This is a genomic window from Mesorhizobium sp. WSM4307 (genome assembly GCF_007003945.1).
Taxonomy (GTDB): Bacteria; Pseudomonadota; Alphaproteobacteria; order Rhizobiales; family Rhizobiaceae; genus Mesorhizobium.
Window position 1 is genome coordinate 1 of record NZ_VFTB01000020.1, and the last position, 57671, is coordinate 57671.

At 57.1% G+C, this 57671-nt stretch carries 40 protein-coding genes and 10 pseudogenes; 34 read left to right on the forward strand and 16 right to left on the reverse strand.

Going from position 1 to position 57671, the window contains the following annotated elements; genetic code table 11:
• Positions 1 to 361 precede the first annotated feature (361 nt).
• Positions 362 to 1566: pseudogene (locus tag FJV83_RS33735) on the reverse strand (IS110 family transposase).
• A gap of 209 nt (positions 1567 to 1775) precedes the next feature.
• Between FJV83_RS33735 and FJV83_RS37320 the strand changes: the two are divergent.
• Positions 1776 to 2015: an IS110 family transposase gene (locus FJV83_RS37320; RefSeq protein WP_063169335.1), complete on the forward strand. Its 240-nt coding sequence runs from the start codon at positions 1776 to 1778 to the stop codon at positions 2013 to 2015.
• 48 nt (positions 2016 to 2063) lie between these two features.
• Here FJV83_RS37320 and FJV83_RS33745 read toward each other — a convergent pair.
• The 3 genes and pseudogenes from FJV83_RS33745 to FJV83_RS33755 all read right to left on the reverse strand — a co-directional run.
• Positions 2064 to 2344 (reverse strand): annotated as a pseudogene (locus FJV83_RS33745) (integrase core domain-containing protein); the annotation flags it as partial.
• 188 nt (positions 2345 to 2532) lie between these two features.
• A complete protein-coding gene (locus FJV83_RS33750) occupies positions 2533 to 3540 on the reverse strand; it encodes an ATP-grasp domain-containing protein (protein ID WP_063169333.1) in 1008 nt (335 codons plus the stop codon).
• Positions 3541 to 4311: 771 nt separating this feature from the next.
• Positions 4312 to 4641, reverse strand: coding sequence for an ATP-binding protein (locus tag FJV83_RS33755; protein ID WP_272482847.1), 330 nt, complete (start codon positions 4639 to 4641; stop codon positions 4312 to 4314).
• A 20-nt stretch (positions 4642 to 4661) separates the two neighbouring features.
• Here FJV83_RS33755 and FJV83_RS37610 point away from each other — a divergent pair, with 20 nt between their 5' ends.
• The gene (locus FJV83_RS37610) at positions 4662 to 4949 is read left to right on the forward strand and encodes a hypothetical protein (RefSeq protein ID WP_164754281.1); all 288 of its coding nucleotides are present in this window, start codon (positions 4662 to 4664) and stop codon (positions 4947 to 4949) included.
• A gap of 808 nt (positions 4950 to 5757) precedes the next feature.
• Here FJV83_RS37610 and FJV83_RS33765 read toward each other — a convergent pair.
• The 3 genes from FJV83_RS33765 to FJV83_RS33775 form a co-directional block, all read right to left on the reverse strand.
• Positions 5758 to 7191 (reverse strand): amidase, encoded by a 1434-nt coding sequence (locus tag FJV83_RS33765; protein WP_063169332.1) that lies wholly within the window; start codon positions 7189 to 7191, stop codon positions 5758 to 5760.
• 79 nt (positions 7192 to 7270) lie between these two features.
• Positions 7271 to 8458: a M20 aminoacylase family protein gene (locus FJV83_RS33770; RefSeq protein WP_063169331.1), complete on the reverse strand. Its 1188-nt coding sequence runs from the start codon at positions 8456 to 8458 to the stop codon at positions 7271 to 7273.
• Positions 8459 to 8867: 409 nt separating this feature from the next.
• A complete protein-coding gene (locus tag FJV83_RS33775) occupies positions 8868 to 9335 on the reverse strand; it encodes an Lrp/AsnC family transcriptional regulator (RefSeq protein WP_063169330.1) in 468 nt (155 codons plus the stop codon).
• 844 nt (positions 9336 to 10179) lie between these two features.
• Between FJV83_RS33775 and FJV83_RS33780 the strand changes: the two genes are divergently transcribed.
• The 9 genes and pseudogenes from FJV83_RS33780 to FJV83_RS37625 all read left to right on the forward strand — a co-directional run bounded on the left by FJV83_RS33780 (position 10180) and on the right by FJV83_RS37625 (position 20471).
• Positions 10180 to 11358, forward strand: coding sequence for an aminotransferase class V-fold PLP-dependent enzyme (locus FJV83_RS33780; protein ID WP_063169329.1), 1179 nt, complete (start codon positions 10180 to 10182; stop codon positions 11356 to 11358).
• Positions 11359 to 11394: 36 nt separating this feature from the next.
• Positions 11395 to 12543: a M20 family metallopeptidase gene (locus FJV83_RS33785; RefSeq protein ID WP_063169328.1), complete on the forward strand. Its 1149-nt coding sequence runs from the start codon at positions 11395 to 11397 to the stop codon at positions 12541 to 12543.
• 401 nt (positions 12544 to 12944) lie between these two features.
• Positions 12945 to 14123: a Xaa-Pro peptidase family protein gene (locus FJV83_RS33790; protein ID WP_063169327.1), complete on the forward strand. Its 1179-nt coding sequence runs from the start codon at positions 12945 to 12947 to the stop codon at positions 14121 to 14123.
• Between the two features lie 973 nt (positions 14124 to 15096).
• Positions 15097 to 16575: an NAD-dependent succinate-semialdehyde dehydrogenase gene (locus tag FJV83_RS33795; RefSeq protein ID WP_063169326.1), complete on the forward strand. Its 1479-nt coding sequence runs from the start codon at positions 15097 to 15099 to the stop codon at positions 16573 to 16575.
• Between the two features lie 13 nt (positions 16576 to 16588).
• Complete coding sequence (locus FJV83_RS33800; RefSeq protein ID WP_063169325.1) at positions 16589 to 17992, forward strand: aspartate aminotransferase family protein; 1404 nt, start codon at positions 16589 to 16591, stop codon at positions 17990 to 17992.
• Between the two features lie 145 nt (positions 17993 to 18137).
• Entirely contained in the window at positions 18138 to 19031 is an 894-nt protein-coding gene (locus FJV83_RS33805) for a polysaccharide deacetylase (protein WP_224570030.1), read from the forward strand.
• A gap of 739 nt (positions 19032 to 19770) precedes the next feature.
• The gene (locus FJV83_RS37615; protein WP_063169323.1) at positions 19771 to 19968 is read left to right on the forward strand and encodes an SDR family oxidoreductase; all 198 of its coding nucleotides are present in this window, start codon (positions 19771 to 19773) and stop codon (positions 19966 to 19968) included.
• 27 nt (positions 19969 to 19995) lie between these two features.
• Positions 19996 to 20277 (forward strand): annotated as a pseudogene (locus FJV83_RS37620) (SDR family NAD(P)-dependent oxidoreductase); the annotation flags it as partial.
• The gene (locus FJV83_RS37625) at positions 20265 to 20471 is read left to right on the forward strand and encodes an SDR family oxidoreductase (protein ID WP_199489648.1); all 207 of its coding nucleotides are present in this window, start codon (positions 20265 to 20267) and stop codon (positions 20469 to 20471) included. The pseudogene FJV83_RS37620 and the gene FJV83_RS37625, both read left to right, overlap by 13 nt.
• Positions 20472 to 20871: 400 nt before the next feature.
• Here the strand turns inward: FJV83_RS37625 and FJV83_RS37335 are convergent.
• Positions 20872 to 21038, reverse strand: a pseudogene (locus tag FJV83_RS37335) (IS21 family transposase); the annotation flags it as partial.
• A gap of 581 nt (positions 21039 to 21619) precedes the next feature.
• Between FJV83_RS37335 and FJV83_RS33820 the strand changes: the two are divergent.
• The gene (locus FJV83_RS33820) at positions 21620 to 23275 is read left to right on the forward strand and encodes an MFS transporter (protein WP_063169321.1); all 1656 of its coding nucleotides are present in this window, start codon (positions 21620 to 21622) and stop codon (positions 23273 to 23275) included.
• Between the two features lie 269 nt (positions 23276 to 23544).
• Positions 23545 to 23931 (forward strand): annotated as a pseudogene (locus tag FJV83_RS33825) (transposase); the annotation flags it as partial.
• 505 nt (positions 23932 to 24436) lie between these two features.
• Here FJV83_RS33825 and FJV83_RS33830 read toward each other — a convergent pair.
• Together FJV83_RS33830 and FJV83_RS33835 are read right to left on the reverse strand one after the other, a co-directional pair.
• Positions 24437 to 25654: a serine hydrolase gene (locus FJV83_RS33830; RefSeq protein ID WP_063169320.1), complete on the reverse strand. Its 1218-nt coding sequence runs from the start codon at positions 25652 to 25654 to the stop codon at positions 24437 to 24439.
• A gap of 354 nt (positions 25655 to 26008) precedes the next feature.
• A pseudogene (locus tag FJV83_RS33835) lies at positions 26009 to 26386 on the reverse strand (alanine dehydrogenase); the annotation flags it as partial.
• A 458-nt stretch (positions 26387 to 26844) separates the two neighbouring features.
• On the opposite strand from FJV83_RS33835, the gene FJV83_RS33840 reads away from it, so the two are divergent.
• The 4 genes from FJV83_RS33840 (at position 26845) to FJV83_RS33855 (ending at position 32252) form a co-directional block, all read left to right on the forward strand.
• Complete coding sequence (locus FJV83_RS33840; RefSeq protein ID WP_063169318.1) at positions 26845 to 27687, forward strand: transporter substrate-binding domain-containing protein; 843 nt, start codon at positions 26845 to 26847, stop codon at positions 27685 to 27687.
• A gap of 60 nt (positions 27688 to 27747) precedes the next feature.
• On the forward strand, positions 27748 to 28722 hold the full coding sequence (locus tag FJV83_RS33845) for an amino acid ABC transporter permease (protein ID WP_063170377.1): 975 nt from the start codon (positions 27748 to 27750) through the stop codon (positions 28720 to 28722).
• Between the two features lie 94 nt (positions 28723 to 28816).
• The gene (locus FJV83_RS33850; RefSeq protein ID WP_135921822.1) at positions 28817 to 29560 is read left to right on the forward strand and encodes an amino acid ABC transporter ATP-binding protein; all 744 of its coding nucleotides are present in this window, start codon (positions 28817 to 28819) and stop codon (positions 29558 to 29560) included.
• Positions 29561 to 29912: 352 nt separating this feature from the next.
• A complete protein-coding gene (locus tag FJV83_RS33855; protein WP_063170375.1) occupies positions 29913 to 32252 on the forward strand; it encodes a penicillin acylase family protein in 2340 nt (779 codons plus the stop codon).
• An 830-nt stretch (positions 32253 to 33082) separates the two neighbouring features.
• Here the strand turns inward: FJV83_RS33855 and FJV83_RS33860 are convergent.
• Positions 33083 to 34539 (reverse strand): annotated as a pseudogene (locus FJV83_RS33860) (MFS transporter).
• A 155-nt stretch (positions 34540 to 34694) separates the two neighbouring features.
• Positions 34695 to 34850, reverse strand: coding sequence for a hypothetical protein (locus tag FJV83_RS36660; RefSeq protein ID WP_164548527.1), 156 nt, complete (start codon positions 34848 to 34850; stop codon positions 34695 to 34697).
• 258 nt (positions 34851 to 35108) lie between these two features.
• Here FJV83_RS36660 and FJV83_RS33870 point away from each other — a divergent pair, with 258 nt between their 5' ends.
• A complete protein-coding gene (locus FJV83_RS33870; protein WP_063169317.1) occupies positions 35109 to 36284 on the forward strand; it encodes a Xaa-Pro peptidase family protein in 1176 nt (391 codons plus the stop codon).
• Between the two features lie 2 nt (positions 36285 to 36286).
• Here FJV83_RS33870 and FJV83_RS33875 read toward each other — a convergent pair.
• Together FJV83_RS33875 and FJV83_RS36665 are read right to left on the reverse strand one after the other, a co-directional pair.
• Positions 36287 to 36918: pseudogene (locus FJV83_RS33875) on the reverse strand (IS5 family transposase).
• A gap of 85 nt (positions 36919 to 37003) precedes the next feature.
• Complete coding sequence (locus FJV83_RS36665; RefSeq protein ID WP_164548526.1) at positions 37004 to 37174, reverse strand: hypothetical protein; 171 nt, start codon at positions 37172 to 37174, stop codon at positions 37004 to 37006.
• A 443-nt stretch (positions 37175 to 37617) separates the two neighbouring features.
• Between FJV83_RS36665 and FJV83_RS33880 the strand changes: the two genes are divergently transcribed.
• From FJV83_RS33880 to FJV83_RS33920, 10 genes and pseudogenes are all read left to right on the forward strand, one after another.
• Positions 37618 to 38781 (forward strand): M20 aminoacylase family protein, encoded by a 1164-nt coding sequence (locus FJV83_RS33880; RefSeq protein ID WP_063169316.1) that lies wholly within the window; start codon positions 37618 to 37620, stop codon positions 38779 to 38781.
• A gap of 62 nt (positions 38782 to 38843) precedes the next feature.
• Positions 38844 to 39950, forward strand: a complete 1107-nt coding sequence (locus FJV83_RS33885; protein WP_063169315.1) for an ABC transporter substrate-binding protein — start codon at positions 38844 to 38846, stop codon at positions 39948 to 39950.
• 190 nt (positions 39951 to 40140) lie between these two features.
• Entirely contained in the window at positions 40141 to 41229 is a 1089-nt protein-coding gene (locus FJV83_RS33890; RefSeq protein ID WP_224570037.1) for an ABC transporter ATP-binding protein, read from the forward strand.
• Between the two features lie 20 nt (positions 41230 to 41249).
• On the forward strand, positions 41250 to 43028 hold the full coding sequence (locus FJV83_RS33895) for an ABC transporter permease subunit (protein ID WP_063169314.1): 1779 nt from the start codon (positions 41250 to 41252) through the stop codon (positions 43026 to 43028).
• Positions 43029 to 43052: 24 nt separating this feature from the next.
• On the forward strand, positions 43053 to 43295 hold the full coding sequence (locus FJV83_RS36670) for a hypothetical protein (RefSeq protein ID WP_127273917.1): 243 nt from the start codon (positions 43053 to 43055) through the stop codon (positions 43293 to 43295).
• Positions 43296 to 43614: 319 nt separating this feature from the next.
• Positions 43615 to 44610 (forward strand): succinylglutamate desuccinylase/aspartoacylase family protein, encoded by a 996-nt coding sequence (locus tag FJV83_RS33900; RefSeq protein ID WP_063169313.1) that lies wholly within the window; start codon positions 43615 to 43617, stop codon positions 44608 to 44610.
• 453 nt (positions 44611 to 45063) lie between these two features.
• A complete protein-coding gene (locus tag FJV83_RS33905) occupies positions 45064 to 46317 on the forward strand; it encodes a methylaspartate ammonia-lyase (RefSeq protein ID WP_063170371.1) in 1254 nt (417 codons plus the stop codon).
• Positions 46318 to 46328: 11 nt separating this feature from the next.
• A complete protein-coding gene (locus FJV83_RS33910; RefSeq protein WP_063169312.1) occupies positions 46329 to 47480 on the forward strand; it encodes a CaiB/BaiF CoA-transferase family protein in 1152 nt (383 codons plus the stop codon).
• A 133-nt stretch (positions 47481 to 47613) separates the two neighbouring features.
• Entirely contained in the window at positions 47614 to 48516 is a 903-nt protein-coding gene (locus FJV83_RS33915; protein WP_210326668.1) for a CoA ester lyase, read from the forward strand.
• Between the two features lie 24 nt (positions 48517 to 48540).
• Positions 48541 to 48665: pseudogene (locus FJV83_RS33920) on the forward strand (integrase core domain-containing protein); the annotation flags it as partial.
• A gap of 55 nt (positions 48666 to 48720) precedes the next feature.
• Here FJV83_RS33920 and FJV83_RS37340 read toward each other — a convergent pair.
• Positions 48721 to 49095 (reverse strand): zinc ribbon domain-containing protein, encoded by a 375-nt coding sequence (locus FJV83_RS37340; protein ID WP_063169311.1) that lies wholly within the window; start codon positions 49093 to 49095, stop codon positions 48721 to 48723.
• 528 nt (positions 49096 to 49623) lie between these two features.
• Here FJV83_RS37340 and FJV83_RS37345 point away from each other — a divergent pair.
• Positions 49624 to 49760, forward strand: a pseudogene (locus FJV83_RS37345) (IS3 family transposase); the annotation flags it as partial.
• 48 nt (positions 49761 to 49808) lie between these two features.
• On the opposite strand, the gene FJV83_RS33930 reads toward FJV83_RS37345, so the two are convergent.
• A complete protein-coding gene (locus tag FJV83_RS33930) occupies positions 49809 to 50156 on the reverse strand; it encodes a transposase (RefSeq protein WP_063169310.1) in 348 nt (115 codons plus the stop codon).
• A 1485-nt stretch (positions 50157 to 51641) separates the two neighbouring features.
• On the opposite strand from FJV83_RS33930, the gene FJV83_RS33935 reads away from it, so the two are divergent.
• The 5 genes from FJV83_RS33935 to FJV83_RS33955 all read left to right on the forward strand — a co-directional run bounded on the left by FJV83_RS33935 (position 51642) and on the right by FJV83_RS33955 (position 57306).
• Complete coding sequence (locus tag FJV83_RS33935) at positions 51642 to 52043, forward strand: hypothetical protein (RefSeq protein WP_063169309.1); 402 nt, start codon at positions 51642 to 51644, stop codon at positions 52041 to 52043.
• Positions 52044 to 52210: 167 nt separating this feature from the next.
• Entirely contained in the window at positions 52211 to 53137 is a 927-nt protein-coding gene (locus FJV83_RS33940; protein ID WP_063169308.1) for a LysR family transcriptional regulator, read from the forward strand.
• A gap of 193 nt (positions 53138 to 53330) precedes the next feature.
• Entirely contained in the window at positions 53331 to 54764 is a 1434-nt protein-coding gene (locus FJV83_RS33945) for an NAD-dependent succinate-semialdehyde dehydrogenase (protein ID WP_063170369.1), read from the forward strand.
• 27 nt (positions 54765 to 54791) lie between these two features.
• Entirely contained in the window at positions 54792 to 56315 is a 1524-nt protein-coding gene (locus FJV83_RS33950; protein ID WP_063169307.1) for a fumarate hydratase, read from the forward strand.
• Between the two features lie 493 nt (positions 56316 to 56808).
• Positions 56809 to 57306 carry an Lrp/AsnC family transcriptional regulator gene (locus FJV83_RS33955; protein ID WP_063169306.1) on the forward strand — a complete coding sequence of 166 codons (498 nt, stop codon included), beginning with the start codon at positions 56809 to 56811 and terminating at the stop codon, positions 57304 to 57306.
• Positions 57307 to 57671: the final 365 nt, after the last annotated feature.

The following is a 57671-nucleotide window of genomic DNA, read 5'->3' on the forward strand; positions in this document are numbered from 1 at the left end:
CGATCTCCGATCCCAATACAGGATCGGCAACCTCACAGATCGCGACCACTCCCGAAAGGTGGTCCGGAAACACCGCTCTGATGTCCGCTGTCAAGGTTTGGAACGCATGAGGTCGCCCGATCCGAGGAACGGCTGCTCATTCTGATGATCGCGCATGGGTGGGGAGGCGGAACTGAAGGACGTCGGTGATCAAGCTCTGATGCGCGGGTTGGCTACCGCATTCCCGATTGTGCGTCCGGGGCTGTTCCTATCTTACTGCGGGCGTCGGTCGATTTGCCGGCCACAAAGCGTCTGACGGGCATTCCCCTGCCGTGGTCCCGCCTCCGCCCATGCGCGATATGTGCGCCATCGCGGCGAGCGATCAGGTGACGCGCGCCTCCCTTGCGACTGCCCACATAAAGCCGACCAGTTCACGGGCGATCGCGGTGCAGACGACCGTTGTCCGTTTGCCCCGAGCGCTCAGCATGCGGTAGCGGGCTGTCAGGCGGGACTGCGCCTTCCAGGCGATCTCACGCACCTTCGGTGACGCCTGCTCCAACCGGTATAGCTTCGCCTTCCCGACCTTGGGCGGATGTCGATAGGTCCAGGCGCTCTCGACCAACATGTGGCGAACCCGACCGTTGCCTGCCTTTGTGATGCCGCCGCGCCGGACTGTCTCCCCGGTTGAGCGCTCGCCGGGGACCCGACCGAGATATCCCATGAGCTGGCGTGGGCTTTCGAACCGGCTGGCGTCGCCGACTTCGGTGACGAACGTCACGGCGACAATTAGGTCTACCCCACGCAATGTCTGAAGCGCCCACACGATCGGTGCCAGCGACCAGGCCGGGACGAACTCTTCGATCACACGCTCCAGCCGCTCGACCCGCTCTTTCGAGACGCGCACCGCCTCGACCATCTCCTGGAGTGCGATCTGATGCGCGGGATGATCGAACCTTGTTCCTGAAGCCAGCGTAGATAGCGCATCGTCCAGCTCTTCTTTCGCGGATAGCTACGGCCGTGCTTGAGCATGAATGCGCTCACCTGCTGGCGATGGACCCGCAGCGTCTCGACCGCGCCCGCCCGCGCGCGAACAAGATCCCGTATGGACTCGTGCCCTTCATCGGGAACCCACACCGCGGTCAGCTCGCCGGCGCGCAATAGTCGGGCAAGGGAAATGGCGTCTCGACGGTTCGTCTTCACCCGATCGCCGGGCTTCCTTGGTATCAATGATGGTGCAACCACGGTGCACTCGTGCCCGAGCGACCGGATCAGGCGATAAAGGCCGTACCCGGTCGGCCCAGCCTCATAGCAGAAATGCACGTAATCAAAGCGGCTGGCGATCCGGCCTATGACCCGCCGCATGCTGGTCGCCGACGCGTCGACCTCACCGAAGAACCGAACCTCTCCTTCCCGGCCTGCCTCCGCAATCGCAATAGCGTTCTTAAGCTTCGCAACATCGATTCCGACAAATGCTTCTCTATAATCCGCCACGGCTCGTCCTCCTGTGGTGAGGATCGGCTCGGCCCGTCCGAGCAACCCTCGGACGCGCAGTGTAGGGCGAGCCACCTCATCGGCAGAGGCGGACATACGGTCTTACTGTCAAGACGCTGACGACCCAGAATCGCCGGGCGCTGCTGACGGCCCTCAAGTCGCTTCAGGAAAAGGCCATCGCCATCGAGAACGACATCCGTGGCCTGTTTCGTAACTTCGGTCTCAAAGTTGGCATTGTCGACGGCCGGCAAATTCGCGGATCGCATCCGGGACCCTTCCGGTGACATTCCGGAACTCGAGACATCATGGAGACGTTGCTCACCGCCCGTCGGAAACTTTGCGAGCAGTTCACGGTGCTACACGAAAGACTGTTGTCGATCGTGAGGGGTGACACGGTTTGCAGGCGGTTGATGACCGTGCTGGGCGTCGGCCCTATCGTTGCACTGGGTTTCAACGCCACGGTCGATATTCCTGCCCCCTTCAGGAATTCGAAGGACGTGGGGCCGTATCTCGGTTTGACGCCGCGGTTACATCAATCAGGCTAGGATAATCGCGTCGGCAGGTCAGCCTAGGAAGCTTGAATGGGATTGACTTCAACACGCCGAATAGACAAGTCCAGGCATTTGGTGGAGCGGATTGAGAGTGAAGCGCTCGGGCTGGGAAGCCCATGCCTTGCAGATGAACTCGTAGGGTGAGACCTTTGAGGGCCTTCAGCCTGCGGCCGAAATTTGTAGGCCGCAACAAAGTCGGCAAGATGCCGACGCAGTTGGTCATGATCGTCGTAGTGGAAACGCTTGCCCGTCGCGTCCTTGATGGTGCGGTTCATTCGCTCGACCTAGCCGGTGGTCCAAGTATGCTTTGGCTTCGTGGTTCGAAGCACAGCGCGACGATGCGGCCCCCGAACGTGCTTGCGGGCTTCCTGGCGCCGCGACGAGCGCTTGCAGGCGCTGACGGTCGCTGGCCAAAACGGTGAAGGGGGATGCTATTGCGCATGCATCTAACTCGCACGCCAAACCGCAAAACGGAATCCCGAAATCGGACTCTTTTGATCCGATCAATCCACTATGAGACGCCGATTCCGAAATAGCGGGTGTGGGCGACATTGAGGATGCGATTGATCAAGCTTACGAAGCTGTGTCCGCCGGCCGTTGCAGCTGTGCCATAACTGGAGTGTATACCAAGGGCCGGCACCGAGTTCATCTCTAGGACAAACGGTTGGCCTGAGCGATCGATCCGGAAATCGACGCGGGCATAGTCCCGGCAGTGGCAGGCACGGAAGGTCGCAACCGAAATATCCCGTAACATCGTCTCAAGCCCGCTCTCGATTTTCGCCGGGCAAATCTTGGGCACCGCTGCGGCCGCCACGTACTTCGCATCCCAATTCATAACACGCGTTTCGCGGTCACCGAAGTCCTGCTCCACTAGAGGCAAAACTTCGGGCTCCCCGTTTCCGAGCAACGCAACGCAGATTTCCCGCCCCTCGATGTATTCCTCCACTAGCGCATCCTGAGCATGCTGCGTGACGATCACTTCGACGGCCTGCCGCAACTTAGAGTGTTCATGTATGATCTGCAATCCGAAGCTGCAGTCCTCCTCCCGCGGCTTCACTACCACTGGGAATCTCAGGTCGCCGGTGTTCTCGGTGCCGCGACGCATCACGCGAAAGTTCGGAGTCGGCACGCCCTGATCGCGGATGAGCATTTTGGTAATGACTTTGTCTCCCGTCAGCCCAATCCCGAAGGGGCTACATCCAGTGTATGGAACACCGGCCATCTCAAGCATGGCAGGAACATGAGTGTAACGCTTTTCGCCCTGAATTCCCTCCGCCAAGTTGAAGACCATTCCCGAGGGGCGACCTTGCGGATCAGGTGGCATGAACCGCTCGAGACTGGCGAGCAGTCCTTTATCGCCTTCACACACTACCGTCTCGTGGCCGCCCTCTTGAAGTGCCGCCACCACATCTTCCAACGTGCCGCTATGCGGCCAAGGCTGCGGCGGCTGCGGACAAGGCTGACCGAACCGGTTAATCACACCGTTGAAATCACTGTTCGTTACGATGGCTACTCGCATGAGCTATCTCCTTTGACGTTTGTCTGCTGTCACGAAACCAATGAAAACTGGATGGAGGCCAACCGCTATATCAACATTGACGACCTGCACGAGTACAAGAGGCTCGAAGCACCATGGCTGACCCTTTTCACAACCCCCTCCACAAACATAGGTCCACCACCCGGTTCCCTCTCCGGTTCCCGACCCTTTCCGCTGGCGGTGCTCTTTTTGCCCAAGTAGCTCGAAAGACGGCGAGTTGGGTTGCGGTACCATCAATAAAGCCTTATGCAGGGTTTATGCCAAAACAGATGATAACCGGCGGATGAGAGCGCTCCGACGCGAAATGATCGCTTCAAAAACCGTGCCAACCTCGCAAAATGCACGTCGGCCAGTGCTTTGAGTTTGATATCAAACTTACGGTCATATCAGGTACTAAACTGGCCCGCACAACCACTATGTCGCAGGCGCGACAAAATCCGACAGAGATCGTATCCCAGGGGACGAGCGGCGACCCATCCGCAGTCTTTTGACGCTCGCCGGTCCCTTACATCGAGCCCTGGCGTCCAGAATTGAAGTTGGGCGAAGGCGATCCGCATAATCGTATGCCCGGCCTGGCCGGCTTCAACGTGCGAGCGCTGCAGCAGTTTCAACAATGATGGCGAGTCGGCATAAATCTTCTTGAGAGGCTGGCGCTTAATCCCGGAACAAACGCGGCAATCAGCACTTCGCCTTGCTCATTTCGATGACGGCCATAGTGTTATTGCGCGCTTCAAAAGCTGGACAGCGATTCCGCTAATTCCCGGACAGCGTTTTCACAAAAGTCCGACAGTTCGTCGAGGTTGGTCCTCGGCAGCCTGGTTGCTGTAGGGCTGATTGATTTCGGTGTTCTCGGAGTCGGTCAAGAGGGCCGAGGCTTTTTTCTTCGGATGCTCTCGCCCTGAAGGGCGATGCGGTGTGCATTGTGCACGAGCGGTCGTGTATAGCGTCGGCGACCGTGCTGTCGTTAATAAGGTCGTGCCAGCTTGCCACGGGGACCTGGGCGGTGATCAGGGTGGATTTTCTCTGATAGCGCTCCTCGACGATTTTCGAAGAGGTGGAAGCGCTGCTGATCGGAGAGAGCATGGTTGCCGAAGTCGTCGTGGATGAGCCAAGTGGACACGGGTGAGCTTGTCGATGAGGCGGGGAAAGGAACCATCGATGCGTCGCTCTCGAACAGGATAACAGTGCGGCTTCGGAAAAGTCCGGACAGGCTTTCCGGTAATCTCAATGATGAGATCCGCGCCCGCCGTTCCAAAAAAAGGTTCGGCACGAAGCCCGCATTTTTTGCACTGGGCTTACGGCGTGCTGATCCACTGTTTCGTCATTACTATTCCCGAGCCTTGCAACCGAGCCGGAAGCGTCAGGCGAATGCAGGATTCCTGCGCTCGTAGAGCGTCCCAGCTTGGTCAGCACAACCTGACGATACGCGCCATCTTGGCGGCAAAGGCATTTGACGCAGCTGAATTGTCACGATCAGACGGCAGTTGGATCCTCATTGGATGGCCAGTGTTGCAAAAATCACAGGCTGGAGATCGGACTTGCGCCCTGGTGAATTTCCGCCACCGCATCGGGGTCGGTCTTCAACCCGGCAACTTCGACTTCCCAATTATAATAGAGACCGCGGCCGGGGCTTTGGCGGAGAGGGTCAGTCCTGGCGATGCCTCTCTCGAGCCGGCCTACATTGCAGCTGCCAGGCGGTTGGTTGAGCGCGGAGCCGTCGCGATAACCAGGGACTGCGGCTTCAGTATCTGGTGCCAGGCTGCACTGGCCACGTCTGTCAAACTTCCCGTGGCCATGTCGAGCCTGCTACTGGCGCCCACGCTCCTCCGGCAGCTTCCGGCCGGCGCAAAGCTCGCCGTCTGGCCGCAGACTCAAGACACTGCGGCGAAGAGCTGCTGGGCATGGATTCATCCGCAGGGGCAAGAGTAGCCATCGGCGGCATCGAAGGTAATACGCGGCCGGCTAGTGTTACCGAAATGGAGTCCCCGGGTTGCAGTCTGTGTCGCGACTTCGCGCCGCACATCCCAAGATTGACGCACTCCTATTTGAATGTACATTGTCCCCGATGGTGACGTCAGCAATCCGTCGTAGGACAGGACTGCCCATCTATGACGCCGCGCCCCTTTATCGAATGACATTCGCGTCCGTGGCTTGACCGCTTGGAGGCCGTCAGGTGCTTGAGCGCGGCAGTCTCAAGTTTTAAGGGGTGGCAGCGTGGAATCTGCTCCTCGCGAAAGAAGGAAGCCCCAGGCGACTTTCGATCGTATATGCCGCGGCTAGGACGGAGGTGTCGGAATAGCGCGCGCCGACCAGTTGTAGCCCGACGGGCAGCCCTTGATCATCCAGGCCCGATGGAATCGATGCTGCTGGTTGCTGGGTCAAGTTGAAAGGGTAGGTGAAGGGCGTCCAGTCCACCCACCCCTTGTAACTATCATCCGGCACATTTCGCCCGACGGGGAACGGCGCGATAGGCATCGTCGGTGTGACCAAGAGATCGTAATTTTCGTGGAACTTCGCCATCAGAGCGGAGAGCTCGAACCGCATCGCCTCAGCTTCCTGAAATTCGGTAAGGGTGATCTTCAGCCCGCGTTCGGCACCTTCCAGAAAGCCAGGATCTAGTAATTGTCTTTGCTGTTTGTTCATTCGTGACACAATACGGGCGGCGCCAGCGAACCAGAATGTAGAAAACACCTCCACCGGATCCGCAAATCCCGGATTGACTTCGGCCACCTCGGCCCCAAGAGCTCGAAGCTGGTCGATCGCATTATCGGTAACGTTTTGGATATCTCGCGCCACCTTGACATAGCCGAGGTTCCGACTGTAGCCGATCCGCAGGCCCCTGATGGTGGTCTTTGCTGGATCGGGGTCGAGACCTAGGTACGCCGGACCCGCATAGCCATCGCGAGCGTCCTTTCGTGCAATCACATTCATCATCAGGATCGCATCCGCAACGGTGCGGGTCACCGGCCCCAAATGAGACAGCGTTGTCATGGCGCTAGCTGGCCATTGCGGAACGATGCCGAAGGTTGGCTTGAAGCCGAAGGTCCCCGTGAAGCTCGCCGGTATCCGGATTGATCCCCCGCCGTCGCTACCCTGATGAAGAAAGCCAAGGTTGAGCGCAGCCGCAACTGCCGCCCCTCCCGACGACCCGCCTGGTGTCAGGTCAGGATTCCAGGGATTGCGGGTGATCCCGTAGACCGGGCTGTCTGTTACCCCTTTCCAGCCAAATTCTGGAGTGGTTGTCTTGCCCAGGATAACGCCACCGGTCTCACGGATACGGGCTGGAACAGGGGCGTCTTCAGTCCAGGGTCCCTCGGTGCTGCCGGACAATGAGCCACGTCTTGTCGGCCAGCCTCGTGTCAAGGTGAGGTCTTTGATGGTGGCCGGAATGCCATCTAGTACTCCGGCTGGTTCCCCCTTCATCCATCGACCCTCCGAGGCCCGGGCAGCAGACCTGGCCCCTTCGTGGTCGACGAGGCAAAATGCGTTCAGCGCCGGGTTGTTGGCGTCGATGCGGCTGAGACAGTCATCGACGACTTCAACAGGCGAGAGCTGCCGCCTTCGGTAGAGTTCCAGGCATTCGCACGCCGACAGACCCTCAAGAGATGTTGGCACGGATGAACGAGTTTTCATTTTACGAGGTCCGCTACATTCAAGCCTGGCATAAGACGGCAGTTATTCATTCGTTCTGCGGCCCTTGTCAGACCGATCATCAAGACGTCGGACGGGATCCCAACGTGTTCTCTACGAGCTTGATCCAGTACGATGTTCCATAAGGAATCGCCTCGTCGTTGAAATTGTAGGCAGGGTGATGCAGGCCGGCGCTGTCACCGTTCCCGCACCAGACGAAAGCACCCGGCCGCGCCTGCGCCAGGAAGGAGAAATCTTCCCCCCCCATTACCGGTGGCGTCTCGAGCACATTGTTTTCACCGGCCACGCCCTTGGCCGCGCTTCTCGCAAGGTCGGTCTGCTGGACCTCATTGAAGAGAATTGCGTCGAAGCTCTGAAATTTAATATCTATCTTCGCGCCGGTTATCTGGGCGATGCCGGCGACCACTTCGCCCACCCGCTCCTTCACGAACTTGCGCACCTCCGGCTTTAGCGTCCGCATGGTGCCCACCAACTCCGCTGTTTGCGGAACGACGGGGACTAGTCTCTGCCCGGACTGGAACTGGTGGAACGAAATTCCTGCCGAGTCGACAGGGTCAATGTTCTGAGCCAGGATATGCTGCAGGGCCGTCACAAGCTGAGCGCCGACCAGAATCGGATCGATGCATTCATGAGGCCTTCCAGGGTGCCCCCCTCGCCCTTCAATGCTAATTTCTATGCTATCAGTTGCCGCCATCACTGGACCTTGCCGGATTCCGAAGACACCTACCGGCAAGCCCGGACGATTGTGCATTCCGTAGATGTGCTCGATGCCGAACCGCTCCATCAAACCGTCATCTAGCATGGCAACGGCGCCGGTACCGATCTCCTCGGCAGGTTGGAAGATCATGACCGCCGTTCCAGCGAAATTCCGAGTATCGGCAAGATAGCGCGCGGCACCCAACAGCATCGCGGTGTGGCCGTCATGCCCACACGCATGCATCAAGCCCTTGTTCTTGGACGCATAGGGCAGATCGGTCGCTTCGTTGATCGGCAGCGCATCCATGTCAGCGCGCAATCCGATAACCTTTGGGTTACCGTCGCTCACGACGCCGTTGCCCTTGATGACGCCAACGACGCCGGTTTTGCCGATGCCGGTCGCGACGGCGTCGCAGCCGAATTCGCGCAGGCGCTCGGCGACAAATGCCGAAGTACGGGGGATGTCGAAGCCCAGTTCGGGATGTGCATGGATGTCCCGGCGCCAAGCCACTATCTCGGGGAGAAACTCTGCGACGCTATTGAGAATTGCCACGGGGACTTTCCTTTCTTGCCGGTTGCAGGCGAATTTCACGCTTTGTCCTTGCGAGAGCCGGGAGACCCGTTTCCGCGCTGCCGGGAGCACAGCATCCTCTGTGCGACGTAGGCACCCCAGCTATTCCGCCGACTGAAGCCGCTCCAATTAGCCGGGGACCGACAATCCTGAATTCCGCTCCGCCCAGAATGTAGCAAGTGCCAAAGAGCTTGGTTGCGCGAAGGGCGCCTTGGTCCCGCAGAATATCATCGTTTTTTGGTCATTGGCGCATAACACCTGCAGGCTGAGAGGAGGTGCCCTGGTATATATGCGGGACCATTCAAAATAGGACAGCCGACATTCAGAAGTGCGGGACAACTGCGACCCGCGGAAGGCGCGTGGTGGTTGCCTGGGCGGGCTCTTTTGAAGGCTACTCTTCAGCAATTGGCAGAGCAAACGACGCCTTGATCCGATCCATTACAACGATTGTCTTGAACCCCTTTACTTCAAGATGTTCGTAAAAAAAACGACGGGTAAACGCCTCGTACTCGGCCATGTCCTGAGCAGAGACCGTAATAATAAAATCCGCTTCACCCGTAACGTAGTAAGCGTTCATGATCTCAGGCGTCCGCCGAATTGCCTGCTTGAAACGATCGATGATATCGGCGCGATCGCGCTCGAGAGTGATGGATACCAGCAGGAGCAGGGGCCGACCGACGGCTTCCGGTGAAACTATGGCAACGTCCGCTTCGATGACGCCAGCGTCTCGAAGTCGCTTTAATCTCCGCTGACAAGCGGTAGCCGATAGTCCGGCAAGTTCGCCCAATTCCTCTGTCGTAAGGCGATTGTTGCGCTGCACGACGTTGAGAATCTTCCGGTCAATTCGATCCAGATCCATTCACAATCTCTGCTCATGATGATATCGGCCAATGCCAAGGCCGCCAGTCCGTACGTCCAAAATGTAGCAAGTGCCAAACGCCCTCTCGGCGCTAAAGTCGGTCCAAGTCGCAGAAAATCGGCGTTTCTTTCGCCATCTGCGCACAATACCGGCATAGTATAACTATCTGAGGGGTGCCGCTGAATCGATGGGCGTTGCTGGTGAGCAGTTGCGGGCCAGCGCAAGAACGGCAGATTCGATCGGGTGGGGGCGATCCCCGGTCGAAAAGATCCTACCGATCTCGTTGCTCAGGCGCAGAAAACATGAGTTGCAGCACGCTCGCATCAGTTCGAGGCAAGCGTGTTAGGGAGCGACATCACCAAGGGTGTCGGCGTTGCAGCATAAATCGGAGACCATGAGAGTCAGGCTATGAACCGGCCCCGGCTTTCGGATGCCTTACGGCCCTCGCGCGTCGGCCGCGAGTGAACTATGATCCGCATGGGTGTGGGGCTGGAGGAGAAGGTCGTCGGCTCAGTCAGGCTAACGTCGCTCCAAGCACTGGTAAGAAGCCCTATCCGCGGTCTGAGAATTACCCAAATTGATCTCTCGTGAGGCAGTTGTTGCAGCTGCATTCCGTCGAGACGCTTCAGTGATCCGCGAGAATGGCTCGCGATCTCTGCGTGAATCGCGGTTTGGCGCAGGAATGCGGCGTGGGAGACCGAATGTTAGACCAAAGTCGGCACGAGCACCGTGTAAAATGGGCAGGTCAGCGCAGACCAGTCTGGCGGCATTCTTACCCTTGCCGGAACGATCGCCTGAACAAGGTAGCTCAACCGCCGTCCGCACTCCCAGGAGAGAAAGCCATATGCTTCCCTTGGACATCCTCCGAAAGGAGTTTCCAGCCACAGCAAACGCCATCTACATGGATGTCGCGAACCAGGGCCTCATATCAAGCACAACATTGGCTTCAATCGAGCCTCATTTGAACAATCGGCTGCATGGCCTAAACGACGAAGAAAGAATGCTCGAACACGTCGAGCGTACTCGCGCTAGGTTCGCACAATTTATCAATTCAGATCACGATGAAATTGCAATTACCAAGAATGCATCGGAAGGCATCAACATCATCGCTAATGCGATCGATTGGAGAGATGGAGACAACGTCGTTCTATGCCCAAAATTGGAACACGCAAATAATATCTTGCCATGGATTCAGATCAGAGACCGCTACAATGTCGAGTTGCGAGTCGTAGAGCCGGATAACGGCTCAATTCCCCCTGATGCATTCGTAAAGGCGATTGATTCTCATACCCGCGTTGTTGCCTTGGCGACGGTGACGATGGTTCCGGGGTTTCGGACCGTCATGGAGCAGATATCCGAAGCCTGTAGGCACTACGGTGCATTTCTTTTGGCGGACGCGACGCAATCTGTTGGGATACTCCACACCGACGTCAATCGACTTGGCGTAGACGGTGTAGCAGTGTCCACTGTGAAGGGTTTGATGGGTCTTTATGGATCGGGTTTTTTATATTGCCGTAAAGAATGGGCCGATCGGCTGAGCCCGGCCTATCTTGCGCGCTTCAGCGTAGATTTCGGAAACGCGCCAGAATCAGCTCCGGTACCTAGTTTTGTAAAGTTGCGCTCTGGCGCGCCCCGCTTTGATATCGGGCATTACAACTTCCCTGGCATGTTGGCTGCATATGCATCAATGGGCCAGCTACTTGATATCGGAACCGAGGCGATCGACCAGAGCGTTACCTCACTCGCAAAACGTATGGCCACTGGTCTCTTAGATATCGGGCTTCCGGTCTGCGGCGGGCCACCAGGCGCTCACACTGGAAGTATCGTAGCCGTTGGCGATTCCAGCGATCTTGTTGAAGGGCGCCCAGTCGACGCCCGCATTCGGTCGCTTCACGAGCATTTCACGAAGAACGGGGTAATCGTCTCAATACGCAGAGGCATGCTCCGGTTTTCCCTGCATCTTTACAACACCGCCGATGAAGTCGATCGCGTAATCAATCTGGCCAAGAGCTGGTCGAAGTAAGAGCGACACGGCTAGTTCATGCACACAGGAGAGTACATGTCGACCCAGAGCGCCGAGACTATCGGACTTCTCCAAGATCTTATAAAGATCGAGAGCATCAATCCATCGCTGTCGCCAAAAGGTAGTGGAGAGCAAGGTGTAGCCAAGTTCCTCGAGGGTTTTTGCAAGGAGCGGAAGCTGGCTTACGGGATACAGGAGGTGGCCGATGGTCGCTCGAATTTCCTGACCTGGGTACCTGGGAAAGAACCCGATAGGCGTATTCTATTCATTGCTCATATGGATACCGTTCCTATCGATAGGTGGGAATCAGATCCATTCTCGGGTGAGCAACGGGACGGGCGAATATATGGGCGAGGTAGCTGCGACACAAAAGGCTCACTTGCAGCTATGTTGATTGCGCTTAGCTCACTTGGTGAACGGCAGCCCCGGGCCACGGTTGTTGTGGCAGCCAGCATTGACGAAGAGTACCGCAAACTTGGCGCCCGCGCTATAGCCGATTCCGGTGTCGCTTATGAGGGTGCGGTAGTCGGTGAACCCACCGAATTAGAGCTCGTTGTAGCTCACATGGGTTCTGTCCGCTGGCAAATCGAGGTTCAGGGTGTACCGGCTCATACGTCGAAGCCTCATCTCGGAGTGAACGCGATCACGGGCATGGCCAAGGTGGTATTGGCACTTGATGAGCACCATCGATCCCTTGTGTCTCGGGCGCAGCACCCATTGGTAGGGTCATCACAGCTGACCGTGAGCCTCATCGAAGGAGGTTTGGAACTTACCACTGTACCGCCGGTATGCCGTATCTGGGTCGATCGGCGTCTCATACCCGGGGAGCGGCCGCAGGACGCGTTGGCGGAGGTAGAAAGCATACTGGAAGGCCTTCGCCAGGGCGAAGACAAGATCAATGTTCGGTCATTGCTTCCCGCATTGGAAGACCCGCCTCCAATCAGTTCCGGGTCGAGCAAAATTGCAGCAGTCGCAGGAGCGGCTTGTGCCCACGTCGCGGGGACCGGAGAGCAGAAGGGAGCCACCGGCGGCTCGGATGCAAATCAGCTGTCATTGGCTGGGATCCCGTGTGTGATTATCGGACCCGGGCGTACTGCCCAAGCCCATACGAACAACGAGTTCGTTGAAATCGATCAACTGACCAAGGCTGCTGATTTGTACCAGAGAATCATGCTCACATATTAGGAGTGGCCGGCCTGATGGGGGTGCTCAAACCCCGTCCATTGGGCCGCGGACGCCCCGGATGCTGCATGAGCGTGGCGGCCGCAACGTCCCGATCTTCGCTGGTCTCGTCGGCGCTTCCCACGTAGATCTTGCCGCCCGTGCTTGAAATTCTGTTGCGACAGGCAGAGTGCGTCTTCACCATAGGGAGGGCATGATCTTCCACCGGAGACGCAGAGCCACCGAAAATTTGGCGCTCATATGCGGATAACGTACGGCAAGTGCCTAGGAAATGCAGATTTTCCGCGACAAGAAGAAATCCTCGGGGAAAACAGCCTCTTGTGACGTGATACGAAGAGAAAGTATGCGGACAGGACGAATGCCTGATCCGTTCGAGGAATGCCTGTTTTGAAGGACTCGACGAGATGAAATATGAGAAGCCATTTCCGCCCGAGGAGTTTCGGCGTCGTGTTCATGACGTGAAGCAGCGGATGGAGCGAGCGGGGCTGGACTTGCTGATCTGCCAGGATCCCGCGAATATGTATTGGCTTACCGGCTTTGACGGCTATTCGTTCTACGTGCCTCAGGTGGTCTTAGTGCATCTCCAGTCGGACATGCCCCTCTGGTTCGGACGTTTCGTCGATGTAAATTCCGCTTATATAACGACGGATCTGCCTAGAGAAAATATAAGCTCATTTTCCGATCATAGACTTCAACATCCAGAATTACATCCATTTGACGATCTTTGCGAGCTTATCAATTCGCGCGGCTGGGGATCTGATCGAATCGGTGTCGAGCTTAACGCCCACTTCTATACTGCCCGAGCACATCAACATCTCGTCAAAGGCCTTCCGAATGCAAAATTCTCTGATAGCCGCGAATTAGTCAATTGGGCACGGCTTATAAAATCTGACCTTGAACTAGTCTACATGAGAGAAGCGGGCCACCTTGCAACGCATACGATGCAGACGGCAATCGCTAACCTAAGGCCTGGAGTGCCGCAACATGAGGTCGTCGCGGAGGTGTACCGGGCCCAGACACGAGGGGTGGACGGTAAATATGGCGACTCTAGCGGTCCTCCTCTTATCCAGACTAGCGAACAAACGAACGCTCCGCACCTCAGTTGGACCGAGGAGCCCTTGCCGACCTCTGGCCTGGTTCTCATGGAGTTCGGCGCCACCCGACGCCGCTACTGTGCGCCGCTGTGCCGCACCGTCCACATCGGAAAGCCACCCGCAGAGGTCTCGCGTCTTGCTGAGGTTATAGTGGAAGGCGGGGATGCTGTGCTCGAGATGGCAAAGCCTGGTACCGTCGTTGAGGAGCTTAATGCGGTGTGGCAAGATATCCTCAAGCGGAACGGGTATATCAAGATAGGCCGCTCCGGCTATTCAATCGGACTCAACTTCCCGCCGGAATGGGGCGAACGCACGGTTAGTATTCGCGCGGGCGACAAGACCATCCTACAACCAGGAATGTGCTTCCATTTTCAGTCGGGGGTTAGGCTCGAAGGGTTCGGCGCCGCCATCTCTGAATCATTTATTGTAACCGAAAGGGGCGGTGAGCGATTGGCAGATGTTGATCGCCGCTTGATCGTCGTGGACTAGGTGATTTGGATGTGACCCAAATCGTTTTGCGATCTCACTGGGTCCGTTCGAAGCCGGTTGAAATTTGTTTCTGCGGCGAGCGGATGAACGGATCTAGCTTAAGGACGGCGCTGTCTGAGAGGTGCGGCATGCCCAACCTCTGGGACAGGAGAATCTCGCCTAGCACATGAGTTCTCTGCATCAGCGGAGATTAAGATCCGTAGGCCGAAATGAGCCACCTGTGACGCGAGCGCGGCGTGAACGTTGCCCCATTCTACAAATGCGCGGATGACGCAAGAGGACTTAGCTTTTGAGGAGCATTGAGGACGAGTTTACGCGCGCCTGAAGCGGGCTCTTGCCAACCCTGCGCGCCGGTGGGAACGCGAGTATGGTCCGCCCCGTCCGTGCAACACGTCGCGACATCAGCACACGTTGTTCCCGATAGATGGCTCGGCAGCGAAGCTCGCCTTTTGCCCGGGGCTCGCTTCATCCTTTTCTGCTGTTTCGTGCGACTTCACCACTTCACCAAGTGAATGTCTGGGTTATCGCGGGGACCTCAATTTCGGGACCCCAAGACCTCCTTCCGAATGAAGTCGTCCGCGATGCCATCGTGTCTGAAGCGGTCGCGGTCACCCTGCACAGTGCCGGACGAAAGTAGCCTTGCGGCGAGTTCCGTCTAAGATTCGAGGCGGTTGCGCCTGCGTCAGTGCGCCTGATCGGTGTCGGTCGAGAACTTAATGCCACGAGGCCAGATCGGGAACTCGGGATCGGGAGATCGGCGCTGGAACCAACTACTTTCCGCGCCGCCGGCGACCAGCGCGACCTTCGCTCGCGGTCGCTAAGCCTCCTGGCAAGTGAAGTTGTGAGCCGTGTCCAATTCTACGCGAATTGGCTGCTGTTTGCAGGAATGCAGCTAAAGGGGCATCAACTGCGCTGCCGATCGGCGCTGTGGCAGCAATAACCTAAAGGCATCAGCATACCATTGGAGTCTTAGATGAGGGGTACGTCAATCACGGCATTACGCAGGCTCAAACGGCCAGACCTTTTGCGTGGTGATGCGTATCTGAACGGCGCCTGGCTCTCCAAATCAGATACTCTTGCCGTGTTTGATCCTGCCAGCGGTGACGAGATCGCTCAAGTTGCGGCTTGCGCAGACGCCGACGTTGACGACGCGGTCCATTGCGCAAGAGCAGCGTTCCTCAAGTGGCGCGACATGCTTCCGTTACAGCGTGGTGCATATCTGCGGAAATGGGCGGCAGGCATGCGGGAGAGCGCCGAAGACCTGGCTGTCATCATAACGGCCGAGCAAGGAAAACCGATTGCTGAAGCCCGCGGCGAAGTTTCATACGCTGCCGGCTTTTTAGATTGGTTTGCAGGGGAAGGGGAGCGGGCTTACGGCGAAACGATTCCCAGCCATCTCCCCGCAAGCAGGCTGGCCGTGCATTTGCAGCCGATCGGGGTGACTGTCGCCATTACGCCATGGAACTTCCCAGCGGCAATGATCACCAGAAAGGCTGGAGCTGCACTGGCCGCTGGCTGCACAATGATTGTAAAGCCGGCACCCGAAACGCCACTGTCGGCCCTCGCGCTTGCCCGCCTTGCCGGGGATGCTGGCATTCCGCCCGGCGTGTTTCAGGTGATCACGGGCGAAGCTCCGCCACTTGCCAAACGGCTGTTGTTGCATACCCACGTGCGTGCGTTCTCTTTTACGGGCTCCACCGAGGTCGGCAGAATCCTTCTCGAGCAATCCGCGAAGACAGTGAAGAAAGTCTCGCTCGAACTTGGCGGCAATGCTCCTTTCATCCTTTTCGGCGATGCGCCGATCAACGCTGCGGTCGCCGGTTGCATGGCAGCCAAGTTCGCGACATCCGGTCAGGACTGTCTCGCGGCAAACCGGATTTATGTGCAGCGAGAGATTTACGAGCATTTTACGGAAAAATTTGCCGAGGCCACCAGTAAACTAAAGGTCGGGCACGGATTGGAGCCAGGTGTCGACATCGGTCCGATGACAAAGACGTCTGGTGCTGACAAATGCAGGCACCAGGTTTCTGAGGCTCTAGCAGCCGGGGCTCGAATGGTAGCAGGCGCACAGCACAATTCGCTTGGCGGGAACTTCGTCACGCCGGCCGTGCTTGCTAATGTGACCGATGACATGGTGATTGCGAAGGACGAAACGTTTGGACCTGTCGCTGCAATCCTGCCCTTCGACGACGAACGGGAGGTGGTCGCGCGAGCCAACAATTCCGAGATGGGACTTGCGGCCTACGTCTATACCCAAGATCTCAACCGAGCCATGCGGCTCTCCGACCGGCTCGAATATGGCATGGTTGCCGTGAATACTCCAAAATTTACGGGGCCGGGCATTCCGTTCGGCGGCTGGAAACAATCCGGCCTTGGTCGCGAGGGCTCAAGGCACGGTCTTATCGAATATCTCGAACCCAAATACCTCTGCATCGGCAACATCGCGGCCTGAAAGGAAGCATTCAATGACCATCAACATCAAAGAGATCACCGAAAAGGACCGCAACTCGGTCTTGCATCCTTTCACTCAGCTTAAAGATTTCGCCACTGGCAAGCTCGGCGACCCAACGATCGTGGTGACAGGGAAGGGGATCCGCATCCAGGACGCGCATGGCAACCAATTTATCGATGGCTTTGCCGGCCTATACTGCGTCAATGTCGGGTATGGCCGCACGGAAGTCGCCGATGCGATCTCGCGTCAGGCCTATCGCTTGGCGTATTACCACTCCTATGCGGCGCACACGACCGACGAGCTTGCGATCCTCTCCGATCGCCTTGTGAAGATGGCGCCGGGCAAGATGAGCAAGGTGTTCTATGGCATGTCCGGCTCGGATGCGAACGAGACCCAGGCCAAGCTTGTTTGGTACTACAACAACCTGCGTGGCAAGCCGACCAAAAAGAAGATCATCTCCCGTGAACGCGGCTATCACGGCTGCAGCGTCGTGTCGGGCTCGATGACGGGCATGAGCTTTTATCACGACCACATGGACCTGCCACTTCCGCAGATTGTTCACACGGGTGTTCCACATCATTACTGGGGCGCAACCCCGGGCGAAACCGAGCGCGAATTCTCCGCTCGCCGCGCCGCCGAGCTTGATCAGTTGATCGAGCGGCTCGGCCCGGACAACGTCGGCGCCTTCATTGGCGAGCCCGTCCTCGGCACAGGTGGTATCACGCCTCCGCCGGAAGGCTATTGGGAAGCGGTACAGACGGTCCTCAAAAAACATGATGTGCTGCTGATTGCCGATGAAGTGATCACAGGGTTCGGCCGCACCGGTTCCATGTTCGGCTCACAGCACTATGGCATCGAGCCAGACCTCATCACGATCGCTAAAGGTTTGACGTCGGCCTACTTCCCGCTTTCAGCGGCAATCGTCGGTGAGAAGGTGTATAAAGTCCTGGAGGATGGAGCCGACAAGGTCGGGGCATTCTCGCACGGCTACACCTACTCTGGTCATCCGATCGGCGCCGCCGCGGCCAACGCGGTCCTCGATATTGTCGAGAAAGAAGACCTCCCCGGCAATGCGCGTGACGTCGGCGCGTTTTTCCAGGCGCAGTTGCAGGAGAGGTTCGCGCAGTTGCCGATCGTCGGCGAAGTGCGGGGCGTCGGTCTTATGGGCGCAATCGAGTTCGTTGCCGATCGCGACAATCGGAAGCGTTTCGATCCGGCGCTCAAGGTAGGTGCGCGAATCTCGAAGGCCGCCCGTGACCGTGGTCTTATCGCTCGGGCCATGCCGCACGGGGACATTTTGGGCTTTGCTCCGCCGCTGGTTACAACCAAAGCTGAGGCGGAGGAGATTGTTGCAATCGCAGAAAGCGCCGTGCGCTCGGTTATGGATGAGCTTGTTCGCGAGAGTGAGAAAATCTGAATGAGTTGGGCCATCTTGTCGTAATCAAGGCGCAAACTCAAGCGACGGCCTGATCGGCTTGCGGGGCTGCCAGCTGAGCTGGTGCCGCGTTCCGCTCATTGAGTTTTCGGCGGAATTCAATGCAGACACTGCTCAGGAGGAACTGGTGGCCAATTCGACCGCACTCAATCCCTGGGAATGGCCTGAAAGCCATTGGCGGCGGCGCATCAACAAAGTCAGAGCGGGCAAGGCACTAAGACCAATGTGGCCCGGCGGTAAACGCTGTGCCTTCGCCATCTCGTTCGACGTCGATCATGAGTCGAACGAATTGCGCAGGGGAGGGCGATCGCTAAGCAGATTATCCTGGGGTCAGTACGGGAGCCGACGAGGGATGCCTCGGGCTTTGGAACTCTTGAGAAAGTACGACGTTCCGGCGAGTTTTTTCGTTCCCGCTGTGATCGCTCAGTTGTATCCAGACGAGCAACGCGCAGTTGTCGATGAAGGCCATGAAATTGGCATGCACGGCTGGATACACGAGCTAAACTCGGAACTGAGCGCAGAGAGCGAGCGCTCTTTAATGATGAGGAGTGCCGACACTCTTGAAAAAATCACTTCCAAACGCCCGACGGGAATTCGAACGCCTTCCTGGGATTTTTCCGACGCAACTCTACGGATCATACGTGAAACCGGATTGACATACGACTCATCCCTTATGGCCGATGATAGTTGCTATGAGCTGCTGGAAGACGAGGAACCCACGGGAGTGATTGAAATACCGGTCGAATGGATTCGAGACGATGCCACTTATCTTTGGATGAGTCCCGATGGGTCTTCACGGCCAGATTTATCAGTCGACGACGTGCTTTCTGTATTTATTCGGGAGTTCGAAGGGGCCTATCAAGATGCCGATTTATTTCAGCTGACTCTGCATCCACACGTCATTGGATATCGCTCACGGATCTGGATCGTAGAAGAATTAATTCGACGCGCCAAAGCAAAGGGTGACGTTTGGTTCGCCACACATCATCAGGTCGCCGAGCGTGCGTCCTCATGTCTCTGAAAACTCTCAGACAGGAACGCCGGTAGAGTGCGGTGTTCTTGGGGCGGCGCAAGCCGTCCTGCGCCTCGACCGTTGCGGCGGTCACCAATGGATTTGGAATGACGCGGATCATCCGCTGTCCGGTATTCGCTTTCAGAGCGGGTACAGTGGGAGTTCTTATCTTGGAGGAGGACTACAATCTTGATTGACACGACCTTTGCCGGAAAAACGGTGCTGATTACCGGCGGGTGGCGCGCTTGGCCCGGCCAGTGCCAAACTGCTGGCGGCGGGTGGAGCGGATTTGGTGTTGGCTGACCTGTCGCAAGAGGCTCTGGACCAAACTCTGGCCGCCTGTCCTGGTGCCCGTTGAGTTGTCTGCGACGTGACCGATCCGGCGATGCTGGAAGGGCTGGTCGACCTCGCCCGCGAGAGCTTTGGCCGGCCGGTTGAGGGCTTGGTCGCGGCCGCTGGCATTACGGTGCGATGAAGCGGCTGATAGACGTGAAGGGTACGAAGCCATGTTCAGCTTCAACGTCGGGGCCATTTGGCGAATCTGCAAGCTGCATCCCGCAGATGCGCGAGCTTGGCCGCGGATCGGTGGTGCTCTTCAGCTCGACTGCTGGTCTGCAGGCCTCGAAGGACGTGCCGATCTATTCGGTGACCAAGGCGGCGGTTGTGATGATGACTCGCACGCTGGCGCTGAACCACGCGGCAGAAATATCCGCGCAAACTGTGTCTGCCCCGGAACCATCGCCAGCCGTTGGCCGAGGCCGGCGTCGCCTTCGCCCGGGGAGAAGCGGCACAGGTCGAGCGCCGGACGAAGATCATCGCTGCGCATCCGATGGGCCGAATGGGGTTGCCGTCCGAGGTGGCGACAGCTGTCGGCTATCTGCTGGACGATGCGGCGGGCTTCACCATCGGCGCCGCGCTTACGGTCGACGGAGGCAGCCTTGCCTAAGCTCCGGTCAGAAACACTGTCGTCGTCACCGGCGCGGCGCGCGGGATCGGTGCCGCAACAGCGGCGTGGCTTGGCTCGGAAGAGGCGTGGGTGTTGCTAGTGGATGTTCTGGATAAAGTGCACGACACAGCTGCGGGCCTTGGCCAGACGGCGCTCGTCTGCGATCTGGCCATGCCCGACGCCGCAGGGCGGGTTCTGGCCGCCTTGGATGCCGCAAGGATCGAGACGCTCGACGTCCTCGTGAACAATGCCGGCATTGGCGGTTCGAAGTCGCTCGCCGATACTGACGATGCCTTTTGTTCCCGCTGATCGATATCAACTTGCGTGCAGTCATCAGCCTGACCCGCGAGTTGCGGCCGCGGATGCGCCAGCCGGGCGGGCGGATCATTAATGTCAGCTCGATCCTCGGGCTTACGGGCTATCCCGGAACGGTAGGCTATTCGGTGGCCAAGGCCGGGATCGCGTATCTCACGCTCCAGCAGGCCGGCGAGCAGGGCCTGTAGGGTATAACCGTGAATGCGGTGGCGCCCGGCGTGGTCCCCACCGACATGACTCGAGCGCTGCACGTACGCAGCTACCAACGCCTGATGGTCGCGCCAATCCGCTCGAGCGCGTCTCCTCGCCGGAGGAGCAGGCGGCGGTGATCGCCTTCCTGCTTCGGACGACGCGTTCTACGTCTCGGGCGCAGTGATCCCCGTCGACGGCGGCTCCCGCCTGTCACAGTAGAGAAGAATAGCGCAATTTAAGCCTATACACAGGATGGCCCTGCAATTCCCGGATGCAGACCGACTCTGCCGGTAACCGGTTCCGGTGGTCGATCCTGTTAGCGGCGCCATTACCCGGCGCACATTTGATCGCGGTGGTGGGCAAGTTGAATTTACCCTTCGCGCGCTTCCCAGCGATCAATATGGCAGTGTCGTACTGCTCGGTCATTGTCGCAACGGTCGCGTTCAGCGTCGGCGCGAACCACAGCGCCTTGGCCACACCAGGTTGTAGCAGACGGATCGCCTCAGTGACCCGCCGAAGAAGCTGAGGCCGTCAATCCAGTCGGGCAGCTTTTGAGTCAGAGTTGGCAAAGGCTGCTCGAACTGAACGACTGTTGAGGAAAGCCTTTGCAGGCGCGGCGGGCGCGAGCACCGCGGGGAGCCGCAAAAAGGCACGCGGAGAGCTCTGCTGAGGCTGCAGTCAACTCAGCGTCCTTGGGAGCATATTGAAGTAGTATTTGCCCATCTCTCCCTGTTATGGCGATTTGAGAAGCAAAAAGCCCGTTCAGCGTTTAGCTTGGAGAATGTGCCCACTGCACTGCTCGCCCGCGAATCACCGATATTATGCAGATTTAGGAGCTCGACGCCGATCTCCTGCATTTGTTGGCGAGGATTGCTGGAAGAGTACCCATTCAATGCACTAAAATCCTGGAGTGGTCTGATCCTCATATTGTAAGTGTAGGCTGGCCTGATGCGGCTGGTTCCAAGTCTTCACAAAGGTTCCAACTACGCCTCCTCCCAAGGCGCATCGGCCCGGCAGCGAGTTCAATCTCCTGCCGGGCGTTGTAACTATTTGCGCACATTGGCCGATTCGGACCTTCAACGGGTTGGGCGGCTGCTGGCTGTCGGAGCAATGTAAAACTGGCTCATAGGCAAGAGTTAGATTGATGAGCAGTCTTGCGGACCAAGTCGCCGATCCAAATTCGCCAGGAGCATTTGCGCCCCTCAGAAATCCGAGCTTTCGTTCAATCTGGTTCGCCACGCAGGTCAGCTCGCTCGGCTGGTTGATGCAGACTGTTGCCATCAGCTGGCTGATGGCTACGATTTCGACTTCCGATCTGATGGTCGCGCTGGTTCAGGCTTCTTCAAACCTGCCAGCGTTCATCTTATCCGTCTTCGCCGGGGCCTTGGCTGATAATTTCAGCCGGCGCCGGGTCATGTTCGCCGGCCGGTGCCTTATGGTATTGGCATCTGCGATGCTGACGGCTTTTGTGGTGCTGGGCTTTGTCGATCCGTGGATGATCCTCGGCTTCAGCTTCTTGATCGCATGCGGCGGCGCTCTCCACGATCCAGCCTGGCAGGCCTCGGTTGGCGATATGGTGAACCGACGCGACGTTCCCGCCGCCGTCACGCTCCTCTCCGTTGGCTTCAACACTGTTCGGACCGTAGGCCCGGCGCTCGGTGGCATAGTAGTTGCCTCTTTTGGGCTGATGACGGCTTTCGCCGTAACCAGTCTTACCTATCTGGTCCCTTTGGTAACCATATGGCGCTGCAAGTGGATGGTTCGCTCATCACCTCTCCCACGTGAGTCGATGAGGACGGCGATCTATGACGGGCTACGCTTCACGGCGATGTCGTCGGAGATTAAGACGGCGATCACTCGCGGAACCCTCTTTGGTCTGGCGAGCATCGCCATTCTCGCGCTGCTGCCGCTGGTTGTCCGCGACCAGCTGGGAGGCGGACCGCTCGCCTATGGCACGCTCATGGCCGGATTCGGGACAGGCGCCGTCTTCGCCGGCATCTCGAACAGCGTGTTCAGACGGAGCTTGTCACAAGAGCGGCTGATGACGCTCGCATGCGTCGCCTGCGCGGCATGCTCCCTTTCGCTTGCGCTGACTTCTTCGATTGCAGTGGCGGCAATTGCACTCGCCATGGGTGGCGCGGGCTGGGTCACCGCCTGGTCCGGGGTCGGCGTGACCGTGCAACTGGCAAGCCCGCGCTGGGTCGTGGGGCGCACCATCTCGATTTACTATGCATTGATCGATGGCGGCATCGCAGCGGGCAGTTGGGTGTGGGGCACGGTGGCCCAGAACCATTCACTGACCTTGGCACTGGAGGGCTCCGCTGGAGCCCTTCTGCTGGTCGCCGCCACGGGCCTCCTGTTTCCCCTTCGCGAGCGCCGCGAATCCGATCCAGATGCTTTGGAGGACTTCGACGCACCGGCAGTCGCCCTCAATCTCAAGCCAAGAAGCGGTCCCATCGTGGTCAAAGTCGAGTACCTAGTGCCCGAGGAAAATCGCGAAGCATTCCTGGAACTCATGCGGGCGCGCCGGCATGTGCACAGTCGCGTCGGCGCTCGTCATTGGACTCTCCAGCGCAACCTTCAGGAGCCTATGCAATGGATAGAGACATTCCGCACGCCGACCTGGACCGACTACCTTCGCCTGAACCATCGTCTCACGGAAGCAGACAAGGAATTGGGTAAACAAGTGCTGAAATTGCATGCAGGACAGCTTCCGCCTAAAATCATGCTTTTTATCGAGCGACCAACAAGCTCGGCCCTAAAGTCCGATGAATCAGCACGTTATTTTCTCCGACACTGACTCTTCGAGGTTAACCCCTTGTATCTGCACGCAGAGGACTTTGTGCGATGGAAGCGACTGAGCCTCGAACCGGATGGCCATCCGGTTCGAAGCAAGGCGAAGTCGCCCGACACCCCTCCGGCCACAACCGTGGGTGAGCCTGGGATCTTCGCCTTCGTCACGTACGACCGAATAGTCGCTTGGCTCCAATCGCACGCACAAGGCAGGTTACCGTGAACAAGACTATCTGTGGAGTGGATGTTTCGAAAGACTGGCTCGATACCCATGTCGTGCCGAGCGGAGCGGCGGGCCGCTTTCGCAACGATGCGGCAGGCATAGCCGAGCTTGCTGCCTGGTGTTAGGTCAATGGTGTCGAGCTCGTCGTCATGGAGGCCAGTGGCGGCTACGAACGGCTTCCCTTCCTGCTGTCGTGGGAGTTGGGAGTAGCCTGCGGCATGGCCAATGCGAGGAGCGTACGCTGATTCGCCGAGGCGATGGGCTTCCTGGAGAAGACCGACAGGATCGACGCCGCCGTCATCGCCCGCTATAGCGAGGTCAAACGGCTGCAGCCGACGCTGCCGCCGAGCGCGGCCCAGCAGCGGCTCAAGGCGCTGGTCGCCCGGCTTTCCCAGGTAACCGCCGATCTCACCGTCCAGAAGCAGCGCAAGAGCGCTGCCACTGATGCCGATACCATTGCCTGCGTATTCCGATGAAGCCGGCCACCGATTCCGATTTGAAGCCGGCCAGTCATTCCGATTTCATTCCGGCCAGCATTCCGATTTGAAGGCGGCCATTTTTCGGTCTGATCCTGGGTCTCGTTGATGTTTGGGTTGGGTTTTGTTTCAGGTCAAGCTGACGGATAAGCCCGAAAGCGGCACCATGCAAGAATACAATAGGTCCACCGGTTCCATTCTCGCAATACAAAGTCGCGACGGCCCCAATCAATATGCAATGTTCGGTGATCATTGTTTCCTCAGCAAAAGCGAGCCAGATCGGTCTGCATTATGCATATGGGAAGCGAGGCTTCTGGTATTTACTTCATAAGCGTAGCAGCGTCTACAGGCCTTTTGCGCCAATTGCCCCCTAGCCGAACGCAGGAATTCGGCGTAGGCGCCCCAGTTCTTCAACCGCGAATTTGCAGGAAATTCCTAAACAAGCGCGGTGACCGTCTAGTGCATCAAGTTACGCGCGGAGCATCCTCCCCAATGCCTGCATCTGCGGCCTTCTAATCCGATCAATGTGGTCGCAAGCGGGGTGCGACCCGAAGCGCGCAATCACCATCTCCGCCTTTGGCGCTATGTACAGGTTCTGGCCGTAAAGGCCCCGACCTTCAATAGCATCAAGCTCGTCGTGTGATACCCACCATTGGCTTCGGTATGTATAGCCGAATGGGAGGTCCGGCTTGGCGGGGTGGTCGAGATCTTGAAGGTCGTAGACAACACTCGCGGGAACCAGTTGCTTGCCATTACACGAGCCTTCACATCGCATCAGCTCGCCGAAACGCGCCAAGTCGCGCAACGTCACATTGAGTCCGCTATGCGCCCTCGGCATACCGTTTGTCGGGTCGATCTCGACATAGGCGTCTTCTTCGCAGCCCAGTGGCAACCATAAGCGCTCCTCCAACAGTTGTGCGAACGACCGGCCCGTTGCGCGCGACATAACCCAAGCCATAACATTGGTATCGACGCCTTTGTAGACAAATTTGCCGTGCGCCCCTTCCTTTCGTATGGTACGCAGGTATTCGCATCTATATGACTTGTCTACACTTGTGTAATCTTCAGTAAAAGCAACGTTAGTTTGCATGTCCATGACTTGGCGGAGCGTTGCATCTTCCCACCCTGTACCTCGTAATTCCGGCACAAACTGCGATATTGTCTTCCTGTCGTCGAGAATGCCCTCATGCACCAACGCCGCGGCTAGGGTGCCCGCATACGATTTGGTGATTGACTGACACGAATGTTGTACGTGCGGCGCGAGTGCGCCGAAGTATCGTTCGTATATGATCCGCCCCCGATGCAGGACCAAAATGCCGTCGGTGTAGGTGTCGAATAGCGCCTCCTCGAACCGGTTGGTGCGGTCGTCCATGTCGACGAACGTGAGCCCATCGATTTCGGTAGACCTGTTGCTGCACTCAAGCTGCGACGGTCCGCCCCGCCCTCGCCACACTTGGACTGTGGGCCGCAGCTCACGCATATGCGATAGCGACCAGCGAAGCTGAGGAAAGGTCCAAACAGTTTCATTCTCGAATGTTACACGCTTGTCTGGCGGCGGCGGCGCACCGCGCATCCAGCCAAATTCGCGAGGATCCGATGCACGGCCGTCCAGGTATTGCTGTCCGTCGAATTCGAGTACGCTCTCCGACGCGTTACCGACGGTTTGCCGTTGTTTGAATTCTGTCATACATGGGATCCAATTTCATGCCTAGGCGCCCCCGGCGCCAGCTGGCTATCGAGAGTTGCGACCCAACCTCGGGAGTTCGGACTGGACTAAATCACAACATGTTATGATCATAGCAGCGGCAGGCGCGCATTCTATGCGAAATGTCCTCGACAACGCAGCAAATCAGCGTTGTATTGCGGCCGGCGCATACTTGCGGCCCCGCTCTCGCGTGGCAAGTAGGACCTAACTTGCCGAACGCTTCCAGCTACAAGAGGCATGAGCCATCATGCGCAGTATGCCGAGTACATCTCGATTAAACCGGGTCCGAACGGGTTGACAATTGTAACGCGTCTCCGCTGTCCGAGCTACGATGAGTCAAAAATTCTCTGGTCTATCAACGATGTTGACCCAGAGGGATACGTGCGAACTCGCAAGGCAAGAAATCGCGAAATGGCATGGGCGACTCTGCATGTTGGCGACGCGATAGTGGATAACGCCGTCGCCTTCGTAGGTGGGCTCGGCTTGAGTCGTCGCATGCGACGTCTCGAAGCAACCGCCCTGGTCAATAGCGACGTCGACCAGCTCCGAGCCCTTCTTCATGCCGGACATCATTTCGCGGGTGACGAGCTTTGGCGCGGCAGCACCGGCGATCAGCACGGCCCCGACCACGATGTCGGCAGAGAAGCATTCTTCCTCGAGCGCCCCGACGGTTGAGTAGCGGGTGCGCACACGGCCGGCGAAGAGGTCGTCGAGATTAGGGAGGTCGAGATTAGGGAGGTCGAGATTAGGGAGAGAGAGGGGCTTGGACCGCAGTTCCCACGTGACCAGAGTCAGCCCTGCAAGGTGTAATTCAACGCGCCAGTCCAGTTTAGATCCTTCCAAACAAGACGTCTTGTGGCGATGCAATCTGCAGCCTTCGGAGTCCAGCGAGTTGGCGAGTTCGCCGACCTCTCTGAGGCCAGGGTATCCGTGCTTTGTGAAATCGCCAGAGCGATCCGGCGAAAGCCAAGGGTAGTTCGCAGGAAACCTGCATCATCGAACTCGATTTCGCTGAATGCCAACAATGCAGAGCGATAAGGTGTCGTTCGTTAAATGACGGACCGGGATGGGTCCAATCAGCAGGGAGCAATGGCGCACCGCTAAGACACTCCTCTCGGTGGCGACGAAGGTAGCTTTCAAGAAAATAAGAACGAGAAAAAAGGGAACTATAGATGAACAATCATGTAACGACGGTCGTAGTTGCAGTCTCCATGGCGGTTGCGTCGATGTCTTTGTCAGCCAAGGCTTGCGCCGGCGAAGTCCTTGATCGTGTGCTCGCGGCACAGACATTGACGGTAGCGGTCGGGTCCGACTGGGGAGCCTTGTCTCACTTGAACGACCAACATGAACTCGACGGTGATGATGTAGAGGTCGCGAAGGGCATTGCGGACTACTTGGGCGTGAAGATCAAATTCGTGACCCCGGGCTGGGATATCATTCAGGCAGGCCAGTGGGGGGGGCGTTGGGACATGGCCATGGGTCAAATGACGCCGACCAACGATCGCGCCAAAAAATTCGCCTTCCCGGCCATGTACTTCTACGAAGGCGAAGTCGCTGTCGTTCACAAGGATAGCAAAGCGACGAAGCCTTCCGACCTGGAGGGCAAGATCGTCGGCGTCCGAGCGGGAACTCTTGGCGATTTGTATGCCAATCACAAGCTCACACCGGCATGGATCGGCGCTAAGCCAATACAATATCAATTTACAGCGGGCCAAGTGAAGGCTTATCCAAGTGCTAACTCTCTTACGCTTGACGACCTGCGCCTCGGCGATGGTGTTCGTCTCGATGGCGTCATTACTGAAGGAACGACGGCGGCTGCGGCAATCAAATCTGGCTATCCATTGAAGGTTATTGGCGATCCCTTATTCTACGCCCCGGGCGCTGTCACAATCGAGCGTGGCGATAAGGAGTTTATCGACAAGGTCGCTGCCGCGGTCAAGAAGATGAAGGATGACGGCACTCTTGCTAAACTCTCGGTCAAGTGGTTCGGGGGGGATTTCAGCGTCGATAAATAACATGACACAATCGTGGGCGTCCCCTTCCCGGGGGCGCCTCTTCTTAGGAAGAAAATGCTTATGCTTTACCACGATACAGTTGAATCTGAGGTGCTCGTCCACAAGCCATGGTTTATCGGCTGCATATTTGCAATTGTGCTCGCGGTTTTTCTTATCTTCAACGTAGCGGGCACCACGATGGGCGAACTCCTACGGCCCGTGATTGGCGATCACGCACAAGTGAAGTTTTACAGTCGCATTGCGATCGCTTTTGTAATTGCCGCAATGTTCTGCCTCAACCTCGTGCTGATTGGTTTTGTCCCGCTCAAAATCCAAATCGGGATCGTATGGTTTGAGTTGGTGCTACTGTTCCTTTCGCTCTTCGCGGCATTTGACTTAAGCATGCCATTTATTTGGGCAAACCTGCCATTTCTAATTACGCAGGGGGTAGTTACTACAGTTTACGTATCAGCGATGTCACTGCTATTTGCGTCGGCTATCGCAATAATCGGCGCGATTGCGAAACTGTCAAGCAACGGCATGGCTTACGCGATAGTCAGCTTCTACACTTCATGCTTCCGGGGTCTGCCGCTTCTCATGCAGGTTTATCTGATCTACATGGGCTTGCCCCAGGTAGGTTACGTTATTAATGCCGTGCCTGCAGGCGTGTTGGCGCTTTCGCTATGCAGTGGTGCCTACATGACGGAGATCTTCCGTTCGGGCATAGCCAGCATCGATCGCGGCCAGTGGGAGGCATCCCGGTCATTAGGTTTCGGCTTTGCGCTCACAATGCGCAGAATCATTCTGCCGCAAGCGCTTCCGGTTATCATTCCCCCGATGGGAAACACGTTCATCTCAATGCTCAAAGACAGCTCTCTCGTTTCGGTTCTTGGCGTTTGGGAGCTGACGTATCTAGCTCACTCACTCGGCCAGCCAACCTTCCATACTATGGAGATGCTAGTAACAGCGGCAATGATTTATTGGATTTTATCCGCCTGCCTGGAACTGGTCCAATCCCGGATCGAGGACCATTTTGCCAGAAGTAAGAAGCGATGATCGTGAATTCATTGGTCAAGCTAAAAAAGACGTCTAAGTTGGTTCGGCCATTTTCAAGGCACTTACAGATGCGCCAATGAACAAGAGAGATGCAATATTGAGCGACGAAGTCATCGAAGCTAAGAATGTATCCAAATGGTATGGTGCCTTCAGAGCACTAACTGACATCAACCTAACCGTCCGCAAGGGCGAACGTATCGTCATCTGTGGGCCCTCAGGCTCGGGAAAGTCGACGCTGATCCGTTGCGTCAATCGGCTCGAAGCGCACCAGGATGGCGAGATTACCGTCACTGGGATTAGGTTACATAACAAAATGCGCAACGTAGCTGAAGTTCGCAAAAGCGTCGGCATGGTTTTTCAGCACTTTAATCTTTTCCCGCACATGACCGTGCTGATGAACTGTATGGCGGCGCCGATGTGGATAAAGGGCGTTCCAGAGGGTGAGGCTAGAAAGATCGCGCTTAAATTCCTAGAGCGCGTGCGCATTCCCGAACAGGCGAACAAATATCCGGCTCAGCTCTCCGGGGGACAGCAGCAGCGCGTCGCAATTGCCCGGTCCCTCTGTATGGAGCCTGCAGTCATGCTCTTCGATGAGCCGACCTCCTCGCTCGATCCAGAGATGGTCGCTGAAGTGCTCGAGACTGTGACCGGACTCGCACGCGACGGCATGACCATGGTATGCGTCACCCACGAGATGGGCTTTGCGCGCGCCGTGGCCGATCGAGTAATCTTCATGGATCGAGGTGAGATCGTCGAAGAGGGTACACCGCACGACTTCTTCAGAAACCCGCAGCACGAAAGAACGAAATTGTTTCTCAGCCAGATCTTGTCGCATTGAGGGAGCCATCCTTCAACGAGGCCGTTCGACCGAGTTACTGTGTATCGAATGCGTTGCCTCAGGCCAGCGAGACAACATGTGCGGATATTGTATTCGTACGTATTGGCTGACATACATCAGAGCGTTCTCGGCAAGCGCCTCGTTCCCGGAAGCGCGAGAGTAGGATCCCGCTGAGCTTGTGCGCAGCCCACCGTGCCAGTTCGCGTCCAGGCGCGCTGAGGATTGGCTCGCCACACATGATCAGGTTGCAAGAGTGCGGCCTCAACCCTCTGCCCGCAACCGACCACAATCTGCAGACGTCGTCCTCTGGCAGATTCCCGACCATCTTTGGGTGAACCAAACGGATCAACACATGTTAAAGAACATAACCTTCGACCGCCACAGCTCCGACAAGCTTAAGAGTGAGGTCACGATCGACATTGATAAATGGGGGGTTCCTCATATCAAGGCTCAGAACTTGCACGACCTATTTTTCGCGCAGGGTTGGAATGCAGCTCGAGACCGCCTCTGGCAAATTGATATTGCGCGCAAACGAGGTCTCGGTCTCCTGTCACGAGACTTTGGCCCCGGATATTTGGAGCAGGATCGGGCGGCGCGTCTCTTTTTATTTCGCGGAGCCATGAGTGCAGAATGGCAGGCGTACGGCCCGGATTCCGAAGAGATATGCTCAGCGTTTGCCGAGGGGATCAATTCCTACGTAGACAGTTGCCATGACGGTTTGATTGCCTTGCCACCCGAGTTTGGCCTCCTCGGTCACACTCCCGACTATTGGAAACCCGAAGACGTCGTTCGCGTGCGAACGCACTCACTAACCCGAAATGCGATTTCGGAGCTTCTGCGCTGCAGGGTGATGGCATTGGCAGGTGTGGAACGAGGTACCCGCCTCGACAGGTTGAGACAAGAATTGTCACCTCCGATAGCGCCACGACCAGCGGAGGGCCTTGACCTCGCCTTTATGACAGATCGAGTACTGCAGGATTTTCGCTTGGCAATCTGTCCCGTCTCATTCTCGAGGGAAAGACTTGCAGCAAGTCTTCAGGAAGCTGACCGTTGGACCCGCGTAACACCGAGTGATGAGATCATGCAGACGGTGTTCCAAGAGGGCTCAAACAACTGGGCCATATCCGCAACAAAAACCACAACGGAGCGACCAATCCTTGCTCTAGACCCGCATCGCAAGCACGTCCTTCCGTCCATCAGGTATCTTGTACACCTGAGTATGCCCGGGCTCGATGTAATTGGCGCTGGAGAGCCTATGATCCCAGGAATCTCCATGGGTCACAACGGGACAGCCGCCTTTGGTCTGACTATTTTCGGCGCTGACCAAGAAGATATTTATGTTTACGAAACCAAGAGTGAGGGAAATAAATACTTATATAAAGGGGCCTGGGAGCAGGTGAAGACTATACACGAGAAAATTCCAGTTCGCGCCCACACCGACCAGGAGGTAAAGCTTCAGTTCACACGCCATGGACCCATTTTAAACCAAAATGCTGAAAAAGACCGCGCCTTCGCACTGAGAACCGTATGGATGGATCCCGGCATGGCACCTTACATGGCCAGCTTGGCCGTAATGCGCTCTAAGACATTTTCAGAATACACCTCCAGTCTAGCAAACTGGGGTTGTCCTTCAGTTAATCACATCTATGCGGACACGTCGAATGTAATTGCGTGGAAACCGTCAGGTGCGGCTCCGGTCCGAAGAAATTGGGACGGCCTGCTTCCGGTTCCAGGAGACGGTCGGTTCGAATGGGAAGGGTATTTGTCACCGGACGATGGGCCGTTCGAGATGAACCCCGCCAAAGGTTTTGTCGCCACTGCCAACGCAATGAATGTTCCGGAGGAATGGAGTAGATCGCATCCTGCTTTTGGCTACGAGTGGTCTGACAGCAGCAGACATGATACCCTTCATACAACTCTCTCACGATCAGAGAAGATCTCGTTGCGGGACTGCATGTCGCTGCAATGTTCGGTGTATTCGCCGATAGCAGTTCGTATTCTTGCGAAACTAGACACTCTTCTCGGTTCGGTTGCAAACATGCCTGCGTTGCACTTATTTTCTAACTGGGACCGGCATTTGGATGCGAGTTCGCCAGCCGCCGCGTTCTTTGAGATTTGGCTTAGCAAACACCTTGGCCCGACAGTAGCTCGCTTAGAAAGCGCTGACGATGAAGTGTTGGCACTGCTCGTGCCTTTACAGCCTTCGGCCATAGCCTCTTGGCTCGAACAGGCAGAGCCTAGTGAAAAGTTGAAGCATTCCATAATGGAATCCCTAACTTCTGCCTGGAGTGAATGCATATGTCGATTTGGCGACGATTCTGCCTCATGGGCATGGGGCAGTATACATAAGCTTGATTTGCGCCACCCTCTGCAGGCACTGACGTCTGAACAATGGTCGTTGGGCGCCATAGCCCTCGGCGGAAGTAGCTCAACGCTCAATTTTTCGAGTTACCGAAGCGGCCAATTCTCTGTTTCAGAAGGACCGTCAGTGCGGATAATCATGGACGTTGGGTCATGGGATGACAGTCTCTTTATTAACAATCCAGGTCAGTCGGGTGTTCCGATCTCAAGTCATTATCGTGACCTCAATCACGATTGGCAACGGGGCGAATACAAGCCCTTGTTATATTCAGAGGAGTCCATACGGAGGGAGCTCGAACATAGGGTCGTCCTGTCTCCCGCTGACTGTTGAGGATGCGACAGTATAGGCCGCTTACCATTGTAGCAGGAACATATCGGTCGAACTCACCTGGCGGCAAGGTGAGGATCGACACTTTAGCGCCCGCCGGCCGACTTTGATATTGACAGCGGAACGCCCGGCCGGAATCTGGATGCGCTTGTGGGGCAATGATCCCGCTGGTGTGCGGCGACCACCCCTGATCGTCACGAGCAGGGCCGTCGCGGCCTCCAATAATGTTGCAGGAGACTTAGAAGCGGGATGTCCCGCATTGGCAATTGCTCTGCCTTGGGGCCATAGGGAAGAGGGGTAAGGTGCTGGCCCGACCACCGGAGAGCGCGTCTGTTACTACAAGGCTCGATCGCGGCCGCATCACGGCCCTCGGCGGCTGCCGATAACGCGCGCTTCGGGCGCTACCAGTACGCATTGGCGATAATCGCATCTGCTGTAGGAGAGCACTTGATTCGAGACTGACAGTGCGACGGTCAACAGGGTTCGCTATCATTGTCGAGCCGAGTTCAAGAATGGACACATACCTCAGGGAGGACCTTTCAGGGGGCAGACCATTGTCTGTCTCCTCATCCGAGAAACAAGCTAACCTCGCAGAGAGTGGCATCAGGGCAACACGTCATTGTCCTTCGATGCGACTGAATATCGACGACTTCAACGCGGCTTGCCGCCTTCGCGTATAGCCGCAGGACCTTGAATGCCGGGAACCAGCCGAGAAATGTTGGCGGTGGGTGAGCGCCTTTCATTTTTCAAGTCCGCTACATTCTGTCTGTCATATACCCGAAGGCGGCGATGCTTGTTGCCCGCCCGATGTGGTTAGCAGTTGACGTGCCTTCTTATGTATCTTCATTCAGCCTGCGGTGGCACGCTGGCCGTTTCGTTGAATGGCGGGGGAAAAAAGGCGTTGATGACTCAGGCTTGCGTGGAGCACTCGTGGGGCGCTCGATTGACAATGTTATTCGTGGAGAATGCTTTCCTTTGTGGAGGAGGATGATTCTCTCGTCCAGTTCCTTGTCGGCCTCGGTAAGGCGATGATTCAGGCGAAGGTAGTCGGTCCAGGTCGGCGTACGGAATGTCTCCGTCCATAGCACAGGCTCCTGAAGGTTGCGCTGGAGAGTCCAGTGCCGAGCACCAACGCGACTCTGTACATGCCGGCACCCGCGCATGGCGAGGAATTCTTCTAGATTTTCCACGAGTATGAGGTACTCGACTTTGACCACGATGGGGCCGCTTCTCGGCTTGAGACTGAGGGCGACTGCCGGCGCGTCGAATTCCTCCAAAGGGTCGGGCTCGGCCTCGCGACCCTCGCGAAGGGGAAACAGGACGCCGCTCGCAATGGAAGAGGCAGTGCCAGAAAAAGGGAGCACGCCGCACAGGCGACGCATGCCAGCGTCATTAGTTGCTCTTCTGACAAGCTCCGTCTTAATAGGCTGTTGGCGACGCCAGCCATGACGGCGCCTGTGCCGAAGCCGGCGATGATGGTGCCATAGGCGAGCGGTCCTTCGCCCAGCTGATCGCGGACAACCAATGGCAGCAGTGCGAGTATGGCGATGCCCGACAGGCCAAAGAAGGTTCCGCGGGCGATCGCCGTCTTGATTTCCGATGACATCGCTGTGAAGCGCAGCCTGTCATAGATGGCCGTCCTCATTGACTCACGTGGGAGAAGTGAGGAGCGAACCTTCCATTTGCATCGCCATATGGTGACCAAAGGGATCATATAGGTGAGTGTAAACATAGCGAAAGCCGTCATAAGTCCGAACGACGCAATCATGATGCCGCGAGCGCCGGTCCCACGGTCCGTGCAGTGTTGAAGCCAATGGAGAGGAGGGTGACGGCAGCGGGAACTTCGCGTCGGTCCACAATATCGCCAACAGAAGCCTGCCAGGCGGTATCGTTGAGCGCGGCACCACTTGCGATCAAGAAGCTGAAGCCGAAGATCATCCACGGGGCGATAAAGCCCAGCACCACTGAAGCCGTAGCATCGCGGATGCTATTACCATTAGGCATCGGCCGGCGAACATGACTCTTCGACGGCTGAAGTTGTCGGCGAGAACCCCTAGCGAAAATGGACAAAATGAAAGCGGGCAGGTTAGACGAAGCCTGCTCGAGCGCAACCATCAGATCGGAGGTCGGAACCGTTGCCATTAGCCAGCTGATAGCAACGGTCTGCATCAGCCAGCCAAGGGAAGAGACTTGAGAGGCTAAACCAGATTGAGCGAAATGTCGTATTCCTGAGCGGCGCAAACGTCTTCGGCGAAACTACATCCGCATCTGCGCCCGCCGCTTTGCTCATTGCTCCGACCGATTCGGTTCCGCCAAGCTTAACCACTTCGCGCGACACGATCCTCTTACACGTCGGATGCGCCAAATGCAGTCTTTGTATTAGTGTCATCTGGTAGCGAGATGCGGAGGTGGCGGCGGAGAGCCGTCGCTGGTGTCGCAGCGGCCTTACATCAGTGCAAACATGCTGTTGCGTGGCGCCGGCACAGTTCCCCCGGCGTCGGCGGCTTCGCCGGCAAGAATGCGAAGGCGCGCCGACTCGCTGCCAAGCTCAAGGTCGTCAGCATGGTTCTTCTGGCCGAGGCTGACGAGCTTGCCGAGCAACTCGGCGCCTTTGTCGGCGATCCTCTGGCGAGAACAAAGCTGTCGGAGACCAGCGTTGCCTGCATTGAGCGGCCGATGAAGGCACTATGCGCATCTCGCTGCGAGATGCAGCCGATATAAAAACAGCATTTGACGCTAGCCGCCAGGAAAGGGGATTGTCACCCCGCATGAGCCGGCGAAGCTTTTGTTCAATTTCGAACATGGACGCGATCGCGCGTTTTGCGCAACCAAACCACGACACACTGATTGAGGTGAGATATGGCGACGACACGCTCCGCAATTCCTCTGACTGGTGTACCGTTTCCGATATCAGAGTATGAGCGCCGGCAAAACAATGTGCTGGATGCGGTTGCTACGGCAGGCTTGGACGCAATCGTAGTAACGGCGCACGGCCACTTGAAGTATCTCAGCGGCTACGATGGGAGCGGTGGATATTTCGCGCCTTTCCCTCTTATTCTGATGCCGGGTCGGGTCCCGATATTTGTTGTCCGAGAATATGACGAGCAGGCAGTACGTTCATATAGCTGCATCGAGGAAATTGAAACCTATACACATCAGCCTGATTTTGGCAGGGTCTGCGCCGATGTATTGCGTCGACTCGGACTGGACAATAAGCGAGTCGGTTTCGAGCTTGGCTGCTGGAATCTCGCGCCCGCCGACGTGCGCGCAGTCCAAGACCAGCTCCCGGATCTGAAGATTACTGACGTCACCCGACTGGTCTCGTCAGTGTCAGCAGTGAAAGGAGAACTTGAGTTGGCGTGTATGCGCGATGCTGTTCGACTCACTGACGTGGCAATTCGAACCTTTCAGCAATCGCTTCGTCCCGGCATTACGGAGATCGAAATGGCAGCGGCCCTAGCTGCGGCGGTAACAAACGACCCCAGCAACGCCGCTGGGGATATCGGGCTTGCGCCGGGTACCATTTTGTTTGGAGAGCGAGTGAAGTTGCCCCATGCGCCAGCGACCCATCATCCTCTCAGCAACAACGAACCTGCCTTTCTGGAGATAGGGGCTTCGAAACACGGGTATACAGTGGGAATGGTTCGATGCGCAGTCCTTGGCAAACATCCCGAAACCGAATCTTTGCACGGCTTGGCTGAAGAGGTCATTGCGGCCCTTGTCTCCTCGATTCGACCAGGTGCTACGCCGGCGGACGTTCACGCTGCTGGGGGCGAGGTGTTGAAGCGATCTGGACGCAAGGGCGTCTTCCGCCAACGAACAGGATACCAAACTGGCATCAATTGGACTGAGCGCGGCGACCTAAGCCTGGAGCCCGATGTAAATGAACCACTCCGAGCTGGCATGACCCTGCACATGCCAAACATTTTGTGCAGCGAAAGTGGCTACCTATTTGGTGCCGGCGCACACGTGCTCGTGACAGAGCGCGGCGCGGAACTCCTGAGCGAAATCCCGCCAACACTTTATCGGGCGTGATGCTAGGCGGCGTGGACAAATTTGAGCCAGTATCTGGCGGTGGCTAGGTAGACCATTCCGAGGAAGCTATTGGCCAATTGATCGTAGCGGGTGGCAATGGCCCGGTTGATTTTGAGGTGGCCGAACATGCGCTCGATTCGGTTCCGCTGCTTGTAGAGCGCCCGGTCATACTCGATCTTCACGCGGCGGTTTGATCGGCCGGGTATGACGGGTTTAATCTTCCGCTCGGCGAGATCGGCGCGAATGGTATCGGCATCGTAGCCCTTGTCCGCAAGGAAGGCGTCCGGTGCACGAGTCCCCCTTTTCCGCCCGCTGCCGAGACATGGGCGCGAACTGTGGTGCTGTCGATGCTGTAGTGGCCGCTGTCCGCCATGACCTCGGCGAGCATTACCGCCACGGTCTCCCAGACCCCGGCCTCGCTCCAGCGTCGGAACCGACGATAGATGGTGTTCCAACTGCCGTATTTGGGCGGGACATCCCGCCATGGAGCGCCGCAGCGGAGCCGCCAGAGAATGCCGTTGATGATCGAACGATTCTGCTTGGGAGGTCTACCTCGGCCGCGTTTGTCAGGGTCGATGGGCAGCAAGCCCTTGAGAACACGCCATTCTGCTTCGGTGAGATCGCCCCTGCTCAAACCTGCCTCCAAAAAGCAGCCTTGAATCAATCCTCTTGGGCTACGTCAATCGCATCGACGTCCGAAATTCCGTAAGGCGGATATACTATTCCGCCAAGGTGATGGACAGTTCGAGAGGGCTGTCGCTATCCGCGAAAAATCGGCTGCCATCCTCAAACTCGATCACCACCTCTCCATCGCGGTGGCGCATGACACGGCGAACAACCTTGCCAATCAGCATCGACGTAGCTCGTTCGCTCTCTTCTTCCAGTGTCATTCCCAATGCTAACAACCCGATCGCAGGAAAGCGACCCTGCTAACATCGAATTTGTCCACGCCGCCTAGGGTCTGCGGTTTGCGGATTGAGTGGCAAAGCGCATGCAGTCCTGGAAAGTAGGTCGTGGGAGGGGGAGGAGTGTCGCGATGGTGACAGCTCTTCCTACTCAGACCTTTGCCATTGGCCGTTGCCAGCAGAGCCAGAGTTTATGATTGCCAGCACTTCGCAGCTGGTCCTCTAAGGCCGAAGCTTATCCATTTGAGGGCAAACGGCTTGTTATCGGGTCGCAGTCGCCGGCGCCAACACCGAGGCCTGAACGCGGGGCTATCTCGGTTCTAGATGGTTACGATATCCAAACTGCATTTGACGAAAACACCGGTGGCATCGATCATTAATTACGCACCGGCGCCTGATCCAAATTACTCAAATGCGGGAACGTGCCTATGGTTGGCGTTGACAGGTTCAAGGAGATCGAGATCGAAGCGATGACTTGGCGCCGGTACCTGCACGAGAATCCGGAGCTTGACTATCGGGTGAATGACACAGCGGCATTTGTGGCGGAAAAGCTGGCTTCCTTCGGGATTAACCACATCGAGTGCAGGATAGCTGAAACCGGCGTGGTTGCGTTGATCCAAGGTCAACTCGGAGATGGGCCCACTATCGGGTTGCGGGCCGACATGGACGCTCTGCCTATACTCGAAGCTTCAGGCAAACCTTGGACGTCGAAAAGGTCCGGACAGATGCACGCGTGTGGTCACGACGGGCATACTGCAATGCTCCTTGGCGCCGCGAAATACCTCGCCGCGACCCGGAACTTCAAAGGGTCCGTTGCCCTGATCTTCCAACCTGCCGAGGAAGATGGCCGCGGCGGCCAAAGAATGGTCCAGGAGGGGATCATGGACCGTTTCGGGATATCTCAGGTCTTTGGCATGCACAATTGGCCAGGCATGGAGGTTGGTGCGTTCGGCATTTGCGAAGGTTCGATTTTTGCCGCGCTCGACGAGTTCGATATTGTGGTCAAAGGCAGAGGGGGTCACGCGGCCGCTCCCCATCTGACAATTGACCCCGTCGTTGTTGCAGCTCAGATCATTTTAGGCTTGCAGACACTAGTCTCACGCAACACGGACCCCACCGAGTCCCTGGTGATCTCCGTCACAAAGCTGAACGCCGGACAAGCTTACAACATCATTCCCGAACGCGCGGAGATTGCCGGAACAGTCAGGACACTGTCACCGATTTTGCGCGACTTCGCTGAAAAACAGATTGAGGCGTGCGCGGAAAATATTGCACGCGCTTCCGGGGCGAAGGTCGAGTTTCAGCATCGCCGCCTGGAGCCCCTCACTGTCAATCATCCCGATCAAACGCGTCGGGCAACAGAGGTGGCGCGTGCTCTGGTCGGCCATTCATCGGTGAACCCCAAAGTCAAACCTAGTTTGGGGTCAGAGGACTTCGCGTACATGCTAGAGGCGCGGCCGGGGGCATGTATACTGCTTGGAAATGGATCGACTGCTGCTCTCCATAATCCAACCTACGACTTTAACGATGAAGCACTGCCATACGGCATTGGATACTGGGTCAACTTGGCCGAGGCTGCTCTAGCACCATGACATTGTCCAAGCAAAACAACCTTGGCTAATCAAGGCTGAGATCACAAGAAGAGGGTAACGACATGAAATACGAAATAAATCGCCGACGATTGCTGCAGGCGACATCGACCGCCATGGCGGCTGGCGCTCTGTCTTCAATTGCGGGCCGCGTTGCGGCCCAAACACCCAACCAGATCAACGTAGTGCTAGGCGGCGGCGATTGGGGAAAGGCTAACATTGAGGCTTACGCTAAGCCATTTGAAGCTGAGACCGGTATCAAGGTCAACCCAATCACCGACGACATGGGTATGGGACAGGTCGAGTTGATGGTAAAATCGGGCAATGTCACGGTAGATGTCGGGGCGCTTACGCAAGGGTCCGGCTTGGTCGCAGCTAAGAAAGGAATTCTTGAAGAAATTGATTACTCCTTGTTCAGGAAAGAAGAGCTAGACGGAATTTATGAATTTGCCAAGCAACCGTTTGGCGTGGCAAATTTGATTTACTCATATAATATGGTATATAGCACAGACGTATTCCCAGCTGATAAACCCCGGCCGACAAACTGGGCTGAATTCTGGGATGCTGATAAGTTTCCCGGCGTTCGCACCTTGGTGTCCGGCCAGTTTGGTTCAGAAGGACCCTGGGAAGAGGCCCTGTTAGCGGACGGTGTATCTCCCGATAAGCTCTACCCGATGGATATCGACCGGGTGTTTGCCAGTTTGGACAAAATAAAGCCGCACATCCGTAAGTGGTGGAGCAGCGGATCAGAGATTCAACAGATGTTGCATGATAAGGTCGTTGACATCGCTCAATCGTATGACGGAAGAGCTCTACTGTTGATCGATCAGGGCGCCGCGACGGAGATCAATCGAAACCAGGCGAAGCTGCAGTGGGATTATTGGGTCATTCCAAAGGGTTCACCCAACGCGAAGGCTGCGCAGAAGTTTATCGAATTCGCCACTCGCGCGGAACGTCAGGCAGCATTTTGCCAATTGTTTCCTGAGGGACCAAGCAACGGCAATGCGTTCAAACTTCTTCCCGAGAAAGTTGCGCGCAAGCTCCCTACCCACCCAGATTACATCAAGAGCAGCGTTTCCATCAACGGCAAATGGTACAATGAGGTAGGCCCCAGCGGTGTTTCCAACACTGAGATGCTTATCCAGCGGTGGAATGAGTGGATCCTGCAGTAGGGTTGGTTGAAGTGCGAAAGTCCGGTCGGGGTAACTCCATACCGGGCTAAAGTCGAAACTGATGCTGAAAATGTGACGGGGAGCGGGGTAGCCCACTAGCCTCTCCGCTCACGGCATCGGGTACGACGGCAGAAGGTACGGCAAATGCCTGCTAATGCACGCCAGCGATGGTGGAGGAGCCACAGTGAACATGCACGCAATGAATACCGCCCCCCGTTCGGAAGTTGACGCTGCAGATGTGAACCAATCGGTGCCACAAATTCAGTTCAGCAGTGTTACCAAGATGTACGGGAGTGTTCCGGCGGTCAGGGATCTGTCGCTGACCGTGCGTCGCGGCGAGTTCTTGACGATTCTCGGCCCGAGCGGCTCGGGTAAGACCACTACCCTGATGCTCTTGGCCGGCTTTGAGGCCCCGAGTTCGGGTGATATTATGATCGCCGGCCATTCAGTGGCTTCGGTCCCGTCCTACCGGCGCGATCAAGGAATTGTGTTCCAGAGCTATGCGCTGTTCCCGCATCTCACAGTGGCTCGAAACCTGGAATTCCCTCTCGAAATGCGGGGCATGGCTCCCGATCAGAGGAAGGTTCGGGTAGCCCGTATGCTTGAGCGCGTGCATCTAGGGGAATTCGGCGGTCGCATGCCATCCCAATTGAGTGGCGGTCAGCAGCAGCGCGTGGCGCTAGCCCGCGCGCTGATTGCCGATCCACCCTTCCTATTACTTGATGAACCGCTTGGCGCACTCGACCGTAACCTGCGTGAGCAGATGCAGATCGAGATGAAGAGCTTGCACAAGGAGTTCGGTATCACGACGGTGTGCGTTACGCATGACCAGGAGGAGGCGCTTACTCTGTCAGACCGGATTGTTGTAATGCGCGCAGGACGTGTCGAGCAAATCGATACACCAGAGGCCCTCTATGATCGGCCATCATCGTGCTTTGTCGCTAAATTTCTGGGTGAGGCGAACATTCTCGAGGATGCCTTGTTGCTGGCCAGAGGGGGCAACGCGCCGCAAATCGGCACCGTTGCGATGATAAGGCCAGAGCGCATCAGTGTACTTCCGAAGACTGCGGAGTGGGCTCAAACGGACCAGCGGCAATATGTTGCCGGTGCGGTCGACGATATGATTTTTGCCGGCCCTCTGCGAAAATACCATGTTCGCGTTGGCAACAATGTTCTCATCGTCCGGGAACATGTCGCGGCAGACCAACCTGTTTTCCAGCCAGGCGAGGAGGTTTGCCTCACGTGGCTGCGGTCAGACATTCGCTTCGTTTCGCCATAAGCGATTGATAAGGGATATCCATGAAGCTTTTGCGCAGAATGGCCAAGGTGCCACTTGGGTTAACCGCGCCCGCGTTCGCGCTTTTGCTTGTGGTTTTCGGTGCCCCTATAACCTTGCTTTTCCTAAGCAGTGTCAATGCCCCCGATTTCTCGTTCCAATACTACGGAGCGTTTTTCGCCCAGCCAGCTAATGTGCGGGTGCTCTTTCAAACGATAGAAATAAGTCTGGTCGCAACTGCCATCTGCTTAATCGTAGGCTATCCAACCGCGTATCTGATCGTCACGGCATCCAAGACTCTGCGCATGACGCTCATCGCTCTCGTGATCATCCCCTATTTGACCAGTGGGCTGGCGCGTACCTACGCATGGATTGTTATTCTTGGGGATCGCGGGGTCATCAACAACATCTTGCTGGACGTCGGATTGATCGATCGACCTCTGCAACTCATCTATAACCGAACCGCGGTCTATATTGGCATGGTCCACATCATGCTGCCGATGATGATACTTCCCTTGGTTAGTGCGATGATGGGGATCGATCGGTCCTTGATGGCTGCTGCACGCAGTATGGGAGCGGGACCTTTCACCGCTTTCAGGCGTGTATTTCTCCCCCTTAGCATTCCAGGCGCACGGAGTGGCTCGCTCCTAGTTTTTGTGTTCTGCCTAGGATTCTATATCACGCCGGCGGCACTTGGGGGATTGCGCGATGCCATGCTTTCAACCTTCATTGCGGCCGAGGTGAATAGCTCGTTCGATATTCCGCGCATTGCCGCTGCGTCCTTCATCCTTCTCGGGTTTGCCATTGTGGTGCTTTCCATGGTCGGGCTTGACCTCTCCGGCAAACAAGAGCAAAGCCAAACTCGAGCTCCGAAGGGCTCGATGTCCCGACTACCCATTGTTCTTGTTATCAAACGAAACTTCAGCGAAATTCTGCGTCCCTATCGTGTCAAACGGTGGACGGGACGGCGCTACGTGCCTGGGGCGGAAAGGCGATGGCCTAAAGTCGTCGCGATCGTTTTTATCGTTTTGGTGATGGCCTTTCTTTTATTCCCAGGGATAATCGTTGTCATCATGTCGTTCAGTTCCGGGGCATTTTTGCAATTTCCGCCTTCGGGCCTGTCGCTTCAATGGTATCGCTCGTTTTTCGGCGATGCATCTTGGAGCGGAGCAGCTTGGACCAGCGTCGAGATTGGTGTCGAGGTAGCTGTTATTTCTACTCTATTGGGAACACTTGCTGCTTTCGGATTGAGCCGAATAAGCGCAAGACTTCGCGGCGTGCTGACAATGATCATAATCACGCCTATCACCTTTCCAGTTATCGTGGTCGGTATCGCGACTTATCTGGGTCTCATCCAGATTGGTCTAATCGGCACAAAGGGTGGTATCGCCCTCGCTCACAGTATCGGCGCTGTTGGAATTGTGGTGGTGATCGTTTCTGCGACGTTGGCCAACTTCGATCGGACGTTAGAGCAGGCGGCCAAGAGTATGCGTGCCGGACCACTGCAAACGTTTTTTCGCGTAACACTGCCGTTAATCAGGCCGGGAGTGATCGGCGGCGCCATGTTCGCATTCCTCCAGTCATTCGATGAAGCGGTCATAACGTCTTTGGTCGGCGGTCTGTCGGTGCGGACGTTGCCCTTGAAGATGCTGGAGAATATCCGCCACCAAATCGACCCGACGATTGCTGCAGTCGCTTCTCTTTTGATGCTTCTGCCTTTAATCTGGATGCTTGTCCTCTATGCCGTCTGGTGGCGTTCTCGACCGAGCATGCAGCGAACATTACAGGAAGCCGCTGCCTAACTGGCGTGGCAGATCCACTTCCTGATGATGCGTCCGACCTATTCCTACGGACTGGCGACAAGCATCTGTTCGGGGCTTCAACGGGCGGATAAAATGGCCACCTGGTCCAAAACGGAAACCAGTAAAGCTCTTGCAATTATCATCTGGCACATGCGGATCAAGGATTCGGACTATGTCTGGGATCGGCCGGCCTTGCTCGCCAGCAAGCTCAGACCTGCCGATCCTCTTGCTGCGCGCCAGGATGGAATTCGAGGTCAACGGCGCTGACCGGATCGCACAGATCCTTCGCCCGTCTGAACAACGAACAGCTAGCCAACGTCAACCGGCTGATCGCGCGATTTCTGAAATCGGCTACCCACCGCGACTTTGACCTTCCTCCTCCCTTAGTGCACCGGGATCAAGGTGACGAACCAAGGGACAGGTCAGCAGAGCGAGCCCTGGTCATCTGAAAACGCGATGGTGCCGTCTCGGACATTATATTGGCGAAGTGGTGACCGCGTGTGCATAGTTCCAGGCGAAAAAAATAGCCGTGTACAAGACCATATGCCCGGTCAAAGTCGCCAGATCACCCGCAATAGGTTAAGCAATGAACGAAGCACCACATCTTACGTTTGATCTCGATGCGCATGGCGTGAGCAGAGGACACCTCGTTGTGCCGGGAGGCGCCGACCATGAAGAGTTCTCGCTTCCGGTTTTTAGTCTTAATAAGGGCGATGGACCGCGCCTTCTTATCACCGGTGGGAATCATGGCAATGAAATGGAGGGGCCATTAGTCGCGCGGCGGCTTATCGAGTGGCTGCCACAAGCGCAAACCAGTGGTAGGATCATCGTGCTGCCAGTGCTTAATCCATTGGCAGTTCAAGCATGGAGCCGCAATACTCCGCTTGATGGTTTGAATCTGAACCGCGTGTTTCCGGGCCGTGCCGACGGGTCTGTTACGGAACGAATCGCGGATGCGGTTTCACGCGTATTGTTGCCAAATGCCGACATCGTTTTCGATCTGCACAGCTTCGGCCCAACGTGGGATTTTCCCCCGGCGGTCATCACGCATCCAATTGCTGATGCGGATCTCATGGCTAAGACGCTCGCAATGGCAGCGGCATTTAAGCTGCCCGTAACATTGCTCTGGCAACATGACGACACGGCTGGGATGTTCGACAGTTGGGCACATAGCCTAGGGAAGGTATTCGTTTGCGCGGAATTCGGCGGTGGTACGGTTAGCGCAGAAGCTCTAGCGATTTATGAAGCTGGAGTTCGCAACGCGCTCGTTATGCTTGGACTCGTCGAAGGAAAAGTCGAGGACGTGTCTTTCCGTAACAAAAGGTCCAGTCAGACCCTTGAGACGCTGATATCAGACGAGTTGAAATCGCCCGCGCAGGGTATCTTCGAACCTCGCTGCTCTGTGTTGGATGAAGTGAGGTCGGGAGATCTTATAGGTATCCTACACTCTATGGATTCTGTTTCCGCTCCGTCCATTGACATCCGAGCGCCTGGGCCATCAATCGTCCTAGCCATAGGATCGGGCGCGCATGTCGACCGCAATGAAGGGGTAGCCATCCTTGCGCGGCCGCTGCATAACTAGAGGTACAGATTAGCCGCGCCTTGGCCAGCTGTAGTAACTCCGGTATGAAGGCACTGGCCTCGACTGGAGCTTATAGGCCAGCTCCTCGGATCGATCAGCGGCTGATCCTGTCTTCCAAAATCATGCCAAAAAGATTGCTTGATCCTTGATCGCTTGGTTTATACTAACCATGGTTGAAAGTGGCGGTCCGAGATGGGAGCTGGCCGGACGGATTGATCGCCTAGCTTCTGTTATGGAAGCAGGGGCGACGATCCGGCGCACCGCGACCAAGAGGGGAGGCGGACGGTGCCGTCCCCGCTGACGCCCGTAAAACAACTTTATCGTATCTTAAAACGAGATGGGCACGTTCGGGGCTTTATATTGGCAAAACCGATTCCGAACGGGGCATAACTTAGGACAGAGCGCGCAAATCCGGCCGCAGCTCATAGCTTGGCCAAACTCGAGTATAATTCAGTGCAGATCAAAGACGTCATTCTCACGCCCGGCAACGGCGCCTTCTTTTATGACGATCAAGCTGCCATTAGGGCAGGGGTTGGCCAGGACGGTTTTGTTTACGTCGGCGAGCCATTGACGCCCGGCTTCCGTGATATCCGTGTTCCGGCAGCTTGCTTAAGCGTCGGGCTTGTCCTGGAAGACGATATGGTCGCCTGGGGCGATATGATGGGAGTGCAATACTCAGGGGCTGGCGGGCGTGACCCCCTGTTTGACGTCGGAGCCATCATGGATCTCACGTCACGTGTTGTTGTCCCGCGGCTCTTAAACATTGATGCGTCCAGCTTTTTGACAGCCTGCTCCAGTGTCTTCGATCTCCATACTGGGAAACGACTCCCACTATGCATCGAATATGGGGTCAGCCAAGCCCTTTTAAGCGCTGCTGCCCATGCTGCGCGTCGTACCATGGCGGAGGTGGTTTGTTCGGAATTTTGCCTATCCATGCCGCATCGTCGTGTCCCAATTTATTGCCAGAGCGGTGATGCGCGCGAAATCAATGTCGATAAAATGATCCTGAAGGGGGTGGATGTGATCCCGCATGGCCTCATCAACTCGCGTAGCAAATTCGGCGTTGGGGGAGAAACCTTTCTGGATTTCGTCAAATGGGTGGCGCACCGCGTCAAGCAAATCGGCCAACCAGACTATTCTCCGGTGCTGCATTTCGATGTGTACGGCTGGATCGGTATGGAGATCGGGCTCGACGTCCAGCGCATCGCCGACTTCATCAGTAAGGTTGCTGACGCGGTTCCGGAGTTCACGGTGAATATCGAATCGCCAGCCGACTTCGGGTCTACGCCGGCGCAGGTCGAAAATTACGGGCAGATCGTCGGCATTCTGAATGCGCGCGCGTCACGTGCGCGCATCGTTGTCGATGAACGCTGCAACACCTTAGAGGATGTGCGTCTGTTTGCGGAGGCTAAGGCGACCCATCTCGTGCAGATCAAGACGCCGGACGTGGGCTCGATCGCCGACAGCGCCCGTGCGGTGCTTCTGTGCAAAGAGAACAACGTGGACGCCTATGTGGGAGGCAGCTGCAGCGAGACGGATCTCTCCGCGCGAGCGACGGTTCACATTTCGGTGGCAACACAGGCGGACATGATGCTCGCGAAGCCTGGCATGGGCATCGACGAAGGTCTTTCCATTGTAGGCAACGAACAAAATCGGTTGCTCGCCATGCTTGATCGGCGTCGGGCACAAAACCTGAAAGCCGCGTAGGAAGCGCCCTGATGCTAAACAGTCTCAAGGACATCACGGTTGTGGCGGTCGAACAGGCCGTTGCAGCTCCCTACGCATCGTCTCGCCTTGCTGACGCAGGCGCCCGGGTGATCAAGGTCGAAAGGCCCGAAGGGGACTTTGCCCGAAACTACGACAAGCTGGTGCGGGGGCAGAGCGCGTACTTCGTCTGGCTCAACCGGGGTAAGGAGTCGGTCTGTCTAGACCTGAGGTTGGAGGCGGATCGCGCCGTCCTCGACACGCTCATTGCCAGTGCTGATGTCTTCATCCAGAATCTAAAGCCGGGCAGCATAGAAAAACTGGGGTTCGCGTCCGCTGATCTGCGTCGACGATATCCGCGGCTGATCACCTGCGACATTTCTGGTTTCGGGGAGTCAGGGCCGTATTCCCATTTGAAGGCCTACGATCTGATCGTCCAGGCCGAAACAGGTCTATGCGCTATCACCGGCAACCAACAGGGGCCTGCGCGTGTAGGGGTCTCGGTTTGCGATATCTCGGCGGGCATGACAGCGCACAGCGCCATTCTTCAGGCACTGTACCACCGCGAGGTCACCGGCGAAGGGACCAGCATCCAGGTGTCACTGTTTGATGCCGTCGCCGACTGGATGAACGTGCCGGTTTTGCAAAATGATTACAGCGGCTACCAGACGGTACGCGCAGGCGTGAAACACCCGTCGCTCGCGCCGTATGGTGCCTATCGCTGTGCCGACGGCAAAGAGGTCATCTTTTCGGTTCAGAATGACCGCGAATGGGTGAATTTCTGCGAGAAATTCCTGAAGCAGTCCGGGCTCACACGCGCACCTGGTTTTGCTGACAATATGGAGCGCCTCGCTCATCGTGCGCAACTTGATGAGATCATTGAACAGCGGTTTTTTGAACTATCCTGCCACGATGCGATGCAGGAGCTCGAGGCGGCCGGCCTGGCATATGGCCGACTGAACGAAGTGGTGGATGTTTCAAAGCATCCACACATTCGCAGGGTGCAGGTTGGAACACCCGATGGAGCCGTCGAGACGATAGCGCCGGCGGCGATTTTCAACTCGGAGCTCCCCTCGCTTCGCCCAGTCCCGGCTCTTGGCTCTCATACCGAGGCTGTCCGCGAGGAGGTGCGGGCGCTTTTGCGCGAAAGAGCCGCGTCAGCGTGAGCGCGCGTTTCAGTAAGGTGAGACTGCTCGCGGTTTACAAAATGCCTGTGTACCTCGGATCATTTCAGCGCACCGGCCGCCTAGAAAGCTCACTGGCAGCGCCCGCGCTAAAATCGGCCGCAAAGGCGTCTCCATGATCAAGGACACCTTTGCGGCCGTTGAAGGCGCGATGTCTGTACCGCGCTGGAGATCCCTGCTCTTCGTTCCTGTTCACGTTCCGCGCTTTGTAGAGACGGCCCATGAGCGGGGCGCAGATGGCGTCATTCTCGACCTGGAGGATTCCGTGCCCCAGGATCGGAAAGGAGAGTCACGGCAGCAGCTTCCTGAATGCGTGGCAGAGGTGGGCCGGAAAGGCGCATCTGTTTTGGTCCGCGTGAATCATGGTCTGCGCGCCTTGGCGGCCGATCTCGATGCAGCCGTGATGGCGGGTGTTGACGCACTGGTTCTTCCGAAGACGGATTCGGCAGAGTGGGTTATAGAGATCGCGAATGCGGTTTCGGAACTAGAACGTGAAAGAAATCTTCCGCAGGGAGGCATCCGGTTCCTTGCCCAGATTGAGACCCCGGGCGCCTTGCAAAGGCTTGCGGCCATTGCGTCGGCGCATCCAAGGATGGTCGCAATGGCGCTTGGCCCTGAAGACTTCAGCGCCGCTGTTGGCGGCGCCCCAGGATTCGACCTTCTTTTGACGCCGAACCTTTCTGTTCTGTTTGCCGCCCGCGCGGCCGGCTTGCTCCCGCTGGGCTTCATAGGAAGCATCGGCGAGTTCTCGGACACGCATAAACTTCGTGAGGCCGCGGTGCGGGCGCGGCGGCTTGGCTTTGCCGGAGCTTTGGCGATCCATCCGACACAGGTGGCCATATTCAATGAGGCTTTCTCGCCAAGCGCCCAGGAGCTCGAGTGGGCCCATAAAGTTGTCGCGGCGGCAAATGATGCCGCCACGCGTGGACTGTCCGCATTCTCGTTGAATGGCAAAATGATAGATCCGCCAGTGGTGCGGCGCGCCCACGAGATCCTGATTCTTGTGGGCAACAACTGACTGGCCTGTTATCAGCGGCTGAACAGGAGCGAATGGCACTACACCGCGCCGGGCAAGCCGATGCAAAATGGCTACGCGATTCCCTCAACGGCCGAATGCGAGACGAGCTGTTGAACGATGGCCTGTTCTTCGGCCTCGACCACGCCCGCAGTGCCACTGCCGAATGGAGGCAGGACCTAAATCCTGTTCATAACACTCATCTGTCTATGTCATTTGAGTGAATAGGTTTTGCTGATCTGGATGCGATCCCATGGGGTATTTTGGGTTTTGCCGCGCGCGATGAACGATGCGCTGAGCCGCCGGTTCGTCAAGCGTTGATCGGCTGAAGACCCATGGACCGTCCGGCAGAGGATGAACGCCTTCGATCGACGCGAGTCCACCGAAGGCGATGCAACGCGGCTCGCCATTGTCAAGCAGACCACGCCAGCAGGAATAGCGCGGAATGTTGTGCTTGGTTCCCGTGTAGCGGACCGTCAGCTCGCGGCCGCAGCGCCGGCAGCGGACAAGGTCGGCGAGCAGAGCGTCGCCATGCTTGGGCGCCCCGTGATGCCGGCTCGTGGGCACGTGGTCGCTCACCATCTTGCGGATCGCTTCCGCCTTTCCCAGCCGACGTAGCCTTCGTGTGCACCCGGAATCAGCGCCAGCATCTCGCGCCTTACGGCGGCTGCGCGAGCGAATGGCGGCATCTGCGCGGTCTGCGCGTCGTGCGGGTTGGAGAAGATCGAACTGATATGTCGTAGGCTGGCGCGGTATGGACCTCTCCCCGGTTCGCTTCGTGAGGACCCGATGCTGCGCCCGAATCCTCCAATTGCGATGGGGTGTGGGAATTGGCCGTCGGGTCCTGCAGCAGTGTCACCAAGACGCCAAGCGTTCTGGGATCGATATGTGGGGCAGGGCAATGCGCCACGCGGTGCAGACCGCGATCAAACATCCAGGCCGGAACTTCCAGCCACCGATCGGAGGCGTGGCGGGAGAGACTGCAGCGGAAAACCTCCCGGTCGGCGTTCTCGATCACCTCATGAACGTGAACACAACGCCCGGCCCAAGGATGCCACGGATAAAGAAACTTGCGTTCCTCGGTCCTGTGGGTGTTCTTTCCTGGTGTTGTTCAACACCGTGAGGCCGCATTCCTCGCTCGCTATTTGACCCCGGCGGTCTTCGCCGGAACCCTCGCCGCAACCGGCTCCGACGCTGCACTCAATGAAGGCTTCGCGCCTCCGCCCGTTGCTCAAACCGCGCCATAACAGAAACGGCCGAGGCTAATCGCCACTGGTTGAAAGTTCAGTGGCAGGTCAGAGGGTCTGGCTCGACGGCCTTAGCTTCAGGCTATCCGGCCAATCCCGGCGATCACCCAGCGACACGATGACTGACCAGTGCTCAGCGCCACCGCCGGAGCTGCAAAAAGAGTTGCGTATGATTGAGCGTTCGACCACGTTGCTGTCGATCTTGATATGGCCTCGTCCAGGATGCGCGAGAGGCGCTTCCCAGCGCGAGAGCGTGTAGGGGATCGCCGCTGTGAGCTTGGTCTTCTGACTGATTTGGCCGAGCTTCTCTAGCCGCCCTGGGTCCAGTGCCGTGATGGTTGAGCACTTTTTGCCTGCGTGCAGCAAGGCCTCGTTGGCCTCGGCTACGGATGTCATCCTCGATCTTTTAGAGTTCGCGGATCCTTCTTAGCGCCTCGATCGGGCGCGGCATGGCAGAAGGCGAGCGTGAAGCCGCTTTTCGTCGGCCAGCAAGCGATGGCCCGCTATAGCCGTCGACCTGCAAGTTCCGGTAGAGAGCCTGCGAGATGAGCGATCGCACGCTGGGCCTTTTCGGTCCGGCGCATAGACATAAGACGCCCGGCGGTCCGCTCCCTCCCTAATCAGTCATCGCGGGCATAAATCCAGAGTAGGCCTGTCTTCGTCTTGCCGACCCCGGAACGAGCACCGGCGCGGTCGTCGCACGTCGGCGAAGAGTTTTGGCGAGGACTTCGGTTTTGCTAAAGCAACCGTTCATGGACCAGACGTAGGTGCCAGTCCGGCGCGGCCGACTACCGGCGCTGCCAGCAGCCTGGGCAAGCGAACCAAATTGTAGCCCGCCAAGTTATGCCGCGCCCGCGGTGGCACATCCTCGCAGCTTGACCTTGGCCATGCCGTCTGAGGTCTTGACTGACCGAACCCTCCTCTGACCCCTTAGGGCAGTGCTGACTGAGATCATAGCCCGGATGGCGCTTCGTGCGGTCATCGATCGCTATACGCGAGGCTTGTTGCTTTCTGCTCAAATGGGCGTTGAAGGCAACGCGCGGCGTGATCTTGCTCTTTGCAGGTCCTTGACTGGCGCGTCCTAGGCTTCGCCAGCGCCAGTCGATGCGCCGTCGCGGCGTCTGCGGTCCAACATAGCGAGAGCGGCATCACGCTCGCCTGTGCCAGGCCTGGGTATGAAACTTTCCAGTCAAGCCGGATTGGCCAGCACCTGGGTGCATAACCAACCTGTTGTCGCGGCTTCATTAGCATGAGGTGCCCGGAAACGAAGATACGTATGGACCCCGCCCCGCTTTCCAATTGAGCCTAGGGGCTGCTGATTCCTTCTTCGCCAAGGGTCGTGAACGGCGTGATCGACCAATGGATTAGGTTGATGGGACGATGAGTGTCGCCTCGGTCGAGCAATGGTGGATGAAACTGCGATGACATGTCCGATAGGATCTCTGTAATCGCCCTGCCTGACGCCCTGCCTTCAGGTTTTCGACATAAAATTTCACCTCGGTCACACCTGATCTTAATGTCGCCAGCGATCTAATCCAGTGTGCCAGGAATGAGGTACCGTACGGCCGCACTGCGAGAATGCCTTCTTCGCAAATCCCAGTCCTCGCCGTGACTGCTAGGTGCAATACTGCAAGCCAGCTGAACCAATTGAGGATCTGTCCCCTCATCGAGGCGCGGATTGACTTGGATGACGACGGGTCCAGGCTTCGTCCACGGAGTTCAATGTTCGTTGGCCCAGCTGAGGCCGTGAGCTTGCAAGCAATTCTGTGACACGTTGACGATACGATCATGCTCGTCATTAGTCAGCAGGGTTGGTTGGACAATTCACCTCTCGGAAGAGGAAATGGGGTGGCCGGCCGAAGTCCGCCAGCGGCAATAGCAATGACCTCCTTTCCCATCTTGTTAGCGCCGCTGGTTGCAATGGCGCTTGGTACTGAAGACTTCAGTGCAGCTGTTGGCGGTGCCCCAGAACTCGACCTGCTTTTGACGCCGAACCTTTCCGTTCTGTTCCCCATGCGGCAGTCTCGGCTCGATAGGAAGCATCGGCGATTCTTAGACAATGATAACTTCGTGGGGCCGCAGGCGATCCATTTAAACATCGATGGGGCTTTTCACCAAGCGCACAAGAACTCGAGGGACCCGTCGTGTCCTCGCGGCGAAAAAGATGCGACGGCGCAAGGCAAAGGCGCGTTCACATTGGACGGGAAGATGGTCGATCTACCGGTTATTCGAAGGGTCCGAGAAATCATCTCCATGGATCAGGGCGCCGAGTTGGCCGGTTGAAGCCTCGGCGGGTTGGGTCCATTCTGGACACATAGGTTACGGTTTTGGTCAAACCACACTGAGATGACACGACAGTTAGGCGTCATGTCGCTCTGCAATTATTGCTGTCGCGCCATCACATTTCGAGATAGATTACATCATTGCAGTCCGCCCTCGGAAGAGTACCCGTGGAAATCAGGCAGTTAAGATACTTTGTTGGCGTGGTCGAAGCAGGCAGTTTCACGAAGGCCGCTGGCTTTCTGAATGTCGCCCAGAGTGCGCTGAGTCTGCATGTGCGCCAATTGGAGGAAGGCTTCGGCACTCAGCTGCTGATACGCGACAGGACCGGCGTGAGCGTGACGGCGTCAGGAGCCAAACTCCTGGAGCGGGCGCGGGCGATTCTCAAAGAAATTCGAATTACCGAGGTGGAATTGACCAACACAGCCGCTTCCCCCGCCGGGGAGGTGACTATTGGCATTCCGTCTGGAGCTGCTCGCGTCCTGAGCGGTCCGCTGCTTGAGACGGTAAGACACGAACTGCCCAAGGTGTCCCTCAAGATGGTCGAGGGTATGACGGGACCGCTAGAGGAATGGATGGCGGCTGGACGCTTCAATCTGGCGGTTCTGTACCGCACTGCGGACAGTGTGGGGCGAATGACTGTGCTAGCGCGCGAAGACCTTTGTCTGGTGGTTCCGTCCGGCGAGCCACCGTTTGAAGATGCGATATCTCTGGCCGACCTGCATGCATTCCCCCTGGCGGTTCCCATGCGCAACAACAATGTCAGGCGTTCGGTGGCTGATGTCGTCGCACAACACGGTTGCGCGATGGACGTCAAGTTTGAAGTGGACTCGCTCTCAACGATCATCAACATGGTCGTAGAGGGAAAAGCGCATTCTATTCTCGCCCCGTCTGCCGTTCAGAAAGAAGCCTCTCAAGGGCTGGTCCGGACGGTCAAGATAGTCGATCCGGTAATTACCCGCTCCGTGGTGCTTGCTGTAAATCCCAAAGATGAGCGTTCTGCGGCCGTTTCTGCGGTCCGCAAGCTCATTCCGAAGGTCGCCAGAGAATTGATTGAGAGCCGGGGCTGGGTAGCATCGGCTCCTGACGCGACCTGAGAACCATCGATCTGTAAACAACGGCATGACTTCCTTCCTGTCGGAACAGATCGATCTGGATTCCAGATGGATTTAGGCACTAATCGATATTTGACCCGCTGCGACCATCGCGATGAAACTGGCTCAAGCGAGCTCAGCGGCTTCGAAAATTGAAACGGCGCTCGCATGGCCAGAATCACAAGTGGAGCCCGCGATGTCCCACGCCAGGAGCTACGAGCTCTTCATTAATGGCAAATGGCGAGCCGGTGGTAGCCGAGCCACTTTGCCGGTGATCAACCCGGCGACGGAGAAGGTATTTGCCTCAGTGGCCTCGGCTACGGTTCCAGACTTGGATGAAGCTCTTGCTTCGGCAGAACGCAGCCGCAAGGCGTGGTCCTCACGCCCCGCCAAAGAGCGTGGCGAGATCCTCGTCTCTGCCGCCAGCAATCTGGCTGAGAAAGCTGGCGCCGCAGCCAGGGACCTGTCGTCCGAACAGGGAAAGACGATTGCCGAAGCAACAGGAGAGTACGCGCGCGCAGTCGAAACGCTGGAATGGAATGGCCGGCATGCCGATGAGTTGTCGACCCCGATTCCGTTGGGTCCGAACAGGATGATCGTCCCGGAGGCCCTCGGTGTCGTCGCTGCCTTTACGCCGTGGAACTATCCAGCCGTTCTCATCGCCCGCAAGCTCGCCCCCGCGCTGGCGGCAGGCTGCCCGGTGATCCTCAAAGGGGCCGAAGAGACGCCAAGCGTGGCTGTCCATGTCGTGGAATCTTTGCGTCAAGCAGGGATACCGGAAGGCGTGGTCAACCTGGTGTTCGGTGTTCCTGTGCATATATCACGGCATCTGCTCAGTTCGCCAATTGTCAAAGTCTTGACGTTCACGGGGTCGACCGCTGTTGGGAAACAGCTGGCCACACTGGCCGCGAATAATCTGCAGCGCTGCATCCTTGAGCTCGGTGGACATTCCCCGGTTATTGTGTGCGAAGATGCCGACCTGGCAACGGCGATACCGGCTATTTCGGAATACAAATTCGAGTGCGCGGGCCAGAGTTGTAATGCGCCCAGCAGGATTCTTGTCGCCCGATCCCGCTATGAGGAATTCCTGTTCCGGATGACGGAGGCGGTCCGAAAAATCAGGATCGGTCCACCGGATGACCCTGCAACGCAGATGGGTCCCATGGCAAACGCGCGGCGAATCGAGGCCATGCAACGCCTGACCAAAGATGCGGTAGAGGGCGGCGCCCAAATCGAGACCGGTGGCATCCCCCTTGACCGACCGGGGTTTTACTGGCCGCCAACCATCCTGACTGGCGTACCGAAGGAAGCGAGAGTGCTTCATGAAGAGCCGTTCGGACCAATTCTCACCGTGGCTCCTTTCGATACGATCGAAGAGGCGATCGATGAAGCCAACGCCACGGAGTACGGTCTGGCCGCCTACTTGTTTACTGGCGCGGCCGATACGCAACAGAGGCTTGTGGGCGGTCTTTCTGCGGGCGCTGTTAGTGTGAATTACCTGAAAGGGGTTTCCGCTGATGCCCCTTATGGAGGAGTCAAACAAAGCGGCTATGGATATGAAGGCGGCGAGCAGGGGGTGCGAAGCTTCCAGATTCTGAAAATGGTCAATGGCCTCGGTTCATTTGGATAAAATCCGGTGGGAAACAGAACACGGACCATGGCCGGTAGCGACATCACAAGGAGCGTCGCCGACGCCCTTCAGTACATCTCGTACTATCATCCTCCAGATTATATCCGGTCTCTTTCTCACGCATACACGCGAGAACAGAGCCCGTCGGCGAAGAATGCCATAGGTCAGATTCTGCTGAACTCCCGCATGGCGGCCTTTGGGCGGCGCCCGATTTGTCAGGACACCGGACTTGTGGTTGTCTTCGCAAAGGTCGGCATGGATGCCCGCATTAAGTCAACAGCCAGTTTCGCGGATCTTGTGAATGAGGGCGTACGTCAAGCCTATCTCGATCCGGACAATCCCCTTCGGGCATCGATCGTTGCGGATCCCCTCGCTAGACGGGTCAACACCCGCGACAACACACCGGCAGTTGTCCATGTCGACCTGGTGCAAGGTAACCAGATTGAGATCACCATCGCCGCGAAAGGCGGCGGGTCGGAGAACAAGGCACGTTTTACCACCCTCAATCCCACCGCCTCCGTTTCCGACTGGGTGGTCAATACCGTTTCGACCCTTGGCAGCGGGTGGTGTCCACCTGGACTGATCTCTGTCGGCATCGGTGGTAGCGCTGAAAAGGCGATGCTGCTGGCCAAGGAGGCCATGAACGAGCCCATAGATATGGCGGAACTGATCGCAAGGGGGGCGTCAAGCGCAGAAGAGGGGCTGCGGATTGAGCTTTATGAGCGGATCAACGCGCTTGGTATCGGCGCCCAAGGCCTTGGTGGTCTGACGACAGTCGTTGACGTCAAGGTTGCGACCTATCCTACTCATGCAGCGTCCAAGCCTGTGGCGCTCATCCCGCAATGCGCCGCCAACCGGCACCTGAAGTTTACTTTGGACGGCTCTGGACCCATCAGCCTCCAGCCGCCCGATTTGCGCGAATGGCCCGACATCGGAGCCGACGAATTGAACCCAGCCGGCGTCCGGCGGGTCAATTTAGATACGCTTACGAAGGAAGAGACGGCATCGTGGCGCTGCGGTGAAACGCTCCTGCTTTCTGGAAAGATGCTGACGGGCCGTGACGCTGCCCACAAACGAATGGTCGAACTGATTGATGCCGGCAAGCCGCTCCCAGTCGATCTGAGGGGCCGCGTGATCTACTACGTCGGTCCCGTCCGGGCAGTGAGGAATGAAGTCGTTGGACCCGCCGGTCCAACAACCTCCAGCCGCTTGGACGATTTTACGGACAAGGTGCTCGCCGAAACCGGCCTTTTCGCGATGGTGGGCAAAGCGGAGAGGGGACCGGCGGCCATCGCGTCGATTGTAAGACACAGAACGCCATACCTTGCTGCAGTGGGTGGCGCTGCGTACCTGATTTCAAAGTCGATTAAGGCGGCGCGGATTGTCGCCTTTGAAGACCTGGGCATGGAAGCCATCTATGAATTCGATGTGCAGGACATGCCCGTCGTCATGGCTGTCGATGTTGAGGGAAACTCCATTCACAATTCCGGGCCTCTTGAGTGGCGTAAGCGTATGGCAGCCGACAGCATCGCACGCAACATCGGTGTTTGAGTCTTTCCGGTTGGGCGATTTCGGCCAGACCCGAGCGCCAAATTATCGGGCAAGCCATAAGACGAGCGGCATTTGCGGTGCCCTGCGCCTCGGCGAGCCGGCCAAGCAAGGCCTTCAATTCACCCTAATAGTTGAATGTGCGAGTGAATACTGCATTGAGTATGCCGTCCATGCGATCGAGGGTCGAATGCAGTCGCGCGTCTATCAAGTACGGCAGCGAGATTCAAGAAAATCGGTTATCTATTTATCATGGTCTCCGCCGCCGCCGACTATTCTCTCCAGCTGCACCATTGCCCCGTTGGGCGTTGGGGCGATAGCCAAATTACTTCTGCAGCTTTTCTCAGCGGATCGCTCACCCTCAGCTGATTTTCGTACCCCATTCTGGCACATCTCGGGCCTGGAACGGATGCCTTCCACTGCTACATTCGCTCGTTTCAATTGATGATAGAATTGATCGGCACACAACGCGATGTCATCGCTGAGAGCATAGGTTATGAAGTCGAAACCCGATCCCGTGCAACTCGACAGTTGGGACCTGCGGATCCTCTCCGAAATTCAGGCAGACGGTCGGATTTCAAAAAGTGAGCTTGCAAAACGAGTTCATCTTTCGGCGTCCGCCTGTTCGGAGCGGCTCCGAGCACTCAAGGCCGCGGGGATTATTGAGGGATTTTATGCGCGGCTGAGTCCTGCCCTCATCGGCGGCATGATCTTTGTGATGGTGGAGGTCGTGCTGGATCGTCATCGTCTTGAGGACCAACGACACTTCGAAACTGCTATCCAAGACATTCCGGAAATCCTGGACTGCTGGGCAATTGGGGGGCGCGTGGATTATCTGATGCGGGTCGCATCTCGTTCTATGGCCGCCTATCAGGATTTCATGGAGGGACTGCTGCAGGCAGGCTTGGGGATTGATCAATACTATAGCCTTGTCGTCACGAAACCAGTGAAGTCCAATTCACCGATACCTTTGTCCGCCCTGAGGCAACGGTAACCCAAAAGCTAAGTTTCAACGGCGTTTGGCACGGATCCCGTAGATTCGTCGGCAAAAGGCACCCATTCCGACGAAACTCAAGGGACATTTGCGGTATACTAATTGCTGGAAAAAGGTGGCCGAGCGCTATCCGCCAGTTGATCGCGAGCAAGGACGATGCGCTTGAGCAATCTGGAACCGATCTATTCCAGGAGAGGATCGAAGCAGCCATCGGACGCACTTGCCCAGCACGGTTACGGCGAGAAGCCAAACCGGATCGTGCCTGGTTGAGGAGGCGTCCATATCTAAGATGCGAAGTGCCGAAAAATGCCTCTACCGCTACTTCAAGGGGGGAACTTTCGCCCTGGATTGGCGATCAGTGGCGA

Bases quoted from the DNA above. Each gene is read 5' to 3' on its own strand.
- FJV83_RS33830 (WP_063169320.1), bottom strand. From the start codon at position 25,654: ATGACAGAATTCAAACAACGGCAAACCGTCGGTAACGCGTCGGAGAGC.
- FJV83_RS33935 (WP_063169309.1), top strand. From the start codon at position 51,642: ATGACCTCCTTTCCCATCTTGTTAGCGCCGCTGGTTGCAATGGCGCTT.
- FJV83_RS33790 (WP_063169327.1), top strand. From the start codon at position 12,945: ATGAAATATGAGAAGCCATTTCCGCCCGAGGAGTTTCGGCGTCGTGTT.
- FJV83_RS33870 (WP_063169317.1), top strand. From the start codon at position 35,109: ATGGCGACGACACGCTCCGCAATTCCTCTGACTGGTGTACCGTTTCCG.
- FJV83_RS36670 (WP_127273917.1), top strand. From the start codon at position 43,053: ATGATGCGTCCGACCTATTCCTACGGACTGGCGACAAGCATCTGTTCG.
- FJV83_RS33885 (WP_063169315.1), top strand. From the start codon at position 38,844: ATGAAATACGAAATAAATCGCCGACGATTGCTGCAGGCGACATCGACC.
- FJV83_RS33890 (WP_224570037.1), top strand. From the start codon at position 40,141: ATGCACGCAATGAATACCGCCCCCCGTTCGGAAGTTGACGCTGCAGAT.
- FJV83_RS33895 (WP_063169314.1), top strand. From the start codon at position 41,250: ATGAAGCTTTTGCGCAGAATGGCCAAGGTGCCACTTGGGTTAACCGCG.
- FJV83_RS33750 (WP_063169333.1), bottom strand. From the start codon at position 3,540: ATGCGAGTAGCCATCGTAACGAACAGTGATTTCAACGGTGTGATTAAC.
- FJV83_RS33855 (WP_063170375.1), top strand. From the start codon at position 29,913: ATGTTAAAGAACATAACCTTCGACCGCCACAGCTCCGACAAGCTTAAG.
- FJV83_RS33955 (WP_063169306.1), top strand. From the start codon at position 56,809: ATGAAGTCGAAACCCGATCCCGTGCAACTCGACAGTTGGGACCTGCGG.
- FJV83_RS33950 (WP_063169307.1), top strand. From the start codon at position 54,792: ATGGCCGGTAGCGACATCACAAGGAGCGTCGCCGACGCCCTTCAGTAC.
- FJV83_RS33785 (WP_063169328.1), top strand. From the start codon at position 11,395: ATGTCGACCCAGAGCGCCGAGACTATCGGACTTCTCCAAGATCTTATA.
- FJV83_RS36665 (WP_164548526.1), bottom strand. From the start codon at position 37,174: ATGACACTGGAAGAAGAGAGCGAACGAGCTACGTCGATGCTGATTGGC.
- FJV83_RS33945 (WP_063170369.1), top strand. From the start codon at position 53,331: ATGTCCCACGCCAGGAGCTACGAGCTCTTCATTAATGGCAAATGGCGA.
- FJV83_RS33915 (WP_210326668.1), top strand. From the start codon at position 47,614: ATGATCAAGGACACCTTTGCGGCCGTTGAAGGCGCGATGTCTGTACCG.
- FJV83_RS37320 (WP_063169335.1), top strand. From the start codon at position 1,776: ATGGAGACGTTGCTCACCGCCCGTCGGAAACTTTGCGAGCAGTTCACG.
- FJV83_RS37610 (WP_164754281.1), top strand. From the start codon at position 4,662: ATGAGCCAAGTGGACACGGGTGAGCTTGTCGATGAGGCGGGGAAAGGA.
- FJV83_RS33910 (WP_063169312.1), top strand. From the start codon at position 46,329: ATGCTAAACAGTCTCAAGGACATCACGGTTGTGGCGGTCGAACAGGCC.
- FJV83_RS33755 (WP_272482847.1), bottom strand. From the start codon at position 4,641: ATGCTCTCTCCGATCAGCAGCGCTTCCACCTCTTCGAAAATCGTCGAG.
- FJV83_RS33840 (WP_063169318.1), top strand. From the start codon at position 26,845: ATGAACAATCATGTAACGACGGTCGTAGTTGCAGTCTCCATGGCGGTT.
- FJV83_RS33845 (WP_063170377.1), top strand. From the start codon at position 27,748: ATGCTTTACCACGATACAGTTGAATCTGAGGTGCTCGTCCACAAGCCA.
- FJV83_RS33765 (WP_063169332.1), bottom strand. From the start codon at position 7,191: ATGAAAACTCGTTCATCCGTGCCAACATCTCTTGAGGGTCTGTCGGCG.
- FJV83_RS33900 (WP_063169313.1), top strand. From the start codon at position 43,615: ATGAACGAAGCACCACATCTTACGTTTGATCTCGATGCGCATGGCGTG.
- FJV83_RS33930 (WP_063169310.1), bottom strand. From the start codon at position 50,156: ATGACATCCGTAGCCGAGGCCAACGAGGCCTTGCTGCACGCAGGCAAA.
- FJV83_RS33800 (WP_063169325.1), top strand. From the start codon at position 16,589: ATGACCATCAACATCAAAGAGATCACCGAAAAGGACCGCAACTCGGTC.
- FJV83_RS33775 (WP_063169330.1), bottom strand. From the start codon at position 9,335: ATGGATCTGGATCGAATTGACCGGAAGATTCTCAACGTCGTGCAGCGC.
- FJV83_RS33780 (WP_063169329.1), top strand. From the start codon at position 10,180: ATGCTTCCCTTGGACATCCTCCGAAAGGAGTTTCCAGCCACAGCAAAC.
- FJV83_RS33820 (WP_063169321.1), top strand. From the start codon at position 21,620: ATGAGCAGTCTTGCGGACCAAGTCGCCGATCCAAATTCGCCAGGAGCA.
- FJV83_RS37340 (WP_063169311.1), bottom strand. From the start codon at position 49,095: ATGGTGAGCGACCACGTGCCCACGAGCCGGCATCACGGGGCGCCCAAG.
- FJV83_RS33795 (WP_063169326.1), top strand. From the start codon at position 15,097: ATGAGGGGTACGTCAATCACGGCATTACGCAGGCTCAAACGGCCAGAC.
- FJV83_RS33880 (WP_063169316.1), top strand. From the start codon at position 37,618: ATGGTTGGCGTTGACAGGTTCAAGGAGATCGAGATCGAAGCGATGACT.